The organism is Leptospira chreensis, from assembly GCF_016919165.1.
Classification (GTDB): domain Bacteria; phylum Spirochaetota; class Leptospiria; order Leptospirales; family Leptospiraceae; genus Leptospira_A; species Leptospira_A chreensis.
Window position 1 is genome coordinate 1 of record NZ_JAFFPS010000065.1, and the last position, 49,438, is coordinate 49,438.

General features: G+C 40.0%; 43 protein-coding genes and 1 rRNA gene. 26 read left to right on the plus strand and 18 right to left on the minus strand.

The features are described 5' to 3' along the window. Positions 1-11: 11 nt before the first annotated feature. Entirely contained in the window at positions 12-1,865 is a 1,854-nt protein-coding gene (locus JWG41_RS17655; RefSeq protein WP_205271173.1) for an ABC transporter ATP-binding protein, read from the plus strand. A gap of 14 nt (positions 1,866-1,879) precedes the next feature. Here the strand turns inward: JWG41_RS17655 and JWG41_RS17660 are convergent, their stop codons facing one another. Continuing rightward, complete coding sequence (locus tag JWG41_RS17660; protein WP_205271134.1) at positions 1,880-2,299, minus strand: zinc ribbon domain-containing protein; 420 nt, start codon at positions 2,297-2,299, stop codon at positions 1,880-1,882. 71 nt (positions 2,300-2,370) lie between these two features. Here JWG41_RS17660 and JWG41_RS17665 point away from each other — a divergent pair, with 71 nt between their 5' ends. Then, a complete protein-coding gene (locus JWG41_RS17665; RefSeq protein ID WP_205271135.1) occupies positions 2,371-3,873 on the plus strand; it encodes a succinate CoA transferase in 1,503 nt (500 codons plus the stop codon). Further along, positions 3,870-5,123: an NAD(P)-binding protein gene (locus JWG41_RS17670; protein ID WP_205271174.1), complete on the plus strand. Its 1,254-nt coding sequence runs from the start codon at positions 3,870-3,872 to the stop codon at positions 5,121-5,123. Before JWG41_RS17665 ends, JWG41_RS17670 begins: the two co-directional genes overlap by 4 nt. A 10-nt stretch (positions 5,124-5,133) precedes the next feature. Here the strand turns inward: JWG41_RS17670 and JWG41_RS17675 are convergent, their stop codons facing one another. After that, complete coding sequence (locus JWG41_RS17675) at positions 5,134-5,889, minus strand: class I SAM-dependent methyltransferase (protein WP_205271136.1); 756 nt, start codon at positions 5,887-5,889, stop codon at positions 5,134-5,136. Between the two features lie 41 nt (positions 5,890-5,930). Here JWG41_RS17675 and JWG41_RS17680 point away from each other — a divergent pair, with 41 nt between their 5' ends. The 4 genes from JWG41_RS17680 to JWG41_RS17695 all read left to right on the plus strand — a co-directional run bounded on the left by JWG41_RS17680 (position 5,931) and on the right by JWG41_RS17695 (position 11,097). Beyond that, complete coding sequence (locus tag JWG41_RS17680; RefSeq protein WP_205271137.1) at positions 5,931-6,197, plus strand: metal-sensitive transcriptional regulator; 267 nt, start codon at positions 5,931-5,933, stop codon at positions 6,195-6,197. Positions 6,198-6,298: 101 nt separating this feature from the next. Beyond that, positions 6,299-6,523 carry a YgaP-like transmembrane domain gene (locus tag JWG41_RS17685; RefSeq protein ID WP_205271138.1) on the plus strand — a complete coding sequence of 75 codons (225 nt, stop codon included), beginning with the start codon at positions 6,299-6,301 and terminating at the stop codon, positions 6,521-6,523. Between the two features lie 4 nt (positions 6,524-6,527). Continuing rightward, positions 6,528-7,940: a TolC family protein gene (locus JWG41_RS17690; RefSeq protein WP_205271139.1), complete on the plus strand. Its 1,413-nt coding sequence runs from the start codon at positions 6,528-6,530 to the stop codon at positions 7,938-7,940. Continuing rightward, positions 7,918-11,097: an efflux RND transporter permease subunit gene (locus tag JWG41_RS17695; RefSeq protein WP_205271140.1), complete on the plus strand. Its 3,180-nt coding sequence runs from the start codon at positions 7,918-7,920 to the stop codon at positions 11,095-11,097. Before JWG41_RS17690 ends, JWG41_RS17695 begins: the two co-directional genes overlap by 23 nt. A 129-nt stretch (positions 11,098-11,226) precedes the next feature. Here JWG41_RS17695 and JWG41_RS17700 read toward each other — a convergent pair whose 3' ends face one another. The 4 genes from JWG41_RS17700 to JWG41_RS17715 form a co-directional block, all read right to left on the minus strand. After that, a complete protein-coding gene (locus JWG41_RS17700; RefSeq protein ID WP_205271141.1) occupies positions 11,227-12,009 on the minus strand; it encodes a hypothetical protein in 783 nt (260 codons plus the stop codon). Positions 12,010-12,166: 157 nt separating this feature from the next. Then, positions 12,167-12,973: a hypothetical protein gene (locus JWG41_RS17705; protein ID WP_205271142.1), complete on the minus strand. Its 807-nt coding sequence runs from the start codon at positions 12,971-12,973 to the stop codon at positions 12,167-12,169. Positions 12,974-13,015: 42 nt separating this feature from the next. After that, on the minus strand, positions 13,016-13,822 hold the full coding sequence (locus tag JWG41_RS17710; protein WP_205271143.1) for a hypothetical protein: 807 nt from the start codon (positions 13,820-13,822) through the stop codon (positions 13,016-13,018). A gap of 143 nt (positions 13,823-13,965) precedes the next feature. Further along, entirely contained in the window at positions 13,966-16,347 is a 2,382-nt protein-coding gene (locus JWG41_RS17715; RefSeq protein WP_205271144.1) for a HAMP domain-containing sensor histidine kinase, read from the minus strand. 163 nt (positions 16,348-16,510) lie between these two features. On the opposite strand from JWG41_RS17715, the gene JWG41_RS17720 reads away from it, so the two are divergent. From JWG41_RS17720 to JWG41_RS17735, 4 genes are all read left to right on the plus strand, one after another. Next, positions 16,511-17,167 (plus strand): lytic transglycosylase domain-containing protein, encoded by a 657-nt coding sequence (locus JWG41_RS17720; protein WP_205271175.1) that lies wholly within the window; start codon positions 16,511-16,513, stop codon positions 17,165-17,167. A gap of 70 nt (positions 17,168-17,237) precedes the next feature. After that, positions 17,238-18,440 (plus strand): hypothetical protein, encoded by a 1,203-nt coding sequence (locus JWG41_RS17725; protein WP_205271145.1) that lies wholly within the window; start codon positions 17,238-17,240, stop codon positions 18,438-18,440. A 3-nt stretch (positions 18,441-18,443) separates the two neighbouring features. After that, positions 18,444-20,969, plus strand: coding sequence for a penicillin acylase family protein (locus JWG41_RS17730; protein ID WP_205271146.1), 2,526 nt, complete (start codon positions 18,444-18,446; stop codon positions 20,967-20,969). A gap of 84 nt (positions 20,970-21,053) precedes the next feature. Beyond that, positions 21,054-22,217 (plus strand): tetratricopeptide repeat protein, encoded by a 1,164-nt coding sequence (locus JWG41_RS17735; RefSeq protein WP_205271147.1) that lies wholly within the window; start codon positions 21,054-21,056, stop codon positions 22,215-22,217. Here the strand turns inward: JWG41_RS17735 and JWG41_RS17740 are convergent. Further along, a complete protein-coding gene (locus JWG41_RS17740) occupies positions 22,209-23,498 on the minus strand; it encodes a PilZ domain-containing protein (RefSeq protein ID WP_205271148.1) in 1,290 nt (429 codons plus the stop codon). The two genes, JWG41_RS17735 and JWG41_RS17740, sit on opposite strands and share 9 nt — an antisense overlap. Before the next feature lie 92 nt (positions 23,499-23,590). On the opposite strand from JWG41_RS17740, the gene JWG41_RS17745 reads away from it, so the two are divergent. The 9 genes from JWG41_RS17745 to JWG41_RS17785 all read left to right on the plus strand — a co-directional run bounded on the left by JWG41_RS17745 (position 23,591) and on the right by JWG41_RS17785 (position 30,781). Further along, positions 23,591-24,118, plus strand: coding sequence for a hypothetical protein (locus JWG41_RS17745; RefSeq protein ID WP_205271149.1), 528 nt, complete (start codon positions 23,591-23,593; stop codon positions 24,116-24,118). Then, positions 24,102-24,920, plus strand: coding sequence for an enoyl-CoA hydratase/isomerase family protein (locus tag JWG41_RS17750; RefSeq protein WP_205271150.1), 819 nt, complete (start codon positions 24,102-24,104; stop codon positions 24,918-24,920). Before JWG41_RS17745 ends, JWG41_RS17750 begins: the two co-directional genes overlap by 17 nt. A gap of 67 nt (positions 24,921-24,987) precedes the next feature. Then, on the plus strand, positions 24,988-25,686 hold the full coding sequence (locus tag JWG41_RS17755) for a Crp/Fnr family transcriptional regulator (RefSeq protein WP_205271151.1): 699 nt from the start codon (positions 24,988-24,990) through the stop codon (positions 25,684-25,686). 181 nt (positions 25,687-25,867) lie between these two features. Beyond that, positions 25,868-26,815 carry a rhomboid family intramembrane serine protease gene (locus tag JWG41_RS17760; RefSeq protein ID WP_205271152.1) on the plus strand — a complete coding sequence of 316 codons (948 nt, stop codon included), beginning with the start codon at positions 25,868-25,870 and terminating at the stop codon, positions 26,813-26,815. Positions 26,816-26,864: 49 nt separating this feature from the next. Next, positions 26,865-27,332: an LIC11177 family protein gene (locus JWG41_RS17765; RefSeq protein ID WP_205271153.1), complete on the plus strand. Its 468-nt coding sequence runs from the start codon at positions 26,865-26,867 to the stop codon at positions 27,330-27,332. 264 nt (positions 27,333-27,596) lie between these two features. After that, the gene (hisB, locus tag JWG41_RS17770; RefSeq protein WP_205271154.1) at positions 27,597-28,178 is read left to right on the plus strand and encodes an imidazoleglycerol-phosphate dehydratase HisB; all 582 of its coding nucleotides are present in this window, start codon (positions 27,597-27,599) and stop codon (positions 28,176-28,178) included. Further along, positions 28,175-28,801 (plus strand): imidazole glycerol phosphate synthase subunit HisH, encoded by a 627-nt coding sequence (gene hisH / locus JWG41_RS17775; protein ID WP_205271155.1) that lies wholly within the window; start codon positions 28,175-28,177, stop codon positions 28,799-28,801. Before hisB ends, hisH begins: the two co-directional genes overlap by 4 nt. Before the next feature lies 1 nt (position 28,802). Continuing rightward, entirely contained in the window at positions 28,803-29,549 is a 747-nt protein-coding gene (gene hisA, locus JWG41_RS17780; RefSeq protein WP_205271156.1) for a 1-(5-phosphoribosyl)-5-[(5-phosphoribosylamino)methylideneamino]imidazole-4-carboxamide isomerase, read from the plus strand. Further along, positions 29,549-30,781 (plus strand): vitamin K epoxide reductase/DsbA family protein, encoded by a 1,233-nt coding sequence (locus JWG41_RS17785; protein ID WP_205271157.1) that lies wholly within the window; start codon positions 29,549-29,551, stop codon positions 30,779-30,781. The genes hisA and JWG41_RS17785 overlap by 1 nt, the downstream gene beginning before the upstream one ends. A 15-nt stretch (positions 30,782-30,796) precedes the next feature. On the opposite strand, the gene JWG41_RS17790 is transcribed toward JWG41_RS17785, so the two are convergent. From JWG41_RS17790 to JWG41_RS17805, 4 genes are read right to left on the minus strand one after another with little or no spacing between them, the layout of a single operon-like run. After that, positions 30,797-31,789, minus strand: coding sequence for an N-acetylneuraminate synthase family protein (locus tag JWG41_RS17790; RefSeq protein WP_205271158.1), 993 nt, complete (start codon positions 31,787-31,789; stop codon positions 30,797-30,799). A 30-nt stretch (positions 31,790-31,819) separates the two neighbouring features. Then, the gene (gene feoB / locus JWG41_RS17795) at positions 31,820-33,889 is read right to left on the minus strand and encodes a ferrous iron transport protein B (RefSeq protein WP_205271159.1); all 2,070 of its coding nucleotides are present in this window, start codon (positions 33,887-33,889) and stop codon (positions 31,820-31,822) included. Further along, positions 33,886-34,125, minus strand: coding sequence for a FeoA family protein (locus tag JWG41_RS17800; protein WP_205271160.1), 240 nt, complete (start codon positions 34,123-34,125; stop codon positions 33,886-33,888). Before JWG41_RS17800 ends, feoB begins: the two co-directional genes overlap by 4 nt. 9 nt (positions 34,126-34,134) lie before the next feature. Next, positions 34,135-35,433 (minus strand): ABC1 kinase family protein, encoded by a 1,299-nt coding sequence (locus JWG41_RS17805; RefSeq protein ID WP_205271161.1) that lies wholly within the window; start codon positions 35,431-35,433, stop codon positions 34,135-34,137. A 115-nt stretch (positions 35,434-35,548) separates the two neighbouring features. Here JWG41_RS17805 and JWG41_RS17810 point away from each other — a divergent pair, with 115 nt between their 5' ends. After that, the gene (locus JWG41_RS17810; protein WP_205271162.1) at positions 35,549-37,549 is read left to right on the plus strand and encodes a helicase; all 2,001 of its coding nucleotides are present in this window, start codon (positions 35,549-35,551) and stop codon (positions 37,547-37,549) included. A gap of 81 nt (positions 37,550-37,630) precedes the next feature. Here the strand turns inward: JWG41_RS17810 and JWG41_RS17815 are convergent, their stop codons facing one another. From JWG41_RS17815 to JWG41_RS17830, 4 genes are all read right to left on the minus strand, one after another. Next, positions 37,631-37,927 carry a hypothetical protein gene (locus JWG41_RS17815; RefSeq protein ID WP_002975054.1) on the minus strand — a complete coding sequence of 99 codons (297 nt, stop codon included), beginning with the start codon at positions 37,925-37,927 and terminating at the stop codon, positions 37,631-37,633. A gap of 45 nt (positions 37,928-37,972) precedes the next feature. Further along, a complete protein-coding gene (gene lnt / locus JWG41_RS17820; RefSeq protein WP_205271163.1) occupies positions 37,973-39,574 on the minus strand; it encodes an apolipoprotein N-acyltransferase in 1,602 nt (533 codons plus the stop codon). After that, positions 39,543-40,592 carry a lipase chaperone family protein gene (locus JWG41_RS17825; RefSeq protein WP_205271164.1) on the minus strand — a complete coding sequence of 350 codons (1,050 nt, stop codon included), beginning with the start codon at positions 40,590-40,592 and terminating at the stop codon, positions 39,543-39,545. The genes lnt and JWG41_RS17825 overlap by 32 nt, the downstream gene beginning before the upstream one ends. A 95-nt stretch (positions 40,593-40,687) precedes the next feature. After that, the gene (locus tag JWG41_RS17830; protein ID WP_456298545.1) at positions 40,688-41,614 is read right to left on the minus strand and encodes an esterase/lipase family protein; all 927 of its coding nucleotides are present in this window, start codon (positions 41,612-41,614) and stop codon (positions 40,688-40,690) included. Positions 41,615-41,790: 176 nt separating this feature from the next. Between JWG41_RS17830 and JWG41_RS17835 the strand changes: the two genes are divergently transcribed. Both JWG41_RS17835 and JWG41_RS17840 read left to right on the plus strand, forming a co-directional pair. After that, on the plus strand, positions 41,791-42,504 hold the full coding sequence (locus JWG41_RS17835; protein ID WP_205271166.1) for a TetR/AcrR family transcriptional regulator: 714 nt from the start codon (positions 41,791-41,793) through the stop codon (positions 42,502-42,504). Between the two features lie 50 nt (positions 42,505-42,554). Beyond that, positions 42,555-44,192 (plus strand): TPM domain-containing protein, encoded by a 1,638-nt coding sequence (locus JWG41_RS17840; RefSeq protein WP_232374090.1) that lies wholly within the window; start codon positions 42,555-42,557, stop codon positions 44,190-44,192. Positions 44,193-44,278: 86 nt separating this feature from the next. On the opposite strand, the gene JWG41_RS17845 is transcribed toward JWG41_RS17840, so the two are convergent. Both JWG41_RS17845 and JWG41_RS17850 read right to left on the minus strand, forming a co-directional pair. After that, on the minus strand, positions 44,279-44,746 hold the full coding sequence (locus tag JWG41_RS17845; protein ID WP_205271168.1) for a GNAT family N-acetyltransferase: 468 nt from the start codon (positions 44,744-44,746) through the stop codon (positions 44,279-44,281). Next, positions 44,747-46,147 (minus strand): glycine--tRNA ligase, encoded by a 1,401-nt coding sequence (locus tag JWG41_RS17850; protein WP_205271169.1) that lies wholly within the window; start codon positions 46,145-46,147, stop codon positions 44,747-44,749. Positions 46,148-46,210: 63 nt separating this feature from the next. Here JWG41_RS17850 and JWG41_RS17855 point away from each other — a divergent pair, with 63 nt between their 5' ends. Next, positions 46,211-48,019: an energy transducer TonB gene (locus tag JWG41_RS17855; protein WP_205271170.1), complete on the plus strand. Its 1,809-nt coding sequence runs from the start codon at positions 46,211-46,213 to the stop codon at positions 48,017-48,019. Beyond that, positions 48,016-48,786 (plus strand): PrsW family glutamic-type intramembrane protease, encoded by a 771-nt coding sequence (locus tag JWG41_RS17860; protein ID WP_205271171.1) that lies wholly within the window; start codon positions 48,016-48,018, stop codon positions 48,784-48,786. Before JWG41_RS17855 ends, JWG41_RS17860 begins: the two co-directional genes overlap by 4 nt. Before the next feature lie 30 nt (positions 48,787-48,816). On the opposite strand, the gene JWG41_RS17865 is transcribed toward JWG41_RS17860, so the two are convergent. After that, positions 48,817-49,281 (minus strand): GyrI-like domain-containing protein, encoded by a 465-nt coding sequence (locus JWG41_RS17865; RefSeq protein WP_205271172.1) that lies wholly within the window; start codon positions 49,279-49,281, stop codon positions 48,817-48,819. Between the two features lie 91 nt (positions 49,282-49,372). On the opposite strand from JWG41_RS17865, the gene rrf reads away from it, so the two are divergent. Then, positions 49,373-49,438: ribosomal RNA gene (gene rrf, locus JWG41_RS17870) — 5S ribosomal RNA — on the plus strand; the annotation flags it as partial.

Consider the following 49,438-nt stretch of genomic DNA (forward strand, 5'->3'; position numbering starts at 1 on the left):
TCTGGCCATACTTGGCAAAATACAAATACAGACTTAGCTTCGGTGTTTTCTTGTCCATATTTGTTTCCATTTTTAATGGAGCTTCCCTCACGTCCCTCATTCCTATTTTTGATTCTCTTGGAACCGGCGAAAATTACAAGTTCCAAATTGCTCTGACAAAAAAAGACCAGGCTTTACTTTCCGATTATAAAAAACCCGACCAACTCGAAGGACTGAAATACTGGGAATGGCAATTCGCAAGTCTCAAACAAAATACAAACGAAGAGCTGGCGGATAAAAAACCCGACGACTTAGTATATTTATTTTGCCTCATCATCCTTCCCATCTATTTTTTAAAACTCATTTGTCTTGCAGGCACTGTCTACTTTGTCAACTCAGCCGGCCTTCTTGCAGTCAGTGATCTCAGGCAGGCACTCTATAAAAAACTCCAGGTGTTACCGTTAAACGAGTTCTACCGCGAAAAGACTGGGGTTCTAATGAGCCGTGTGATTAACGATGTCGACATTGTGGGGAAAGTTGTTTCTAACGATTTAAAAGATGCCATTAACGATTTTTTTTATATCGTAACTCATTTAATCATCTTACTTGTATTAAGTTGGAAATTGTTTTTTCTATTATTCATTGTCATTCCCTTAATTGTGGGACCGGTGAGCACATTTGCCGATAGAATTCGGCGGACCACGAAAAACCAACAAGAACAATTGTCAGAATTGAATGGGGATCTCCAAGAAGTCATTTCTGGGATTCGTGTCATCCGAGCATTTTCCATGGAAGACAAAGAAGCCGATCGATTTTTCAAAGTAAACCAAAACCTTTCTGATAAAACCTTTAAAACACATTTTTACCATCAAATTGGTCCCGCCTTAACAGAGTTATCTGGTTCTGTTGTCACCATGGTCTTTTTGGGAATTGGCGCTTACTTATTAGAAGACGCTAGTTTTTCTAAAGGGATGTTCATTGCTTTCTTTTTAACTTTGATTTTTCTAATGCGTCCCTTAAAACAAATGAGTATCCTTGTGAATTTGATCCAAGCATCTGTGATTGCGAGTGATCGAGTCTTTGAAATTTTAGGCAGAGATGTGGACATCAAAGAACCAAAATCTCCAAACCCACTCGGCCAACTTTCAAAGGCCATTGAATACAAAAATGTATCTTACTTATACCCTAATACAGATTTATATGCACTTAAAAATATCAATCTAACATTACCCCTTGGCGGTACCATTGCGATCGTTGGATCTTCTGGTGCCGGTAAATCTACTTTAGTGGATCTATTACCAAGACTCATTGATCCCAGTGAAGGTGGTATTTTTTGGGACGATGTGAACGCTAAAGATTTGAGTTTGGATAATTTACGAAAACGAATCGGAGTAGTTTCTCAAAATATATTTCTCTTTAATGGTTCGGTTCGAGAAAACATCGCTTTTGGTAAACCCGATGCCTCCGAAGAAGAAATCCGTCGTGCCGCCGAAGATGCATTTGCATCCGAATTCATTGAAGCCTTTGAAGAAGGTTATGATACGATTGTGGGCGAACGCGGTGTCATGTTGTCTGGTGGGCAAAGACAAAGAATTTCCATTGCACGGACACTGCTAGCAAATCCAGAAGTATTGATTTTAGATGAAGCTACATCTGCTTTGGATACAGAATCGGAACGTCTCATCCAACAAGCGTTTGTTCGGTTGTATGAAAATAAAACTGTCATCATCATCGCTCACCGATTATCTACGGTAAAAATTGCCGATACAATTTATTATTTAGAAAATGGTGAGATTGTGGAAAGCGGAAGCCATACGGATCTACTCAAAAACCAAAACTCCAAATACAAACGACTGTATGATATGCAGTTTTCTAGTTCTACTTAATCAAAGATAAAAACTTAAGCGAGTCGACCGGTTCCGCAGTTAGGGCAAAATTTTGCATTGGGAACGGCAACAAACGAACCACAGTTAGCACAGGTCCAATTTTCATTGATTTTTGGGGATTGTAAAATCGTAGCGTTGGCAACACTTGCCTTCTTATCTTTTAATTCAATTTCAACAGAGTCCAAAGCTTCAATATAAGGAAGGGATTGGGTTTGGAATTCTTCTTCTGTTAGTTTCCCTGAATCAAAATCAGACCGAATGTCTTTTAATGAATCGAGTAGATTTCTTTTTTTCTCAGTAATGGGTTTGAGATGGGCATCCTCTTCCTTACCAAAAGGTGATTCATCCAGGCGGAACTTGTAATGAAACAACACAAAAGGTGCGATGAGAATGATTCCAAAAACCAGACAATACAGATATAAGAGAAAATCCATACGTTCAGAATTTGGACTTTTTATTTTTACGCAATCTCTTTATCTTTGGTCAAAGAAGAGAATTTGCATTTATGGCCGTGACTAACTCATTAATTGAACAAAAAATAAAAACAGCAGAAGAAGTGGCGGCACTATTGCCTAGGAATGTAACTCTCGGATGTTCCGGATTTACGCCTGCTGGATACCCAAAACTCATTCCTGTAGCCTTTGCCAAACGAATCGAAGAAGAAAAAAAGTTAGGAGAAGAATTTTCTATCAATCTATACGCGGGTGCATCGACAGGCGATGAGTTGGATGGAGTTCTTGCAAAAACAGGAGCTTTAAAATTAAGAATTCCTTACCAATCCAATTCTCACCTTCGTAATCTCATCAACCAAGGAGAAACGGATTTCATCGATATGCATTTATCTCATGTAGTCAAATACATTGAACATGGGATATTACCGAAAATTGACGCCGCTATCGTGGAAGCAATTGATGTTACCACCGATGGGAAAATTTATCTCTCTACTTCTTCTGGTATGAGTGCCACTTACATTCGTAATGCAGAATCCATCTTTATCGAGTTAACGGATACCCATCCTTTAGAGTTAAAAGGATACCATGATATTTATCTTCCCAACCATCATGAAAAAGGTCTTCCTATTAATATCATCACACCTAGTGATAGAATAGGCCTTCCATACATCCAAGTTTCTCCTGACAAAATCAAAGGCATTGTTCGTTCTAGCACCCCAGATGCAGCTACTGTTTTCAAAACTCCCGATGAAGATTGCCAAAACATTGCAGCTCATGTTTTATCTTTTATCCAACATGAAATTAAATTGGGGAGGATTCCCAAAGAATACCTTCCGTTTCAAAATGGAGTTGGTAATATTGCCAATGCTGTGCTTGCGAGTATGGCAAAAGATCCGAATTTCCATTCCATCCAAATGTATACAGAAGTGGTGCAGGATTCTGTATTCGATTTGATTGATGCCGGAAAACTAGAAATTGCTTCTACATCGGCTTTGACATTTTCGGAAAAAGGACTGAAACGATTCCATGAGAATATTGCTGAATGGAAATCTAAGTTTGTCATTCGACCACAAGAAATTTCAAACCATCCTGAAGTGATTCGTCGTATGGGACTCATTGCTATGAATACAGCCATTGAAGTTGATATTTATGGGAATGTAAATTCCACTCATGTGATGGGAACCTCCATGATGAATGGAATTGGTGGTTCTGGGGATTTTACAAGAAACTCACATCTTTCTATTTTTATGACTCCTTCTCTTGCGAAAGAGGGGAATATTTCTGCTGTGGTTCCCATGGTTTCTCATACAGATCACAATGAACATTCTACTATGATTTTTGTTACCGAACAAGGGTTAGCTGATCTTAGGGGATGTCCTCCCAAAAAAAGAGCAGAACTCATCATCAACAATTGCGCCCATCCTATTTACCGAGATAAACTTCGAGAGTATTATGAAAATGCTCTACGTGTTTCAAAAGGCAAACACACCCCGCATGATTTGGAAAAAGCACTATCATGGCATATCCAATTTTTGAAAACAGGAAGTATGAAGTGATTGCCATTATCGGATCTGGAATTACGGGACTAACTGCTGCCTGGTTGATTCGGAAATTTAAAGAGGTAACTCTTTTTGAAAAACATCCTGAAATTGGAATGGCTGCCTTTGGCGCCAAACAAATGATTGATGGAGTGGAAGTGGAATTTGATATTCCTTTTCGAACCATCAAAAGAGATTATTATCCCACACTTTTTCAAGTATATGATAAAGCGGGAATCCAAACCAGGGCTGTTGATTATTCTTTTCGCGTGGAATCCAAAGAAGAGGCGATTTTTGGATTTCGGTCTCATCAATTTCTTGGAATTCCGTTTGGTGTTCCCACAATGGATTCCTTTGGATCCTTAAAAGGGATCCAAATTTTTTCTGACCTATTGAAGTTTTATGCGAATGCAAAAGAGGATTGGAAAAAAGAAGATCCAACCATTTCAATTTTAGATTTCCTAATCAAATACAAATATTCCAAAGAGTTTATTTATGAGTTTTTACTCCCCACCTTTGCTTTGGTAAACACTTGTAAGACGGAAACAGTAGGTGCTTATCCTGCGGAAACCATTATTGGTTATCATTCCAGAGGATATTCTTATACTCCACAAGAAACGGCAAAATTTGGTACAAGAGACGTTGTCAATCGTCTCACTGCTGATTTACAAAACCTTACCTTAAATGCGGGCATCCAAAAGATTTATAAAAAATCAGGAAAAACCATCATCCAATTTGTAAATGAAGAAAGAGAATTTGAACATGTCATTCTTTCCACACAAGCAAACCAGGCGAGGGATCTCCTTGGCGATGGATTTGAATTGGAAAAAGAAATTTTAAACGAGTTTCGTTATGAATCGAGCGATGTTGTTTTGCATACAGACGATTCTTATTTTTCCAATGCTTCTTTATCTTTAGTTTTTAAAATTAGAGATGGATATGACAAACCTGAAGTAACTTTGGATTTAGGAAGGATCATTCCGGAACTGAAAGGAAAAAAAATCTTTCAAACATGGAACCCTCACAAACTCCCTAAAGAAACAGATACCTTAAAGGTAGCAAAATTTGAAAGGCCGGTGATGGATGAAAAAACAGCTAAGGCCATCCAAAGAATTGTTACCCTTCATAACAAACCCAATTGTAATCTTTGGTTGTGTGGGTCTTATTCTTTGTATGGGATTCCTCTTTTGGAAGCCGGCGCTAAATCTGCCTTACTCGTGGCCTCTAGACTACTGGGACGAAGTATGGATGATTTGATTCAAAGTTAAATACCCGTTTTTATTTTTCAAAAACATAATAATGATAAGTCAAACCCAGATGTTTGACAAACCAATCTAAAATTTTTCCAAAAGTTTTTAATGAGGTCGGTAGATTTTTCGAATAGTTGATAAACCCAACAAGGACAAAACTTGTCCAATCTATCTGTTTGATTTGTTTGAACCCAATGGATTCTAATTCGGAGATCGTTTCTTCAACGAGTTTTAGATTTCCTTTGGGTATGAGAAACGGAAGATACATCCACCAAAAATTTTTCCATTTTGAATCTGTAATTTGAAAATGAGTGAATACTAGTCTACCTCCTGTGTTTAACACTCGGTAACTTTCTTTGTAAAATGCAAAGAGGTTTTGGAAATGGTAAGAGGCATCTAAAGAAAATACATAGTCAAAGCTTGAGTCGGGTAAGGATTCCATCACTTCCCAACTTCCTTTGAGAAAAGGATCAATTGTTGTATGAGTAGATACAAACAATTGTTCTGCAAAATCTGATTGTTCTCCAGGAAGGTTGATGGCAGAAAGAAGAGTTGGATGGTAGTTTTCTTTCCAATACAATAAACTACCACCAAGGCCGGAACCTACTTCGAGAATCTTGGATTTTTGCCTTAATTGGCAACTCTTGGCAAATTCCGATACAAATCGGATCCCCGCTGTATCATAAGAACTCTCTCTATCCCAGTATCCAAAATTGGAAACATAGTAGGGTGGTGTTTGCGGGAGAAGGAAGGCGGGAGATTGGGAAAAGGGAAAAGGAGTCATTTTTTACTTGATGGATTCTTATACCCTGCCGGGTATGTAGTATGAGTCTTTCGGAAAACCAAACCAAACTGATCCACCGTATCAATCGAATCCAGGGACAGCTGGAAGCAATCAAGAATACGATTACAAAAGAAGAAAAAGACTGCGAGAAGGCAATTCTTCTCTTAAAAGCAGCTCACCAAGCCATGAAAAAATTTGGCGAAGCCTACATTCATGAGTATATGGACAATTGTTTTAAAGAAAAGAAATCTACCCAAAACATCGAAGCCGATGTAAAAAAAGCCATTACCGCTGCATTCTCTCTCTAAACTTACAAATCCCCTTTTTTAAAAAGCCATAAAATGATTGCCACATATACCCCCACAGGTATATGTGGTTTTGTAGTCTATATACTATAGGGGGTATGGTAATGTTTCTGGCTTCAACAAAAACCTGGTATTTGGAACGAGTGGTTTATTTCGTAGCTGGCCTATTTAGTTTAGTCGGAGTTTCACTTGGGACCTTTGTTTCACCTTGGTGGTATCTTTTGAACTTACTTGTGGGTGTGAACTTGGTTGTTTTTGCAACCATAGGTTTTTGTCCTATGGCAATTCTTTTGAATAAATTTGGTTTTGAACCCAAGGTTAAGGATTAAGAATATGAAACGACTCATTAGCATTCTGCTTTTGGTCGGTCCGATGGTCCTCTTTGCAGAGGCCGTCGGATTTGATAACTTATGGAAACAAATCGAAGAAAATTCATCCGCTAGAAAATCCAAATATTTAGAATGGAAAGCAGGCGAAATTGCAAAAGATCGTTCCAACAAACATTGGTTACCTAGAGTTTACACAGACTTAAGAACTTTTCAAACGAATGATCCCACTCTTAATTTTATGGGTAAACTAAGCCAAAGAAGTGCCACTGATTCTGATTTTTCTACCGCATCCACAAGATACCGGCCTGGAAACTTTTTAGATTCGAATAACCAACCTTACTCCACGTTGAACTCGGACACAATGAATCTATTTGCAAAAGATACACTCAACAATCCTGGAAGTCATACCTATTCTCGTGGAACTCTTGGTATGGATTTACCACTTTTTGAAGGTGGTTCAGGAAAGGCACTTGCGGCAATGAGTGAAAAAAGATCCGTGGGTTTGAAGTTTGAATGGCTTGCTGTTCGTGATAGAGAATTTGCACAATCAGGATTTTATTATAGAGCCATCCAAACATTGAACGAATACAAACGTAGGTTGGAACAAATTAGAAAAATTGAATCTAAATTTCAATCCAACTACTTGTTAAGAAACAAAGGAAATCCAGTAGGTTATGCTGGTTATTTGGCATTAAAATCCATTAAAAATCAAATCGCAGTCCTAGAAAATCAATCGGATTTGCAAGTCAGTGATTACAAAGAAACTTTATATGTTCTATCAGACATCCCTCCTTCTGATTTAGAAGTGATCGAATCCGATTTGAATCTCTTTTTAGATACTCATTTCAAACGGCCTACGGTTTATGAAAGATCGAATCAAATGAATGCCCAAATCAAATATGCCGAAGGGGAAAAACTCAAAACAGATTTGGAAATGGCTAAGTTTTTACCAAAGGTAGGAGCATATTCCGAAGCTTACGGGTATCAGGGGAGCCGCAACACAGCGAATGCCTACCAAGCGGGTGTGTATTTACAAATGAATCTTTATAATCCTAGAGACATGGGAGTTGTGGAAGAATCCAAACTCAATGCCGAAGCTGCATTAAAAAAAATACAAGAGAAAACAAAAGAAGAAGAAGCACATGTTAAATCTCTTTTTCAAAAAGAAATTTCTCTTACGGAAAGTTTGGAGTTAGTAAAAGAAACTGTAAAATACCAAGACGAACAAATTTTAAATATGCAAAGGCTTTTCCAAGGTGGTGCGATCAACGCCATCCAATTTGCAGAAACGCTCAATCGATCTATAGAACTCTCTCGTGTGTTGATGGAAACAGAAATTGCTCTTTTACAAGTCAGAACAGAAACATCGTTATTTTCAAATAAGGAAGAATCAAATGAATCCATTGGAAGAAATTAGAAAAGGGTTTGCTGGAAGGCTTGCGGAGACTTTTCTGCATTCACGTCTCACTCCCGTCATTGCCGTGGCAAGTTTGGTTCTTGGTTTGTTTGCGGTCTACCTAACACCGAAAGAAGAAGAACCACAAATTTCAGTTCCTATGATTGATATCCAAATTCCGGCACCTGGATTTTCTCCAGAAGAAACGGAACGCAAAGTCACAGAGTTTGTAGAACGTGCGGTTTGGGGATTGGAAGGAGTCGAATATGTTTATTCCACAAGTAAGTGGCATGGAAGTTATATCACGGTTCGATTCAAAGTGGGAGAACCAATAGAGCCTTCACTCGTAAAGATCCACCATAAATTGATGGAAGTTAAAAATTCACTGCCACAGACCTCACTAAGTCCTATCGTTAAGTCTTATTCCATTGATGACGTTCCGTTCTTAGCTTTGAGTTTCAGCGCAGAAACAATGAATGATTATGAATTGCGCCAACTCGTTGCACCTTTGGCTCGAGAACTATCCTCGACTCCTGATTTAGCCAGCGTGCAAATATTAGGTGGATTAAAAAAAGTCGTACGCGTAAAAGTGGATCCCAGTCTTCTGAATCGCTACGGAGTTACCACCATAGAGGTAGCGATGAGTTTAAAACAAAACGATGCCCTCATCCCTGCTGGAAAAAATTGGTCCAGTGACTCTATGATGGATATCGAAGTAGGCGGTGTACTGAAAAAAACATCGGATGTCAAAAGACTTCCTGTCGCACAAAGGGGCGGACGCGTGGTTCGGATCCAAGACCTTGCCATTGTGGAAGAGGGGCCAGAAGAAAGGACACGCTCATCTGCACTGTTTGATAAATCGTTGGGAGATACAAAACGAAATGCTGTTTCCATCGTATTTGCAAAACGTAAAGGGACAAACGTTGTGAATTTATCTAAGGATCTTTTGGAAAAAGCCCATCTTTTCCAAAAAGATTTACCAAATGAAATTCGTCTCAGTGTGATCCGTGATTATGGAAGCACTGCAGAAGACAAATCCCATGAATTAATCGAACACCTTCTCATTGCGACCATTTCGGTAACCGTTCTGATAGCATTATGGATGGGTTGGCGTTCCGCCCTCGTTGTTGCCATTGCCATTCCTGTCACCCTGGCACTTACCTTAGCCATCTACTATTTTCTAGGTTATACACTGAACCGTGTGACATTGTTTGCTTTGATTTTTTCCATTGGGATCTTAGTGGATGATGCGATTGTGGTTGTAGAAAATATAGAAAGGCATTTGGAAGAGAATCCAAAACTAGGAATCATTCGTGCCACTCTTGTTGCTGTATCCGAAGTGGGAAATCCCACCATCCTTGCTACCTTTACTGTCATTGCTGCGATTCTGCCAATGGCTTTTGTACGAGGTCTGATGGGCCCGTATATGAAACCAATACCAGTGGGGGCAAGTCTTGCCATGATTCTTTCACTCATCGTTGCTTTTGTCATCACTCCTTGGGCTTCGATTCGACTTTTGAAAGAAAATCTTACTCAATCGGAGAAGGGAACCAGTGAACTTAAATTTTCCAAACTAGACCAGATTTATATTCAGTTTATGAATTGGTTACTTGGATTCAAAAAGAATGCGATCATTTTTGGTGCGGTTACCCTTGGCCTACTTGTAATTTCGATGGCCTTTGTTGGTTTTAAGTGGGTGAAAGTAAAGATGTTACCTTTTGATAACAAAGAAGAGTTTCAGGTTCTCCTTGATTACGAACCCAAAACGACCCTCGCACAAAGTATGGTTCGTTCCGAAGAATTAACAAAGGTCCTTCTAAAAAACCCGAATGTGGAGAAAATCCAAATTTTTGCTGGGGAGGCCGCTCCTTTTTCTTTCTCCGGAATGGTGAAACATTCCTTTCTTCGAAATTTAGATTCTATGAATGATTTACAAGTCATACTAAAGAATAAAAACAATCGTAAAGAATCTAGTCATGAGATTATAGAATCACTTAGATCCGATATACGAAAGTTTGGTGATCGATATGGAGTCGTTACTAAAGTTTTAGAAATTCCTCCTGGCCCACCGGTGATGGCAACCATGGTGGCGGAAGTATATGGTCCTTCCGCTTCGGTGCGAAAACAAGTGACTGAGGAAATATTCAGTGTATTTAAGGAAGAGCCAAGTGTTGTGGATTTGGATACCTCGCTTCGGAATGGTCGTCCTAAGATGGTGTATCCGATCGATTTTGAAAAATCGGGACTTTTTGGAATCAAAACTTCTGCTTTAGCTTCGACAGGTTTCATTCTTTTCTCGGAGTCTCCACTGGTTAGTTTAGCCACGGCAGAAGAACCAGAAGAAGTATCCGTGAATCTTTCTATGATCCAAAGTGCTCGCGGTTCGAAAAATCCTTTTCAAAACCAAAATATAATGTCCATTGAGTCCGGAGTCGTTTCCTCAGAAAGAGTATTAGCAAAACCTTATCTCGAAGAAGATAGGGCACTGTATCGAAAAAATTTAAAACCGGTCAACTATGTGATGAGCGAACTTTCTGGTGCCGAGGAAGCTCCTGTTTATGGAATGTTGAAAATAGCACCAAAAATCAAATACCAAACACAAACCGCAGATGTTCCTTGGAACACCAGAGAACCAGTCATCAAGTGGGATGGGGAATGGTTTATCACCTATGAAGTGTTCCGCGATCTTGGGGGAGCCTTTGCAGTTGTGATTTTACTGATTTATGTTTTGGTATTGGGTTGGTTTAAAAGTTACACCGTTCCACTTGTCATCATGGCACCCATTCCTATATCCCTAATTGGAATTTTGCCAGGCCACTTTGTGATGGGTGCGTATTTTACTGCCACTTCTATGATTGGGTTTATCGCTGGGGCTGGGATCATTGTGCGAAACTCGATCATTCTTGTCGATTTTATCGAAGAAGAAATCAGGAAAGGAGTTCCTCTGAAAGAAGCGGTAGTCCATGCAGGAGTGGTTCGGTTTCGACCTATGTTACTCACTGCTTCTGCTGTAGTAGTAGGATCTTTTGTGATGTTATTTGATCCAATTTTCCAAGGACTTGCCATCTCACTGATGTTTGGTGAAATTGCTGCCACCATTCTTAGCCGGTTTGCCGTTCCCGTTTTGTATTATTGGTTTATCGGGAAATCAAGACAAGGTGCCATCAAACATGGCTAAAAAAATTTGGTTTTGCAATTGAATGTAAAATTGAAGCTCAAAATAAAAAAGGCTGAAATTACTTTCAGCCTTTAAGTCAAATACCCTTTGGTAAAGAACCAAGGATATTATATCAGACAAAAAATCGAATTAACGAGTTCCCTCGTTTTTGATTTCACTATGGTTCTTATACAATCCAGTTGCTGTTAAAGAAGGTGCTCTAACATGACCTGTGTATTGTGTATAAGTAGTGCTACCACTCACAATAGAAGATTGGCATTTGTCGAGTCCACCAGCACGGTTGTATCCGCATGATGAATGGTAGGCAACTGCATAGTCATCTTCTCCTGGAAGGATCACAGACGGTCCAAATGCACCTTTATAACCAGGTACATGGTTGATCTGAACTCCACCAGTATTGTTGTGATTGAATGCCCCACGCGCTGTAGATACGATGAGAGATTTGTCCATCGCATTTCCGGCAAATCCAAACGTTGCGCCGTTCAGTGCAGAAGCAAGTTCCGATCCACCAGAAGCCGCAGCAAGAGCTGTTACTTTAGTTAGATTGAATCCTTTTGCTGATGCGGTAGAACCAAGGTTAGACAACCAAAATTCAATCGCATAACATCCTGCTGAGTGACAAACGATTTTGCAAGAGTTAGACCCTTTGCAATAGTTCGTAAGTCCAGTCGCAATATTTGTTTGTGCACGAGCTGATCCGAAAGTTCTAGGATCTGAAGTTCCATCGTATCCGATGAAAATTTTTGATCCAGAAACAGAACTAGTGGAAGATCCCCAATACGAGTTTACGTCTGTCGTTCCCACTCCGTTGTGGTTTTTGTCTGATTTTCCGTGAATGAACACGGTGTATGTTTGTGCACTGAGCGACCCCGCAAAAAGCATCGCAAGCACAGTGATTATGGTTCTTCGCATTTTTTTTCCCTTTCCTGGTTTTCTATAATACGACACAAATTACATAAATAAGTCAAATATGTCAAATTTTATATGATTGGGGCAAAAAAAAGACCAACCTTTTTTGGTTGGCCTTTTCCTTTCTCTTTTTTAAGAGAAAGAGGGAGGGGTCGGCGACTTACCGATATCCTTCCGTTTTGAGTTGGCTGTGGTCTAGGTAAAGTCCAGTCGCTGTTACAGAAGGAGCACGGTAGTGTCCGCTGTATTGTGTGTAAGTAACATTGGAATTGAAAGGCCAGATTCCTTCACTTTGAGTGAGAGAAGATTGGCATTTATTCAAACCACCTGCTTTGTTGTATCCGCAAGAAGAGTGGTATGCCACAGCATAGTCATCTTCTCCAGGAAGAATTGCAGATGCACCAAACATTCCTTTGTATCCAGGAACATGGTTAACAGCAACTCCCGCAGTATTGTTGTGATTGAAAGCCCCACGAGCAGTTCCTACGATCAGAGCTTTGTCCATTGCGTTTCCAGCAAATCCGAAAGTGATTCCATTCAGTGCAGAAGCAAGTTCCGATCCACCAGAAGCTGCAGCAAGAGCTGTTACTTTAGTTAGATTGAATCCTTTTGCTGATGCGGTAGAACCGAGGTTAGACAACCAATACTCGATTGCGTAACATCCTGCTGAGTGGCAAACCACTTTGCAAGTGTTCGCACCTTTGCAATAGTTTGTAAGGCCAGTGGCAATGTTTGTTTGTGCACGGGATGATCCGTAAGTTCTTGGGTCAGAAGTTCCATCGTATCCGATGAAAATTTTTGATCCAGAAACAGAACTAGTGGAAGATCCCCAGTATCCGTTTACATCTGTTGTTCCCACACCGTTGTGGTTTTTATCTGACTTACCGTGAATGAACACAGTGTAAGTTTGTGCACTGAGCGATCCTGCAAACAGCATCGCGAGTATTGTTGTGATTGAGCTACGCATCTCTTTTTTCCTTTTCCTTTCTTTAAATGATACCGTTTAAACCTATCTCCAACCTTCGGTTTTGATTTGACCGTGGTCTAGATAGAGTCCTGTAGAAGATACAGATGGTGCGCGGTAGTGACCACTGTATTGGTTGTATGTTTTGTTCGATCCAAAAGGCCAGAGACCTTCATACTGAGTGAGAGATGCTTGGCATTTATTCAAACCACCAGCACGGTTGTATCCGCAAGAAGAGTGGTAAGCGACTGCATAATCGTCTTCACCCGGAAGGATTACGGAAGCACCAAACATTCCTTTGTATCCAGGAACATGGTTAACAGCAACTCCTGCAGTGTTGTTGTGATTGAAGGCACCGCGAGCAGTAGTTACGATGAGTGACTTGTCCATCGCGTTTCCACCGAAACCAAATGTGATTCCGTTCAGAGCGTTCGCAAGCTCCGATCCACCGGAAGCCGCAGCAAGAGCTGTTACTTTAGTTAGATTAAAACCTTTTGCAGAAGCAGTGGAACCAAGGTTTGACAACCAATACTCGATGGCATAACATCCAGCCGAGTGGCAGACGATTTTGCAAGAGTTGGATCCTTTGCAGTAGTTTGTGAGTCCCGTGGAGATATTGGTTTGGGCACGAGAAGATCCGTAATTTCTAGGATCAGAAGTTCCATCGTAACCAATGAAAATTCGAGTTCCACCGACGGAGTTTACCGAAGATCCCCAGTAGCTGTTTACGTCAGTAGTTCCGACTCCGTTATGATTTTTGTCTGATTTTCCATGAATGAAGACCGTGTAAGTTTGGGCACTTAGGGATCCCGCTAAAAAAACGGCTGTTAGTGTGGCTAATATCTTTCGCATTTGGTTATCCTGTTGAAAGGTGTGTTACCTTTGTTTTATAAGTTTGGCAAAAGATTGACAAGAAATTTTTTTCCAAATTTAGACAAAATTTTAACATAATTTTGCCATTGTCAGAGATTCTCTGACAATTTCTGGTCTGAATCCTAGGATTTTGCTAGGGGGATGCGGATGGAAAAGAGGGTTTTCCCTGGTTGGCTTTCGACTTGGATGCTGCCGTTGTGGTTTTGGATGATTTTTTGGACGATGGAAAGGCCGAGTCCTGTTCCCATTCCAAGCTCCTTGGTGGTGAAAAAGGGCTCAAAAATGCGAGGGAGGATGTCTTCCGAGATTCCCTTGCCGTTGTCTTCGATGGTAATTCGGGCTTCATTCACTTCTTCCTGCAAAAAGATTCGAATTTTTCCCCCTTCCTTCGGGCAGGCTTGGATGGAATTATAGATGAGGTTTGTCCAAACTTGTACGAGTTCGTCGGCATGGCCGAGAATCACAGGATCTCCGCTCACTTTCCAATCGATTTCAATGTTTTGTTTCCAACTGGTAGAATACATAGAGAGGACGGAATCGATCCCTTCTTTGAGAGAGAGGAGTTTTTGAGATTCTTTGGGTCCAGAGTAGGAATGGTGTTTGAGGGCAAAAACAATTTTGGAAGCCCGTTCTACTGCCGTTTCGATAATCCCCAAATGGAACCCAATGACAAAGTCGTTGAGTTGGGATTGGAATACATTCCTTCCTTCTTCGGTATCAAATAGGATTTGGTATTTTTCTGGCACGGCTTCAATATTAAAGTCAAAACAAGTATCTGCTAATGAGATGGGATCGGGAATCGATGTTGATTTGAAGAAGGCGATGAGTTCTTTTTTTCTTTTGAATCGAGAGGTGACTTCGGAACGTTTTTGATTTTTAAATTCTGCGATAAATTTTTCAGCTAAAAAATCATGTTCGGATTTTTTAGGGCTCATGACATTACTTTGTCCATCTTTGATGAACTGAATGCTTCCTTTAATCGCTGCTAGCGGGTTGTTGATTTCGTGGGCAACACTCGCTGCAATTTTTCCAAGTGTTGACATCCTTTCTGCTTGTAAGAGTTGTTCTTGAGTTTCTTTTAGTTCTAAGATGGTTTGATTTAAGGATTCGGTTCGTTCTTCAATTTTTTGTTCCAATTGAAGTCTTGCATCACGAACAATGGATATCATTTCGTTAAAACTATTCGATAACTCACCAATTTCATCTCGACTGGATACCTTTACAGTAACAAACAAATCCCCGGAATGCATCCTTCGGATTCCCGCAAGTAATCGGGTTAAAGGATAAACGATACTTGTTTTATGTAAAACCGGATACAACATGAAGATGGTAAATAAGGAAAATAGAAGGGTGACAATTAACCAAACTACAGTTTGGTGTACTGTGTTTCTGTATTCGATATAAGGGATTGCAACTACGAAGTGGTGGTTCTTCGCAAAAAAATCAGAGGTCCAATAAATTCCATTGGGATCAGTTGAGAAAGACTCTAGTTTGAAAGTTTCAAAGGTAGGGGGTCTTTTTTGAATTTGTTTAATCCCTTCTTCCGTAAAATTGATTTTGTTGATTCGGAAACTTTGGTTATGAATATCAAAAACTAGGTCAGAAAGATAAACAAAAGGATAATGAGAGCCTAATTCTAGTTGAGTTTTGATGCTATGTTTTTCCCGACTCATTTCATTTTGAAAGTCGATTCGAAATCGATTAAAAAGAAAATTGGCAACAATAGAAAGTATCAAATACAAAACAGTTAAATTGAATGTCATGATTTTGAATCCAACTGTGGAAGGGATGGTTTCTTGATTGAGTGAAACTAACACAAGAATCGTCATGATGATGATTGTTAGGTTGGTGAGTAAAAATAAGAAGGTTGGTTTACTGAAGTAGTTTAGGTCCACTAAGATATCAGCAAAAGCCATTGAAAGGATTCCGAGGATCGCGAGAAGAAAACCACCTGTATTCCTTTTTTGCGCTCCCGTAAAATGAACAAATTTTGCTGCCAGAACGAGAATGGTATTTCCCAAAACCAAACACAAAACTCCGGCAACGGAAAGGATGGAAAGTTGGATGATGAGGTCAGGGGAATTTTGTTCGGGAACATAGAATTCCATTTTGGGGTCAAAACGGATCTCTCGGAAAAAAAATCCTGTCCCATTGGCAAGAATCGCAAGGGCTGCGAGGAGAATGTGGATACGAAAACTCCAATCCTTCCAACGCGGAAAACTATTTTCCTGGAAACCGAAAGCCAAGTGGGAAGCGGAAACTCCCAAAATCAAAATGACTGGGTTTTTCAAAAAAACAAAAACATAGGCGGTCCAGGGGGCAACGAACGAATTACAGATCGACCAAGCCACAGACCAGAAAAATAAACAGAACAAAGGGATGAGGAGGCCACGAAAGGTAGGAGTCAGATCGTCCTTTCGGGACATAAAATAGACAAAGGCTATCCCGCTCACCAAACAGAGCCCAAAATAGAAAAAACTATAAAGATTCAGTAAGGGAGCCAAGCAATCCAGATATCCCTGAGGTTTGACTTTAGGCAAGCATTTCGTTTTTCTCACGGATTTCTTTGGTGCGATGCACAAAATTAGGCTTGCTCGCTCAGGGGTTAGGGAAATCATGGACTTATTGTGCGATGCACAAATGAAAGCCTTTAGAAAAGAGGACCTGATGCGAAAAAGTAACCCACTCACCCAAATCCTAGGAACGAGTTTCCTCATCCTAATCTTCCTTTTGGAATCTTACGGAAAGATCAGTTCGGCCGGCCTTAGTGTTCGGAATGAATCCTCCAAAAAGAAATTGGAAGTATACATTGCAAAACACCGCCCCGGGCTTTCTTCTCGGGAACGAATGGAGCTGGTTTCTGTAATGGAAAGAGCCTCTTTGAACCTCCGGTTGCCGATCGGAAACAAAAGAGAACGTTATGATAAACTGGGATTTTTGGTAGGTCTCATCCAAACAGAATCCCAATTTCACAAACGAGCCAAGTCCCATAAGGGAGCTCTTGGCCTGATGCAAGTGATGCCAGCGACAGCCAAGTGGTTGGCTGCAAAAGAAGGAATTCCCTTTTCTTCTGAAAAAGACCTATATGATCCAGAAATCAATCTACAGATTGGTGTGTCGTATTTGAATTATTTGATAGAAAGAACGGACTCTTTGGATGCTGCTTTATTATCTTATAATGCAGGACTTGGTGGTTATAAACGATTTGGAGGCATTCCAGAGTATTCGCGATCTGTTTACAGATACTACGAAGATTGGAAATCAATGCCCGTTCCCACACAAAGTATGATTTCTGAATCGGTTGCCAGTCTTCTTTCTATTTAAATTTTACTTTACATAGTTCCAAAACCGACAAGGCTCTTATCCGTTTTATAAAACAAAAGGATGGGAGCGTATGGATTTAATTCGTAGATACGGTGTGTATCTAGCAGCTGTTATATTGGTCATTGTTGGCCTTATCTTCTTTTTAAATAAGGATAATGCGGGTTCTGATCAAGATGCTAGCGAGAAAGCCAGACAAGAAAGAATGGCGAGTAGTTCTGATCCAACGCAAAATGATGAAACGTCTGATAGTGGTTCTGATGCCTCTGGTGGAATTCCTGATGATGGCGCCACTCCTGAATACATTTTAGAAAAATATTTAGAATGGTCGGAATACCCTCCGTTTTCAAGACCTATGTCCATTTTAAATCATGATTTAGCATTCCCCTTTATCATTGAAACCTCTCCCGATTATTCCATTGATCCAAAAACGAACGAACCAACAGGTTACGTATGTTTGTTCCAACCAAAAACTTGGGCTGTCATCGGAAACAAGGACATGATGTATGTGACTTTAGAATGTCGTGATAAAGCAAGAAACCGCGTGAAGGTATCGATTGATTCTCATCAAGTATTTAAAGAATGGGAAGGCCAAAGATTTGGAGTTGTCAGTGCATCCGTGAATGATAATGGAACTGACGGTGACCAAACAAGAGGAGACAACATCTTTACTTTCTCTTGGAAACCACAAAAAGCAGATTGGGGACAGATGTCTCTTGTTGCCGAAATTACTTACGGGGCAGAGAATCTAAAAACCACTTTAACCTCTAGTTTTTTTTCAAGCCCTTCCATCCCTGCAGAGTTTAATGGAGTATTTTCTGATTCCTTACATGATGGATCTCTGATTGTCAGAGCTGTTGTGAATGTTTATAAAAAAGGGAAATACCATTTGGAGGCGAATTTAAAGGACGAAAAGAATGGAGAGTATGTCGCCTATTCCGTGTATGATGGTGATTTAGTTTCTGGTTCGAATGAAGTAGAGTTCACTTTTTATGGTAAAATCCTTCGGGATAAAGATTTAGACGGTCCTTATCTCGCGACATCCTTCCGAGGCCACCGTGTAAATTTACCAATTGATCCCGAATGGTTCAATCAAGGTGCAGAAGGGCTTCGTAAAATCCAAGCTGCCAAAACAACGGAACCCGACCGCGAACTTGTCATTCCTTATAAGGATGAATATAAAACCAAATATTATAAAGTGGAATCCTTCTCGAATGCAGCTTGGGATTCGGCAGACAAACAAAATCGCATTCGTCAAATTAAATCGTTGCAGTAACCTATGTTAGAAAAAGCAAAACACTTCACAAGAAAGAGACCTTTTTTAAGTCTCTTTCTTCTTTTGATTCTCACCCTTCCTGTAGCCTTACATTTTTTGTTTTGGGGACTTGTATCCATAAAAGCTCCCAACTACCAAGGAGAGATTGTTTCTGACAAACTCACATCCAAGGTAACTGTGATCCGAGACGATGCAGGGATTCCACATATTGTAGCCGGTGATGCCAAGTCCGCCTATTTTGCGTTAGGTTATACGATGGCCCAGGATCGGATTTTCCAAATGGAATTACAAAGACGAATCGGGAAAGGAGAACTCACCGAAATTTTTGGTGAAAAACTCATCCCTACCGATCAGTTTTTAAAATCTCTTCTTTTGAAAAAAACAGCAGAGGAGTATGCCAACCAAAAAGATCATATCCATCCGGATGCTTGGAACCAATTGGATTGGTTTTTGGATGGGGTGAATCATTTCCTTTCTGAAGACAATTTACCAATCGAATATACAATTCTTGGAATCAAACCCAAACCGTTTGATCGAGTCGATGCCATTTCCTTCCTATTTTATATGGGTTTTTCCTTTGCGGAAGGAATCAAATCGGACAGTTTGTACAGCATTTTGGAATCGGAACTAAAGGGTCGTTCTGCAAGCGAACTGTTCCCAAGGTATGACTTTGAAAAAAATGCCACCATTTTAGAAGCACAACCGGGTGTTCAAAAGTTAGCAGATGCTAAGGATATTAAAGATTTTAAAAAATTATATCCTGCCCAAAAACAAATTCAAGAACATCGGGCGTATTCAAAAAAACAAAACCTTTCCCATGGATCTGATGTCACCAATTTAAAACAGTTGGTATCCTTTGTGGGAGCACTCCAATTGCCGATTGAACCTTTGGAGGGAAGTAACTCTTGGCTTGTGGCCCCGAGTCGATCCGAAAGTGGCGGAGCCGTTCTTGCCAATGACCCGCACATTGCCCTTTCGAATCCTGGTGCTTGGTATGAAGCTTATATTGAATACCCAGGATATGAAAACTACGGATACTTTTTATCCATCATTCCTTTTCCTCTCATTGCACATAACAGAGATAAGGCATGGGGACTGACCATGTTGGAACAAGACGATGTGAATTTGTATTTGGAAACCATCGATGGCGGGAAATTTCAAAGTGGAAGTGGTTGGAAGGATCTAACATATTACCGGGATGTGATCCGAAAAAAAGATGGAACAGAAATTCCGTTTGAAGTGGGAATCACAAACCATGGTCCACTCATCACAGAACATATCAAAGGATACAAAGGTCGTCCGGTAAGTTTGTATTGGGCTCACCACCATTTACAAAACCCACTTCTGGATGTTCTTTTTCAAATGGGAAAATCCAAATCATTCACAGAACTTGATTCGGCATCTTCTATGATTGGTGCCCCTGGACTTAATTTTAGTTATGCGGACAAAAGTGGGAACATTGCCTACTATGCAGTCGGACGTTTCCCAATTCTAAAATCAGGAAATCCACGTAAAATTTTGGAAGGTTCTACGGGAGCAAACGATGTGATTGGTTATGTTCCGGTAAGGAACAATCCAAAAATCATCAATCCTAAAAATGGAATCATTGTGACTGCCAATAACCAAGTGACAAATAAGGCTTTGCCAGGACTTGGAAAACCGGAAGGGAACTGGCAACCACCGGATCGTTTTCAAAGGTTAGTGGGGATTTTAGAAACCAAAGAAAAGTGGAGTTTGGAAGAACTCGCGGCCATCCAAAACGATACCGTATCTTCTTTTGCCCCAGAGTATTTGGATCTTGTTTTATCCACTGTTAAGGATGCAAAAACACCCAATGGAAAAAAAGTATTGGGGATTTTAAAAACTTGGAACTTTGAACATTTTCCCGAATCACAAGGGGCTGCGGTTTACGACGTTTTCTTTTTTATCACTCTTCGTGAGTTATTGATAGATGAATTAGGTCCCACCAACTTTGAGTTATACGGAGATATGGCTGAATATTGGACAGCATTTCGTCACTTTGTGCGTAATCCTGACTCGAATTTTTGGGATGACCTCCGAACAGAGGGAGTGATCGAAACCAGAGAAGACATATTCAAACGTTCCGTTGAGGAAACAGGAAGGTATTTAGAAAAACATCTATCTGCTTCCCCGAGCCTTTGGACTTGGAAAAATCTGTATAAAATCAAACACCCGCATCCACTCGGCGTATTGCCAGTGATAGGTGGTATTTTTGATATCGGTCCCCTTCCTTCTGCAGGAGGCTCCGAGGTTGTGAACAATTTGAAATACAAACTCATGAAAGAAGATTGGACGGCTTTTGCTGGGCCTTCGAAAAGACGTGTGATTGACTATGGTCGTTTTGAAGAGTCTGTCACTCAACTTCCCATTGGAAATAGTGGAAACCTCGCAAGTCCCTTTTATGGAAACTTGGTAGACGATTATATCAATGGGGTTCATCGAAAGATCCTGTATTCGAAAGAACAAGTGGGCGAGGGTAGGTTCCGATTGGAATTTCGGCCTCGTTAAATTTCTAAATTTTCCCCGCTGCTACGGCGGGGATGTCTTTTTTCTTCTGCCCGGGATTCTATTTTTGGTCGATCCTTAAATCAGATGTTCCGTTCCTTTTTACTCAGCACATTTCTTGTAACGGCAACCTTTGCCCAGTCCTCTTCGGACCGGTTGGCTTTTGCCTTCCGTAGCCAAGCTTCTCTCGATCCATTGCGGATGATCGTTGTGGGCGAGGTAGTAGGAATTGAAAAAGCCAGTTATTATGAAGTGGATACTCTTTCCCAAGAATTAGAAGTAGATACAAGACCGGATACGGTAACGATCAAAGTGGCAGATCCCAAAGGGATTCGAGTGGGACAAACTTTGTATCTTTTGGAAAAGAACCAAGACCACAAAACATTCCGTGATGGAAACATCGTAGGGATGATTACAGTAAAGTCCGTATACCAAACTACTTTTTTTGGATGGCAGGTGCGTGGAGAAGGATACCTTCGTTTGATTGAAGATCGCCCTGTAACGGCCGCAAGACTACTCGATACCACGAAATATGATGAAGCCTTTATGGCAAAAAAACAAGGGGATCATTATTTTGCCAAAGGGCAAATGGATGAAGCCCTTCGAATGTATAAACATTCGGTTTCTCTGGACCAAGGGTCACCTGATTCTCATTATGCGCTTGGAAAAGCCCATTGGAAAGATGGAGAAGGTTATGTATCCACTGCTTTCGAATATTCTATGGCTTGGAAAAATAGGGAACGATTTTCTAATGCCCAGGAACGGTTATTATTCCTCGTCGATTATTTACGATTTTTGACTTTCTATTTTAAAGTAGAAGGGAAAGAAAATAAAAAACAATTGGATCTCATGCCACAAGTGGCTAAAGAAGCCCGTAACTTATATCCCAAAAACTATGAAGTTTGGTTGTATAGTTTTGAAACCTCTTACTTAAATCTACTCCATGCGAACATGGCGGAAACTGGTGTGGATGGTCGTAAAAAACGAGAAGAGTGGGCAGAACGTTCGGAAGAATATTTAAAGAAAGCATATTCTTTAAGAAAGTCCGATTATTACCTGCATAAACTTGCTTGTGAGTTTTATCATTTAAAATGGAAAGAAACTCGCGGTTCTACCAAAGAAGCAGAATACAGAGACAAACTTGTGGAACATGGAAAGTTGTTACGCCTCTACTACACAGGGGAAACTACTTTGTCGGAAGATCTTTTGAATGCAATTCGTTTGGCAGAAAAACAATCCGGATCATTCTGAAAGGATTTTCATACTCTTTTCGAATAGATAAGATTCTAAATACAACATATCATCTGGGGCTGAACTGAAATAGTTTACCCCTAGGTGGTAATGATCTCCCCGATCCAAAAATCGAATAATTTCTCCACGAATGATCATGGTCCGATCCTTACTCAATGGAATAAACATTTTGATGATATTGTGTCGTTTTAAATATTGAAACAGGCGTTTGTCGTAAATCTCAAACAAAAGTCCATCGAGTGATATATCCACAACCTTGGTTGTGGATTGCATGGTTTCGTAACTTCCATGTTGGATGGCAATTTTTGTGAATACATAACTAATGATCTCAGCTAACTCAAAAATATAAACCGCTTGGTTTTGGGATATGGTGAATCTCTCCATAGCCGTTGAATATACTTTGATGTATCCCACTACATCTTCATACAAACGAATCGGTGTAATGATATACGATACGTAAAAATCGCGGGATTCGTGTTTACGCATCGATTCAAAAAATTCTAATGCAAACTCTTCTCCAAATTCTTTGGACATCTCTTTGTATTCGTTATGATAATTAAAAAGAACCTCGTCACCGGGATCATTGATATAGGAAGTAATTCGGTTACAATCAGGAATATAAATGGATTTGGCAGTTCTAAGAACTGTTTTTTTGACAAAGTCATCATATTCACTTAGTTTTTCGTCAGTTTGGAAAAACCGAATTTCATAATCTTTCGAAATCCGTTCGATGGCTTCGGTTAACATTACATTGATGAGTTTACTATCCGGCCGATCCTTTCGTACTTCTTTCATTAGGTGAGGGAATCGACTTTCCGCATAAAGGTTTTTCCCTACCTCTCGAGATCCACCGGTCAAACTTCGGAATAGAATGATAAAGTTCATGAACAAATCGTCCACCGGAATCCGTTTGTTTGTACGTAATTGGTAGGACTGTAACTCGGTGGGAGTTTTGATGACCGTTCGTTCTTTTTGGATGTCGAGGATCACTACCTCAAATTGGTAGTTGATGTTCATGACTTCAAAACGAACCCGGGCACGCCTCGATCCTTCTTCTACCAAATCCGGTATCATTAAAGTCACTGTATGAGATTCAATTTCTTCGACAGCGGCAACTAGAGTATGTTCTTCATAGATAAATTCAAATTCTCTGTTATCTGCCTTGAGGTAGTAAAAGAGGTGTTTTACAATATTTACGTCAGAGCCTATGATGGTTTCCTCAAATAACGATTCTAAGATCGTTATGAGTTCCTGCATCGAATCTGTTCTGCCGATTGCCATACTAAAATTATCGATTTCTTAGGGGTGAAAATCGATTTTCCGAGAAGGAAAATGTGCAAGGAAACGACAGAATTCGCCGAAATGGGAAGTATATGGAACTAACTCTCCCAAAACATGTAAATCCTGAACTTATGCCGATGATCCGCCAAGGACTTCTCAGTCCGGAGAAATTAGCCGTCCTGACTGAATTGCATAGCATTGTGGAACGGTTTGCTGGTTCCTTATATACCGATGAAGAGGCCCAAAAGAAAATTTTGGAAAGAACCGGTTCTATCCCAGACCTCATCACTTGGGGTGACTACTTCCAAACAGAAGTCGCATCACGTTATTTTTTAGAGTCCGAAGATTCACTGAAGAGAATTGTGGATACCATTCGTTTTGATTTGATCTCTGCTCATTTGATTTTTAGTGGAAAGCCGGATCATTACAAAGATAAAATCAGAGCCGAGGTTCTTGTGAGTAAGGGGATCGATGCATCCCTTCCCAATCAAAATTTAGAAACCCAACACCTAGAGATTTTACTCAACTACTTTGAAAATATGGAGATCGGGAACAAACCTTTATCTTTACAAGATAAAGCCTGGTACGAATCCTTTCAGATAGATGAAATCGCGATTTGAATCCAAAGAGTATGAATTCCTAGAAATTGAATCCCGTGAAACCGAAGATGGAAAAATTGTTTCCATCTTCTTAAACAATCCCACCTCCCGCAATTCCATGACTTGGAAAATGGGGGAAGAGTTCGCTGACCTCATTCAATCCATTAAAAAAGAAAAAGTCCTACCTCGGGCAATCATTGTCTCCGGAAGAAACGATGTGTTTTGTGCCGGTGGTGATTTGAATTTGTTAAGATCCTTTTCTGAAAAATCATTCTCGCAAAACAGACGTGATATGAGAAAATTTTATGGATTCTTTTTATCCGTTCGTAAACTTCCCGTTCCCGTCATTGCAGCCGTGAATGGCCATGCGATTGGAGCAGGGCTTTCATTAACATTCGGTTGTGATTTAAGAATTTTCGCAGAAGAGGGAAAGTATTCTTTTAATTTCGTAAGACTAGGAATTCACCCTGGTATGGGTTCTAGTTTTCTTTCTCCAGAACTACTCGGAAAGAGTTTGGGTGGAAGACTTTTACTTACTGGTGAAACCTTTGATGGTAAGTTTGCAAAAACCTGTGGACTCGCTCTTGACAGTGTTCCCAAAACAGAAGTGTATGCACGCGCTATGGATCTTGCTTTATCTTTATCAAAAGCAGCACCGCTCGCCTTACAAGAATTAAAGAAGAATTTATATTCCTGGAAACAGCTAGATAGCGCTCTAAAAAAAGAAGCAGAATCTCAAGCGCGGAACTTTATTTCGGACGACTTTAAGGAGACGATAAAAAGTATCTTAGAAAAGCGGGAACCGAAGTTTACCGGCAAATAAAAAATTTAGAAGGTTTCTAAATTTATGACTCGACAAGGATTTTTTAAGGGGTTACACCAAAGCTAAAATGGCGGATCTTCCACTCAATCCTGATTGTTTTGCTTGTGATTATAAAAATCACAATGTGCTACACTGTGCCGCTCATGAAACCATTGAGAGAATCAATGCGGGTAAAGACTTCACTGCGTTCCCTAGAGGAAAACATCTAGTCACTGCTGGCGTCAAAGCCGATGGTTTTTTCTTCATCAAAACCGGCCTCGTTCGAAGTTATGTCCAGTTGGCAAGTGGTAAGGAACAAACCTTACGTCTGAGCGGGCCTGGGGATTGGGTTGGCTTTCGGGATTGTATTTCTGATTCGATCTCCCACCACAATGTCGTTGCCGTAGAAGACACCCACGCTTGTTACATCACAGGAATTCTCATTGAAGCTCTTGTGAAGGATGATATCAACTTCCAGAAGGAAGTCTTTCGTCAAATGGCCAAAGAATGGCAAGAGATGGAAGAACATGTGGTTTCTCTCGGAACCAAACAGGTTCATGAAAAATTAGCAGAAATTCTCATCGTTTTAGACAATGCCCAAGGTCGCAAAAACCAAGTGGAACTGAAAGTGACACGGGATGTACTCGCCACTTTTATCGGAACCAAAACAGAAACTCTGGTTCGTGCCCTTTCTGACCTCAAAGCTCGGGAATTCATTTCGGTGGACAAAAACCGCATTGATATTCTGAACAGAGAAGCGTTATTTTCTCTCTCAAAAATCGCCTAAATTTTTCCCCAAACTATTAAGCCCCTGCTTCGGAATTCCGATGGTAGAAATGATTGATAATCAAGGTAGGGTCTGTTGCCTGATTTTACCTTAAGTCACTCCCGGGGGGGCATTCCGAAAGGATTCCCCCTTTTTTTATTTCCCTTGTTTCTTTCTAAGCCATCTAAATTCTGGAGGTTACATGAGTAGAAATCGAGGCCAGAGTCCTAGTTTATTTGGGAATCCCATCCTTCATCCTTTGAATGTCATTCTCATCATCAATTGTCTTGTTTTTTTTCTCCAATACTTTGCTAACCAACAATTGATCTATCGATTCGGTTTAACACCTGATTTTGTGTTAGGTGGTGCCATTTGGCAAGTATTCACTTATGGTTTTTTACATGCGGTAGAACTCATTCCATTTCACTTACTTGTGAATATGTATGGTATGTATATGTTAGGAACTAATATCATTCCTATCATTGGGAAAACCAAATTTACCATTTTATATTTTTTATCTCAAATCGGTGCTGGAATTTTTGTTGTTCTGTCTGCCTATTTGAATTATGCGTTAGGTGGAAATATTCCGTTTTTGGAATCTATGACTACGCAGACCATCGGTGCTTCGGGCGCTCTTTTTGGTCTTCTCGCTCTCTTTGGTATTTTTTATCCGAATGCAGAACTCCTTTTGTTTATTTTTCCAGTAAAAGCGAAAAATGCAGTTTGGGTTTCTCTTGTGATCGGGTATTTGATTTCGCAAATTGGGAATGGAGCCATCTCCAACACCTGCCATTTGGGTGGGGCACTCACAGCCTTACTTCTTTATAAACTATTTCAAAAACAAATCAAACCAGAGAACCTACCTTACATTCCTGGATTGGAATGGGAAGCACCTCGCGAATCAAAAACCCAATCCAAAACCAAACCGGTTGCGGTGGAGGATCTTTTTCTCGACCAAAAAAAATACAATGAAAACGTACTCGGTCAGATTCATTCTAAAAAAGACAAGGCTTCAGTAATAAATTATTTACAAGGTTTGCAAGTGGCAAATGCCAATATTTGCCCACCTCCTACGTATAACACCGAGGATCCGATTTGTTTGCGTTGTGAATGGTTGGCAAATTGCGCCCTACGTAAGGCAAAAGAATAATTTTTCGTCTAATTTCTTGACAGTCTCTTTAGATGGGGATAATGAAACCATGCCTGTAGAAAAGAAATCCTCGGTAGATGAGGTTTTAAAACGCGAAAAATTATCAAAAGAATTCGAAAAAGAAAAGCGTACTTCGGAACAAAAAGCAATCGAACAAGCAGCTGCTAAATTGTCTGCACAGAGTCCTGAAACCACAGATACTGCTAAAACATCAAAATTCATAACCAATATCGATATTGCCTTTTCTCAGGCAAAAACGGATTTACGTTTTTATTTTTTGAATGATGGCACCTATGCAGATGACTTCAAAAAGATGTTCCAAGAAAACGAACCTCTATTCAAACGTTATGGAATCACAATCCAAAAGTATTTGGAATACATTCGTGAGTCTTTTGATCGTTATAAAAAAATCCACGACATGATGCCTCTCGATCCGATGAAACCCAAACATTTCCAATACGTAGAAGACTCCATTTTGGAGCTTGTGCGGATGTTCAACCAACGATTTGGGAAGTAAAACCCGCTCGCGGGGACCTGGTAAAAAACCATAGGATATCCCTAAAAAACTGAGAAGAATCCGCCTGCCAGTTGTTGGTTCCTATAGAGGGATTTCATTGAAGGAACATTGGAAACGCATTCTTATTTTTTCAGTCATTGCTATGGTTTATTTTTTCTGGGTATTCATTGGGTATGATTTGGCAGGGGTCTTAAGCCTCGCATCTTAAAACCTCCCCCACATTCTCTCTTGACACCTGGGTTTTCTACCAAACATGCTAGGAATATGGTGGAATCAAGAAAGACATCCGAAACAGACATCCGGCTCGACCTAAACGTCCGAGGAACCGGGGTCTACCAGTTTGATACAGAAATCCCGTTTTTTGAGCACATGCTCTCCCATATCTCCAAACACGGTCTCATCGATATGGACCTCAAACTCCGAGGAGACATTGGGATCGATTGCCACCACTCGGTGGAAGATACTGCCATCCTTATGGGACAAATGATCCACACCCAACTCGGTGACAAAAAAGGAATCTTTCGCTATGGCAATTTTACTTTGCCTATGGATGAAGTTCTGACTACGGTCGCTGTGGATTTGGGCGGAAGGTTTTATTTCAAATACACTGGTCCTCCGATTGATGGGAAATTTGGAATTTATGATGCTGAACTCACACTCGAGTTCCTTCAAAAATTTGCTCTCAATGCCAAAATGAACTTACACGTAGTGGTGCACTACGGTGAAAACCGCCACCATATCCATGAATCTATTTTTAAGGGACTGGGTAAGGCTCTAAGGCAAGCCATTGCGATTGACTCCCTGGCAAAAGACCAAATTCCTTCTACCAAAGGAATGCTCGAGTGATTGCAGTTTTAGATTTTGGAATGGGAAATATCCATTCCTTACTCAAAGCAGTTTCTTTATACACAAGCGACTTCCAATTCACAAGTGATATCGAAACTGTCAAAAAAGCAGACAAAATTATTTTGCCTGGAGACGGACATTTTGATAAAGCCATGCAGAACTTAAACGAAGCAGGATTCTCTTCCGTTTTGAAAGAACATGTAGCGGCTAAAAAATCCTTACTCGGAATTTGTATCGGCTATCAAGTGTTATTTGAAGATTCAGATGAAACTTCGAAAACGGGAACTACCATTCCAGGCCTTGGTCTGATCCGGGGAAAAATCAGAAAGTTTGAAGGAAAACAAAACCTCAAAGTTCCCCATATGGGTTGGAACAAACTATTTGATATCAAAGCCAAAAATACAAAATTACTCAAAGGCATTCCGAATGAATCCTTTATGTATTTCATTCACTCATACAGACCCGTCGGTGTGGACCGATTGGATATCACAGCAAACTGTCATTACTATGGAGAATCTTTTCCTGCGGTTGTAGAAAAAGATACTGTATTTGGAACTCAGTTCCATCCGGAAAAATCAGATACCACGGGACTTGGAATCCTTAAAAATTTTATAGAACTTTAATATGTTAGTTTTACCTGCCATTGATCTTTTAGACAACGAAGCTGTACGTTTACTCCAAGGGGACTACTCCAAAAAAACTGTCTATTCTTCCGAACCGGAAAAGATGATCCAAGTCTTCGAAGAACAAGGTGCCACTCTCATTCACATTGTGGATTTAAATGCGGCCAAAACCGGTAAATCAGAAAACGAGAAAGCCATCCGCAAAATCAAAGACAAATGTTCTGTTGAACTCGAGTTAGGTGGCGGAATTCGTTCTTTGGAAAATATGAAATTTTATGATGGGCTCGGAGTATCTCGGTTTATTTTAGGAACTGTTGCTGTCGAAAACCCATCGGTTGTGGAAGAGGGGCTTAAAAGTTACGGCCCAGATCGGATTGTGATTGGTGTGGATGCCAAAGACGGATATGTGCGCACCAAAGGTTGGGAAACCAATTCCGGAATCAAATACACGGATTTTCTAAAATCAATGTATGATATGGGAATTCGCCATGTGATCTTTACAGATATATCGAAAGATGGAATGATGGCAGGACCTAACACGGCTGTGTATTTGGAATTGTTATCCCTTTTCCCGGATTTGCAACTTGTGGCTTCGGGCGGGGTTTCTTCCACGCAGGACTTAGTGGATTTGTATGAGGCCTCCAAGGGAAAACTTTTCGGAGCGATTACTGGAAAAGCCATTTATGAAGGAAAATTAGACCTAAAAGAAAGTATCAGGATTCTAAGTAAGAAGAGGAATGAAAATTGATGAATCGTAAGAATTTAGCATTAGCAGGAGTGATCGGTGGAGCCATTGGACTCATTGTCTCTTTCCTATTGGCAATTGAATACTTTGGCATAGGATCAGAAAATATCGCCAATTCCGCGTGTTCCGCATTAGGTGGTGGTGACTCTTGTTTAAAAGTAGCAGAGAGTGCTTATTCAGCAATTCCTGGAGTTCCTTTTTTAGGTAATGTTCCTATTGCTTTACTAGGATTTGGTTTTTATGGACTTCTTACCTATTCTTTCTTTTTGATCACAAAAGCCAAATCAAACGAAGAAGTGACAAAGACCATTTCTCTCCTCTTTCCTGTTTTGGTTTTGGGTCTTGTTTTAGATTTAGTACTCTTTGGGATCTCTGTAGGGATCATTGGAACCATCTGCCAACTTTGTTTTGTTACCTACATTGTTACCATAGCACTCCTTGGAATTTTATTCCTACTTTGGAAAACCGAAGGAAAACCAAAACTGGATATCCCTTCGGCCGCCAAAGAAGGAATCACCACTTTGGGACTCGTTTATTTTTTCAGTTTTTCTTTGGGTTACGCTACATGCAAAATGTGGGTGAATCAGTCGAATTCCAATACGATTGCCACTTCTAATGGGATGGACTCAAAAGATGTCCAATCCAAAATTGCGACTTATTTTCAAGAACCTGTTCTTGGCATCCAAGTGGCCGGTTCTCCTTATATTGGTAAAAAAGATGCTCCTATAACCATTGTTAAATACGCAGACTATAACTGTGGGCATTGTTTGCATACAAGCCATATCTTACATACCGTTCTTTCTGAATACGATGGAATGGTTCGAGTGGTTTATAAAAACTTTCCACTCGATGGAACTTGTAATCGTCTTATGCAACAACCAAGACCTGGTGCTACTTCTTGTGTGGCTGCCATTGCGGCGATTTGTGCGGACAAACAGGGAAAGTTTGAACCAATGTATCGTGGACTTTATGATAACTTAGAAAAGGGTGTGGCACACTCCGGGTCTAGTGTTGTGAATTTGGCGAATGCCATTGGACTCAATGTCAATTCTTTGAAGGCTTGTATGGCTTCGAAGGAAGCACAAAACCAACTCAATGCAGAAATTGATGAAGCAGAAAAGTTGAATATCCAATCCACTCCTTCTCTTTATATCAATGATCGAAAGATAGAAAGTGGAACACCAAATCCAATTTTTTTGAAAACACTTTTGGAACAAATCATCCAAAAGATGTAAAAGAAATTTTGGCGCTTAATTTAACTTAGGTGCCAAACGAATCGGTCCTTCTTGTAAAAGGGAAGGATCTCCTACTCTTTCTATTTCCCAAGAATCCAAAACATTTTTATCTTTTGTATGTAATGCTGGTCTTAGACTAAGAACGGAATTTCCTTTTTTGTATAAAGACCTTCTTCCGTAAAACCAACCACCTGTTTCTTCGGGATGAGTGTTTTTCCCATACTTGCCAGTCATTTCAAAACTTTGTTTTAAGTCTTCTGCCAATTTAGCAAACATTGTTGGATCCATGGAGATTCCATGGTCTGGGCCTTCTAAGTTACGATCTAGAGTGAAGTGTTTTTCGAATACCACAGCACCTAGTCCCACCGCAACGGATGATGCTAAGGTTCCATCAGAATGATCACTAAATCCCACCACATAGTCTGTTGTATCCAAATAGAAAGGGATGGACTGGAGATTTACTTTGTTTAGGGGAGTGGGATACATAGAAACACAATGGAGTAAACATACTTCTGTTTGGTGGTTTTGGAAAAGAGAAAGAGCTCTTATAACTTCTTCTGGTAAAGCCGCTCCCGTGGATACAATGAGAGGTTTTCCCGATTGGATGGATTTTTTCAGTAAGGGGAGATTGACAATATCACCAGAGGCAATTTTTAAAACAGGAACATTCAAGCCACATAACAAATCTACGGCGGATTCGCAGAGTGGCGTGGAAAAAAAATCAAGTCCTAGGTCTAAGGCTGTTTTTTGAAATTCTCTATGTTTGGTTTCGTTTAATTCGTAAGTTTTAAATATATCAAAAAGGAATTTTACATCGGGATTGGAACTATCGATAAACTCTTCTGTTCGATAGGTTTGGAATTTGACCGCATGGGCACCTGACTCTTTGGCTTTGGCGATGGTGCGTTTTCCAATCTCTAAATCGGCATTGTGGTTGAGTCCAATTTCTGCCACCAAATACGGTTCCGATTTTCTAGTAAGAGTTTTTGTTCCAATTTTAAAATCCAAATTGCCCTCGTTACCATCATTGTCGGCAAATTAAGAAAATCCTAAAATTTTTCCCAATTGGAAAATGAGAAAGGAGGAGGTAATCGCAAGGATTGTCATATATAAAAACTGAACCACGGGCCAAAGGAGAGTCCCTGTTTCTTTTTTGGTGACAGCAAGGGTTGACATACATTGGCTTGCGAAGGCAAAAAATACAAGGAGTGATACCCCGGAAAGTGGTGTCCAAACAAGGCTTCCATCGGCTCTTTTTTCTGAGCGGAGTGTGGATCGTAAAGATTCTCCCTCCTCGTTTTCTTCCGAGCCGTATAATACAGCTAAGGTGGAAACCATCACTTCACGGGCAGCAAAAGAAGTGAGGATAGAAATACCAATCTTCCAATCAAAACCCAGTGGTGCAATTACCGGTTCTATCCCTTTTCCGATGGTTCCAATATAAGAACTTTCAATGGGACTTGTTTTCCATTCGTTGTTTTTGTATTCGGCAGGAAAATGACTGAGAAACCAAAGGAGGACAGAGATATACAAAATGATCTGGCCTGCGGTGGATAAAAACGATTTCACTTTCCCGTAGACTGTATGAAATAAACTTCTTATTGAAGGGACATTGTATCTAGGAAGTTCCATCACAAAATAGGACGCGTCTTCTTTAAACACTGTTTTGCGAAAGAGCAAAGCAAACCCAAAACTAACAATCATCCCGAGAAAAAACATCGAAAACAAAACAAAACCTTGGACATTAAAAATTCCAAAGATGGGTGGAAAACTAAAAACGGTTCCAACGATGAGAATGTACACAGGATACCTTGCTGAACACATCACAAGAGGGGATACCATAATCGTTGTAAAACGATCCGATTTGTTTTCAATGGTTCTTGTACCAAGGATGGCAGGAACGGCGCAAGCAGCAGAGGAAAGTAGGGGGATAAAGGATTTTCCAGAGAGTCCAAATTTTCCCATAATCCGATCCATTAAAAAACTAGCGCGTGCTAAATATCCTGATTCTTCCAAAATTCCAATGAATAAAAACAGAAGGGCGATTTGTGGAATGAACACAATCACACTTCCCACGCCCCCAATGATTCCTTCTGTCACGAGCGATCGGAAAAGGCCCACACCGAGATAAGGTTCCACAAATGATTGTAAGTTTGTTATCCCTGATTCAATTAAGTCCATAGGAAGTTCGGCAAAACTAAATAAACTTTGAAAAAGAAATCCCATCAAAAGAAAAAAACAAACAAACCCAAGAACGGGATGTAACAATACCCGATCCAATTGTTCTTCCCAACTACCGGGAATGGATTTAGGATAAGTGATCGTCTCTGTTAAAATCTTTTTAATTAAAAAAGATCGGTAGATCATTTCTTCTTGGTAATAAAAATGATATCCCTTGCCTTCTACCTCGGCACGTAACCAGTTTTTTGTTTCTTCTGGGAATTTCGTAAAGTAACGCTCTTCACTCAAATGTGGATCTTTGTTTAAATATTTGAGTGATTGTGATAAAAAGAATTCGGCTTCGTTTGTACTGATCCCGAGTTTTCGTTTTGCAGATGTTAGAAAGGATTCTTCTTTGGTTCCCCATGACCATAACCGGGGACGTTTTTGAAACGCATTGGGGACTTTTAACACTTCTTTTAAGGTGTCGATTCCTTCACCTGATTTTGCATTGAGTAAAATGAACTGAAGTCCTATGGATTTTTTTAGTTTTTCTAAATCGAGTTGGATTCTTTTTTTCTCGAGTACATCTTTCATGGTAAGGACCACAAGTGTAGGAACTCCCATATCAATGATTTGGAGTAAAAACTGAAGACCCCGTTCCAAGTTCAATGCATCTAAAACATAAATGACTTGTTCTTCTGGTTTTCTGGAAAGTAATACTTCATAGGCAATTTTTTTGTCTTCCGCAATTCCACCAAGACCGTATGTTCCTGGTAAGTCGGTAATGACCCAATCGGTGTCATTTAAAGTGAAGGTTCCTTCTCTTTTTTCTACGGTGACTCCGCTAAAGTTTCCTGTTTTTTGTTTGAGGCCGGTGAGTTGGTTGAAGAGAGTTGATTTTCCACAATTGGGATTCCCCACTAAATAAATTCGTTTGTCTTTCATGTTTGTTTTAATTTAATTTCTATGGCATTCCCATCATGGATTCGTAAAGCAATTGTGGTTCCACTCAAACTACAGATCATCTTTCCAAGCAGTAATGATTTTTCTTTTAAGGTAATTTCGGCTCCTGGAAAAAAGCCAAGTTCTAATAACTCAGTTATCATGGGCCTTGGAAGCTTTTGGGAATTTAAGGAAATGATTTCTGCAATTTCGCCAATTTTTAAATCTAGTATTGTCATGCGTTTGGTTTAGGAAATTACAAATTTCTGTGAGTCGCGAAACAAATTGATTTCTGGAGCCATTGATTTTACATAACGATCAAAGTATAACATTTGTTTCATGAGTAGTGCAAACTCTCTTGGGATTTTGAGCCCATTCTTTTCTGCAATTTCCTTCATGTCGAACATGATTCGGTTCACCCTAGATTCGTCAAACATCTCATTGTCGGTCAAATGAACGTATACAGATTCTAATTCATTAAAAACTGAATCGAGTTCTTTTGCAAGAACAGTGGGATTTACGCCACTATCTGTGGAATCCATCTCTACCAAACCTTGGGCTACGAGAGTCGGTTCCCCAATCCCAATGCCTTGGGTAAATAACATAAGTCCTTTCCAAATTTTAGGAGAGATCCTTCCTACAATTCCAAAATCAATAAATCCAATCGATCCATCTTTTAGAATCATTAAATTTCCTGCATGGACATCGGCGTGGAAAAAACCTTGGTTGGATAAAGAAGAAAACCAAATCTCTAAGGCATCACTTAGAACCTTTCTAGGATTGTTTGTGAATTTACGAAGTCCCGCTTCATCGGTGATGGGAACTCCATAGAATCTTTCCATGGTCAAAACTTTTTTGGAGGAGAGTGTATGATACACTCTCGGAACTCTGGCTCTTTCTTCTTTCACACGTAAAAGATATTCTTCAAACTCTTCAATATTTTTGGCCTCTTGGATGAAGTCGATTTCTTGTAAAATAGAGATTTGGAATTCTTCAAACATGGCAGTGAGTCCTGATTTTTTAAATTCAGGAGCAATGAGTGCTAAAATTTTAGTTAGGACTCCTAGTATCTGCATGTCGGTTTTTAAGGTTAGGTGGACATCTGGCCTTTGGACTTTGACAACCACATCCAATCCTTCTTTGGTAACCGCCGCATGGACTTGGGCAATGGAAGCAGAGGCAAGAGGGGTTTCTTCAAAGCTATGGAATAAAGATTCTAATTTCCCACCCAATTCCCGTTCTACGGAGGAACGAATGTCTCGGAAAGCTACGGGACGGACGGAGTCCAAACAGGCCTGCATTTCTTCTACATACTCCTTGGGAAAGAGAGATGGGGCGCTCGCAATGAACTGGCCGAGTTTGATATAGGTGGCACCGAGGTTGGAAAAGGCTTCCCTTAGGGTGATGGCGACCTCTCTGTGGTTGGGTTCTCCCTTGGCCAGTTGGGTGAGGATTCCAAATGCTTTGGAGGTGAAGACAAAACTGGAATGGGCGACTCGAAGGCTGGATTGCCAACCGAAAGAAACTAGTTCAGAAAGGGATTCCATACGCCCTAGTTTGAGACCTAAATGGGGATTGGAAACGAGAAAATCCCCTTCGCTTCTGCAATTGAAATAGAGTTGCAGGATTAGGTCTCAAACAAAAACTTATCAAATCGCACCCATGAGCCAAGAAACCGTCCTGTACCAAGAGTTAGAGAAACTCGATCTCAACGAGATCAAAAAAATCGCAAGCCTTTGGAACATCCAAAAGATCCCGGGAAAGGACAAAAAATCGACAATTTTGGGCCTCATCGAGACTTTCCAGAACGAGTTTTACCTAAAAGGGGTTCTGGAAAAGTTCACACCTCTACAAGTCAATATTCTGACATCCATACTTAAAAATAAAGGAGTGATGACACTCGGAGAAATTTCGAGAAAGGTCAACATTCCACCAATCAACGTGGAGATGGAACTCAACGTTCTCAGAAAGTACTATCTTCTTTACCAAAGAAAGAACCGCGAACGCCTAACAAACAATTTAGACAAATACCATACTTATGATGAATACTTAAGACTCATCAAAGTAGAGACAAATCCAAAAGGTGAGAAGTTTAAATTCTCTATTGAGAAGGCTTTACACAAAGCAACTCTTGCAGAACTTCCCGATGAATGGAAAGAAGTTGTTGGTGCAAAAAAAAGCGAACCAATCGAAACATTCTTAAAGAATGCCTTAGCTCCAGAGTTCCTTCAAAAGTTAATTGAAGAACTTTCTGATTTTGACAAAGATATCCTTCACCAAATTTACATTCATGGTGGTGTGATTGAAGCGGATACGATCCGTAACTATATCACTGTGAACCGAGGTAGGTTTGAACAAACCATCCCTCATTTAACATCGCTATATCTTGTTCGTGATTTATATTATGTAGAAGATAAATTCATTCGGGTCATTGTGATTCCGAAAGAGATTTTAGATCACTTACAATTTTCTCCTATTCTACCTCCGGTAAAAAAAGGAACACGTGTTCGTCAGGAAAAAATTTCGGCCAATGGTCTTGATTTTTTCTTAAACGTAAAGAAACTCATTTCTTATATTTCACGGAAAGGTTTGAATCTTGCAAAATCAGGAAAAATCAAACAGGCAGATCACAAAAGAACGGAAACAGAACTTTTATCTCCTGATATAGAAATTTTCCCTGAAAAAAGCCAAGTTTATCAAATTGAACTCATTCTCCCTATCTTAAAACTTTTGGGTTATGTAGATATCAAAGGTGAGAATGTAATTCTTGTTCAAGAAACAGATGAATTTCTAAAGAAAGACATTTTTGAAATCATGAAACTTGTCATTCATGAAGTCAATGAAGCAAGAACTCGACGTCTCAATCCTGCGGAAGTATTTACAGCAACAGAAGTTCCTTTTTATGAAAAAGGAATTTTGGATAAAACTGTAAAACTCATTATGGCACACGGAAAGATCAACACATCCGTTATCTTTTCTCATATCATTCGTGACCATTTGGTTTTTTCAGCTACCTTCCAAATCAAAACTTATGAAGAAGATTTGGCAGACTTACGAAAAGAAATCATCTCTGCTATTTTCTATTTACAGCTGTTTGGTCTCATCGAAGTGGAATACCCGCAACGAAACTTGAGCCTTTCGGAACTTGGTGCTCATTACTTCAATCATGAAGCGCTGGTGACAGTTACAGAAAAAGGTGGAATCACCATCAACCCTGACTTCTCGATCATTGCGTTCCCAGATCGAGTGTCTTTGAATGGAATCCACTTATTAAAAGCCTTCTGTGAATTGAAAGATTACGACAGAGTTTATACTTTTTTGCTTACTAAAGATAGTTTCCAATTGGGAATTTTACTTGGTTACGACAAAGAAACGTTCATTCAGTTTTTAAGAGAATCGTCAAAAGCGGATCTTGCGCAAAACTTACTCTTCTTACTGGATGATTGGGGTAACAACTTACCAATCGTAACCATTACAGAAGATTCCGTTCTTCTTAGGACTAAAGACTCACAAGTGATGGAACTCCTCCTTGGTCAAATTAAAGGTAAGAAGTTTGTATTGGAAGAAGTAAGTCCTACGGGAATCATCATTGAGAAATCAAAGGTGATGGAAGTGATTGCGATTTCAGAAAAATTAAATATGATCATCCGATTGAATCGGTAGTTAAAAACTAAATCATATAAAAAAAGACCAACAAAGGTTGGCCTTTTTGACAGGAATAAGCCTCATCCGAAACGATGGGGCTTATTTTTTTTCGCCGACAGTGAGTTCCGGATCTGTGACTTTGATTTTGTTTTTAAAATCCCATTTGCGAAAGGGAGAGACTGCATCCAAACGTTCTTGGGTTACAAAGAACAATCTTTCTCCGTATTTAACAAGCCCACCCTTATAATAAGCATACTTCGTTTTGTGGTCTACCATTCCCACTTCCACGACCTTATTCCAATCTTCGCAGGTTTTTAAAGAAGGTACCTTTCGGAGATACAATTCCTTAATTGAGTTTTCTTTCACCGCATCGCGAAGTATTTTTTCCCATTCCATATTCGAATAGCCTTTCTTTCCTTACCTAAATTTCAATTTCATTTTTCATTTTATGGTGAGTATCGGACGAGGACTACGGAAAAAAACCAAAAATAGAAGAAAAACGGCCATGAATCGCCAAGGACTTGGCCCGAATTGGATATAGGGAGTTGTTCTTTCTTTCTCCACTGTCGGTAGATCCAAATATCCAACGGCTTTTTGGAATGTTTGTAATTCTCCCATCATCTCTCGGCCCCATGGATCATAGGCCGTTGTGAGGCCAGTGACTGCTACGCGGACAACGGGTCTACCTGATTCAATCGAACGAAGCCTTCCTGCCCCTGCATGTTGTTTGGTTTCAGTTTGGCTTTCAAACCAAGAATCATTGGTGAGATTGAGAATGAATTCCGAAGGACTTTGTTTCATGGTTTGACGAAGCAAATCAGGGTATAAAATTTCATAACAGATGAGCGGACTAAATGTAACCGTTTCTCCTGTTTTTGTTTGAAATCTTAAAGCATCTGTTAGTTTTCCTGGAACGTGCCTGCTTGTTTCAGGAAAGAGGGAACGTAACCAAGGAAGTTCTTTTTCTACCGGTAAATATTCCCCAAAGGGAAGTAGGATTTGTTTATACCTTCGCTCCGCCACCATAGAGAGGGGATGGAGTAGGGTGAGGGAGTTTCTCGACCCCTCGTCCGAAACTAATTCATTAAAAACAAGAGGGGTATTGCCAATACGAACTAAACTTTCGGTAACATCCGCAAAACTTTTGCTATATGTGGAATGGGAATCTTTGGAATCCAATGTTCCTAGGAAAGGGATTGCCGATTCGGGCAAAATCAGTAAATCAATGGGTTTTGGAGTATTGCGAATGGCTTCCAGGCCAATATCATATACCGATTGGATGGTTTTTGTCATCCAAACTTGATTTTCTTGGATTTCTCTTTTCGCATACTTTGTGTTTGGTTGCAGTAAAACTAGGTGGATGGTGGGTCCTTGGGGGATGGTTTCTGCAAGAAAGTATAAGTTGATACAGAAAAAACAAAATATCGGGAAAAGATACTTTGTATATCCCCGAAATCCTTTTTCCGATTTTAGAAGCATCAGATATAACAATGAAACAGAGAGGACGGATACAAAACCGAGTACTTCCACTCCGAACCTTGCCATCTGACGCCAAAGGATATTGTTTCGAAACAAATCTCCCCAATATACGGGAAAAACCATGGGAGAAACCCAATCAGAGATTAAGAATAAGGAAGGGATCACCAGTAAAAAGAAATAAGAGTCTTTGATGGTTTTATATCTCGTGAGAAAAACAGATCCAAAAAAAACAATTCCTATCTTATAAAAAGAAACAAAAGCATAAACTAAAAAGAGGAGGGAAGATACTACTATCCCTTGTCCAGAAATATTACGAATGGCATTCCAAATCCAATGGAAACTAGTGAGGGTCACAAGACTAGAAAACAGGACAGTCGCAACTAACGTGTATTTGATGTTATTCTGTTTTGTGAGTTGTTTGATGAAATATAAGAGAAGGAAGAGACAAAGAAACCCCGCGGAAGTGAATCCGAAGGGTTCGAGGGCCAGTGCAAATAAACAAGCAACTGGAAAGAGTAATAGAAGTGGGTGTTTAATTTGTGGAATTTTTGAGTGTTTTCTCATATTCCAATCTTCTTGAATATTCCTCTGCCAATTCCTTACTACCTAAGGTTTGGACTCGCAGTTCCATCAATTTTTTTTCGCGTTCGGAGTTTGAAAGGTTCGGATTGTCTTTGAGTAAGTTTTTTTCTTCCACTTCGAGTTTGGAGATTTTTTCCTCTTCTTCTTTCATCTCTCGTAAAACTTTTTCCATTCGGTCGTTTCCATCTTTTCCGAAGTAACGAATCCGAACTTCTTTTTCTTTGGTTTCACGTTCTGTACCAGATAACTTAGAAAGTTCGTTTTGTCTCAGATCCATTTCTGTTTCAAACTTATCAAACTTGGGTTCTCTTGCGGCCACTGCATCATAAAAAGAACCAAAGGATTTTTTACGATAGTCTTCATACAAACGAATCCTTTCTTCTGCTTTTATATTTTTGGTTTCATCTAAGAAGTTCTTTCGATTGAAACTAAAATCTGCAGTTGCTTCTTCTAATCCAAAGATCAGTTCTGCATCTTCTTTATCAAAATACTTGCGACGAAGTTGTTTGATTTGTTCATACCTTTCTTGGTTGGTATAGGATTTGCTCGACGGATCCAAATTCACCATCGCTTCTTCATACTTTAAGTAATTGGAAAGCATGGATACGAGTCGTTTTGCCTCTTCTCCACCATACTCATTTTGAATGAAGGCTTTGATATATTCATGGCATTGTTCTCTAGTGCTTCCTTCCGGACATTGCCGACGTAAACTCCAGAGTTCGGAGATTAAATTTAATTCTCCCGATTTGGCGCGGGATAGGATTTCATCGAAACGCAAAAACTGTCCATCGGCGGAGAAGATGGTCTTTGCTGATTCTAAATAAAAGGGATCGACGGAGAATCCGTCACTTTGTGTGCGAAAGTAAGATTCTGCTTTGTCATTTGGATTTTCGTCGTTAGCTGTTTCCATTTGGTTGGGGCTTATGATGCGAAAGGCAATGTAGACAAGGAGTAAGGCTCCAATGCCGTAACTGAGGTAACGTAAATTTTTAACATTCATGGGAGATGGTATCGTAGTAAAGGATGGGTTTGCACTTCTGGAAACAAAAAAACCCAAGCAAATGCTTGGGTCTCCTTAAAAAACTTCAGGAATATTTACTGATTTGCCTTCATGTTGGAAGCCATGTTCAAGTAGAAACCTTCCACATCATACCAAAGACTTCCAGAACGGAGAGTGTTGGATACTTGTAAGTGGTCGATCCCTGTAGTGAAGATTCCATAAGAAGGTCCACCTTTCCAAGTTCCCCATTTTTGTGATGAAAGTGGAACGAGTCCATCGTTAGTAAATCCTTGTCCTTGGAAAAGTCCACCAGCCCCACAAGCAGGGTGAAGGATTCCCATAAGAGGGTGTTGGATGAGGTCAGGGATAGTGATAGAAGATCCGTAAGAGAAATACTTCACACCTGATTTGTTCGGAGTGTATCCGTTAAAAGCTACGAGTCCTTCTTTGGATAAGGAAGAAAGAGCTGCAAGAGCATTTTGTTGGTTGGTTCCACCGTAAACGATTTTAACAAGAGTTTCTACAACACTGGCAACGAACGGTTGGATCCAACCTGGAAGAACTGTTTTTACGATGTCTGCGATGGGTGATCCGTAGTGTGGAGTGTTAAGAGTCGTGAGAGTTGCTGTGCGACCAGAAAGTCCTAGGTTGGAAACCATATAACGGCTATCGAGTCCCCCTTGGGAGTGGCCGAGAATGTGGAATTTTCCAGTGTAGTTAGTAGCCGCAGAATAAGTAAGAATGGCTGCTTTTAATTCTTGTGCACGCACTTCGTTGGAGTTGGCTGCAGTTTTTCCGGGAGCAAATACGGTAGCTCCTTGGCTTCTGAGGTAATCGTCGGTTCCACCCCAGTAGTTTACGATGCTGATGATTCCGCCGGAGTTTTCGCCCCAACCAAAAAGGCCATGAGAAAGGATGATAGGATAAGTGCCTGAGAGCGGCTTGGAAGAAGAACCGGAACTAGCGAGAACGGGTGTTGCTAAAGCAACTGTGATAAAAATGGCTAAAAGACCTTTTCGGATCATAAATATTTCACCTCTGAATTTTCTAAGATAAAACTGTGTCAATTTGACTTATTTGAGGCAAGGATATTTTTCCTGGCATTTAGAAAAAAAGTCGAAGTTTTGTAATAATTGAACGCGTTCAAAAATTGATTGTCTTGGTTGGGATCGCAGGTTCTTTTAGATTCTAGAAATTTATGCCTCATTCCGTTCCTAAAAAAATCTCTCACCAAACATCAATAAAACGAGAAATCACGAAAGAGAGGATTTATAATGCTGCGATCAGTTTATTTCAAAAAGAGGGGTACGAACTTGCGACGATGCGCCGGATTGCTAAAGAGGCTCGAGTTTCCTTAGGACTTACCTATTATCATTTCAAAACAAAAGAAGAGATTGTTTTACATTTCTATAGAGAATCACAAATTGAAGTCAAACAACTCGCCACCCAGTTTTTTAAAACCACAAGGGATTTTAAAACAAGACTCAAATACATCATCCTAACTCAGTTGGAAATTTTTTCTGAGTCTAAAATGTTTTTACAAGTATTGGCAAGACATGCGGGAGATCCAAGCCATTCCCTATCTCCCTTCAGTCCAGAGACAACTCTCATCAGGGAAGAAGCAGTGGGGATCATTCGTGATGCTCTGGAGACATCGAATTTAAAAATAAGAGAGGACCTCGCCAATGTTTTACCCGAGTTACTTTGGATGGAACAAATGGGACTTATCTATTTTTGGCTCTCTGATTCTTCCAAGTCGTATATCAATACAAAACTTCTAATGAATGATTCCTTAGAATTGACATTCAAACTGATCAAACTTTCTAATTTTCCTTTGTTTAAAAATGTGATGGGTCCTATCTTTCGGATGTTTCGATTGGTCAAAGGAAATCCCATTACCAAAAACCGTTAAAACTATTCTTGCCAAAAAGAAAATGTTTCGGTAAGATCTGTCGCATGAAAATGACCCGAAAGAATTGGATCCACTTTGGTTTATTCCTTATCTTTTTCCTTCCGATTGGGGCATTCCCCCTTATGGCAAGAGATGTGCGCATCCTCACAAATCCCCTCACAGATGAAGCTGGAATTTTGTCTTTGGAGAAACAAAGCCAGATGATAAACATCCTCTCAGCCATTGAAACTAAAACTTCGGCTCAGGTGTATGTTTACATCATTCCTAGTTTGGAAGGTGAAAATTTAGAATCCTATTCACTCGCAGTGGCGGAACAATCTAAGTTGGGACAAAAGGGTAAGGACAATGGGGTTCTCGTTCTATTAGCAACAGGGGATCGTAAAGTTCGGATTGAAGTGGGGTATGGGTTAGAAGAAACATTAACGGATGTTCTATGTAATCGAATCATCCGTAATATCATGATTCCTGAATTTAAAAATGGGGATTTGGCTTTGGGGTTATTGAGTGGAGTTCTCGCTATAGAATCCATTCTTTATGGAGAAAAAGATTCAAATCCAGCACTCAGTACAAACTATCCGGATGGGATCGGTATGGCCTTAACTTCCAATTCCACTGGCAACCACATTGGGTTTACGTTGGGGATACTGATCTTTGCTTGGGTAATCAATTTAGTCCTAAAAGATATTAAATTTTACAAAGATAAGAAGTGGTTGGATGTTTTATATGGACTTGTTGTTTTTGTTGGGATTTTGTATTTTTTCCCGGATGCCGTTTTCTATTTGTTTTGTATTGGTTTGATTGGGGCTAATTTATATTTACTATATGGGCTTTGGTCACCTCTCTCCTATTTTTATTCATTGTTGTCCCTAGCATTTTGGATTCCATTTTTACATTTTACATTTAAAATCGGCTTCCCAGCTTTGTTTTGGATCATCGGGATCATTAGTTTCATTTTATTTGCGATTAAAATTGCTTTGGATGAAGTAATTACAAACAAATTTGATCAGATTGCCAAACATTGGGGAATGAGTTCAAAAGAATTACTTTTGCATCTCATTTCCTTTTTCACTTTAGGGTTTTCTATTTTTTCTTTTGGGAATGGGGAAGGGTTGGTTTATATATTCTTTTACCAAGGCCTCATTTTATTTACCATTTATGGATGGGGATTCCAATCATTTCGATTCAAAACCTTTCACTTTTTTATAGCTTTGATTCTTTGGTTGGCTCTTGTCTCAGGACTTGTCTTTTGTTTTCCATCTCCACAAGATAATTCAGAATCATACAATCCGGAAACCATGCTTATCTGGTTCCAATGTTTTAATTGTTTTGTGATTGGTTATATCTTAGCTAAATCTATCGAAGTGGATTCTTGGAAATATAGATTTCTGAAATATGGCTGTATTGCCGCTGTATGGACTTTGGGTTTTTCTCTCCATTACCTCTTTGGATTTTCTAACCATTGGTCCCCCATGACCTTTGTTTTTTCCTATGTTTCGCTTCTTGTTTTGCATTTTCTCTATGTGATTGCGAATGAGTCGGGGAGTGGGTCTTATTCTTCCTATTCTTCAAGTAGTAGTAGTTCTTCCTCATCTTATTCTTCTTCTAGTTACAGTAGTTCATCTAGCTCTAGTTCGTCGGGAGGAGGCGGGGGAAGTTTTGGAGGAGGCGGAAGTTCGGGAAGTTGGTAATTTAAAAACAAAATAAATCAGAAATACCCTTCTTCGGTTTTTGAACCGATGGGTTTGAATCCAAAAACAAAAGATCTATTTTTTGTTTATAAAACTCGTTTGCGGTAACGAATATAAAACCGTTCAAAGGAAGACTTGTCCCAGAATTTCACGGCTTCTTCATTTTGTAAGATGGCTCGGAGTTCAATGGCGGGAATGGATTTTTCTTTGCACCAAAGGTCTACATCTTCTAGAAGAGAAGACATATATCCTTTTTTCTTTTTACCAAGTTTGGTGACGGCAAGATCGATAAATAGGCTTCTTTCTTCTTCTAAATGGGGTTTTTCTTCCACCCGACCAATGAGTAAAGATACAAGTTCTGCGTCTTCGAAGAACCCACGCATATAAACTTTGCCAGTTCCTATCAGTTTGAAATAGATATCCGTGAATTTGGTTGCGGCGCGGGGGCGGATGCGGAAAAGACCATCTAACTCGAGTTCGTTTATCTTGCGATAAAACTGATTTACGAGTTCGATGGTCTGGTTTCTATCAGATTCGTTTAGGTCTCTAATCACCTAAACCATTCGATTGATGAGATAACTTTTGAGTTCGGCAATTGGGATTCGTTCTTGTTTCATCGAATCTCTTTCCCGAATGGTGACGGTTCCATCACTCATTGTGTCGTAATCCACAGTGATACAAAACGGAGTTCCGATTTCGTCATGGCGGCGGTATCTTTTTCCAATGGCTCCACTATCATCATAATCTACATACCAGTGGTTACGGAGGTCAGTATAGATTTCTTTGGCTTTGGCATCGAGTCCGTCTTTTTTCATCAATGGAAAGATGGCTACTTTCATCGGGCTCACGCGTTTTCCAAAACGAAGGACAGTGCGAACTTCATCCTTTTCTAACTTTTCTTCTTCGTACGCATCACAAAGCACAGCAAGGAAAAGTCGATTGAGACCAAGAGCTGGTTCTACAACATAAGGAAGGTATTTTTTCTTAGCATCCAGGTCATGATACTTCAAATCTTCCGATGAAAATTTTTCATGTTGGGTGAGGTCATAATCGGTCCTTGAGGCAACACCCCAAAGTTCTCCCCAACCGAAGGGATATTTGTATTCGATATCACTTGTGGAATCACTATAAAAAGAAAGTTCTTCCTTTTCATGTTCGCGGACACGAAGGTTTTCTTTCCTTAGTCCCACTACATTCACAAGCCAGTCCATGCAGTAGTCTACCCAATACTTAAACCATTCTTTTTGCGTTCCTGGTTCGCAGAAAAATTCCATCTCCATTTGTTCGAATTCGCGTGTGCGAAAGATAAATTGACGAGCCATGATTTCGTTTCGAAACGACTTACCGATTTGGGCAATTCCAAAAGGAACTTTCTTGCGAGCAATTTGGGTTACGTTTTTAAAATTAATAAAAATCCCTTGGGCCGTTTCTGGGCGAAGGTAAATGTCTGTGGCACCTTCTTCGGAAGCACCATGGGATGTTTTGAACATCAAATTGAATTGGCGGGCATCCGTAAAACTTCCCACAGTCCCACAAGTAGGGCAGGCGTAAGCTTTGTCTCTGATGGTATTTGTGAGTTCTTCTAAACTTTTTCCAGTAGCAGCACCTTCCCCTTCTTTATCTTCCAAAAACTTATCCACGCGGATTCGTGTTTTGCATTTTTTACAGTCCATAAGGGGATCGTTAAAGTTGGAAATATGGCCAGATGCTTCCCAAACGCGTGGATGGAGGAGGATGGAGGAATCAAGTCCCAAAACATCGTCCCGTCTGTGAACAAAGTATTCCCACCAAAGTCGTTTTAGGTTGTTTAATACTTCAATTCCGTTCGGGCCATAGTCAAATGTATTGGAGAGGCCTCCGTAAATTTCGGATCCTGGGAAAACAAAGCCCCTTCTTTTGGAGACTGCAACTATGGGTTTGAGCGACTGCTCTTCTTTCTCTTTCGGCTGTGCCATATCCGCCAAATTTTTTGTTTTCCATGAAAATTCAAAGTATTTTCCTTGAGATAAGACTAAAGAATGGATTCGGCAAACTCTAACCAACTCTCTCCCTGGGCTAAAAAGTCCTTAACTTTCTTCCTTTGGATGTCCCCCTTATTTTCTCTCGGACCGTTTTTGGCCTTTGGTGTCCTTTTTGCCTTCCCTGGCGAATTCCGACTCAGGCTAAGGGCCTTGGCTGTCATTGCAGTTTATGTTCTCTCTTGGGTTGTATTTTATCCCATCGAACTCCTCCACAGATCGGGAATGGAGTGGGAAAGAATCATCAATGAATTTCTAGCTAAAGATTCAGCAAGCCTCCAATTGAAGTTTGGATTTGTGGTCGTTTGTTTTTTACTGCTCGTAGCCAACTACATCCATAGCCGAAGCCGTAACCAAAAAAGGGAATCCATCCGTAGTAAAAAGCTCCAATCACAAAATCCTCTTTCAAACCTTCGAACCGAGATGCGGATTCGTGATGCTAAGTTTGATACACTACTACTTGTGATTTTCCTTGCTCTTTTACTTAATTTTGGATTTCAATATATCTCTGAAAAACTTCATCCCAACAAATCCCTGTCTCCACTCGCACCACTTGTGGACGTTTACCAATTTGTTTTTAATTATTCTATTTCTCTTTGTATTTTGCTTTTTAGTTTCAATAGAAACAAAATCCCATCTCTTATCGCAAAACCATACCTTCGTTATATGGAAGGGATTCGGATACGAGAGAGATGGAAGGCCGCCGTAGTTTCCCAATCACACTTTCCATTTCGTTTGGAATTGGTTGTAAAACAAAAAGCAGAATTTAGAGATCGGATCCTGCCAGGATTTGGCCATATTTATGTATATGAATACTGGCGCGGATTTCCCATTTTATTTTTAACTCTACTTTTGTTTTTGTTTTCGGCGGTTTGGGTTTTTTCTTACCTCAGTCCCATTTTTGGAATTCAATTTTTAGCTGGATTTGGTTTAAAACCAGGAGTTCCTGATAAAGATTTTTTTATTTCGGCACAAAACATTGCTTATGCGGCTTTTTCCGTTTTGGCCCTTGTCGGAGTTTACATTTATTCCTCTTACTTACTGGAAAAATCCTTTAGTTTAGAAAACTTAGGGGTGAAAGAAGACAAGGTGGGTGAATCGGAACCTTTTTTCAAACCGGGTTTGCGCAAAGGATTTCGAAATGTTTTACCACTTTCCTTACTCTTTCATTTGATTTTGATTTCCCTTGTGTTTCTCATTCCCATCACACTCCAACGTGGAAAAAAGAAAGATCAATCTGCACAAAAAAATGACCATTTCCGTCCACATAAGATGGAATTCTATTTTATTGATCCCAATGTGCCGGACGACACAAAGGATCTGAATGGAGGGGTTGTTACTGGGAACGAAACAGAAAACAAAGAAAAAGGAGAAAAAATCTCCAACGAAAAAGTAGCGGATAACGGTCCTGTCAAAGGGTACATTAAAAAAATTCGCGGGAAAAAAGTTCCCCCCACTTATTCTAATTACATTTCTGCAAAGATGCGGATTCCCGAAAGTTATATGGACTACTGGGCTAAAGCTCCACATCCTTATTCTTCCGTGGTTGCTTATACCATTACCCAAGATGGGGATGTGATCGATGTGGAACTTGTGGAAGCCTCCGACTACCCAGACCAAGACTTACGAACTCTGCAACTGGTAGAGAGTTTGGGGCCGCTGATGGCACCGCCGGGAACCAAAAACGACATCCGTGTTACGGAACTTTTTTGGAATGGACCGATCGATCCAGAGTTTGTTCCCACTCCCCTCCAGAAAGAAATGATCAATCTATTTGACGGCCGTTATATGGAAGAGTTACCAGAATGAAAGAAGTCGGTTATTTTGATTATTTGATTGGGTCACTCACAGTAATCCCTTGGGCGATTGTGATTTGGAAAGCCTATAAACCTAAAAAAGGTTGGCAGGAAGTCATAGGAATCCTTTTAGCTTTGTTTTTTGGTTGGTTGTCCACAGATCTTATCCTAAGACTCCATCCCCTCCTTTGGCCAGAGGCCGATTTCACTCCCAAGAAAAAAGTAAGTATGTTAACCCAAACAGCCCACTTAGCTTTTATCCAAGCAGGAATCACCGAAGAGGCATTTAAAATATTCTTTATTCTGATTTTATCTTTTGTATTGGGGTATGACAAAAAAACAAAAACCTTCTCTCCTCGAGTGGTATTGTTTGGCTCCTTTGTAGCGATGGGATTTTCGTTTGTGGAAAATACACATTACATAGCCAGAGAACCGGATGAAAAAAAATTAGATCTCTTCTTTGCTCGGACCATTCATTCCTCTAACATACATTTGCTGATCAATCTTTGTTTTTCTTTGTTTCTATTGAAGAGTAATGCCAAAATAGAATCTGCAAATAAAAGAACCTATATTGCTTTTGGATTTGTGTTGGCAGTTTTGCAACATGGGGTAGTTGATTTTCTTTTGATCCCTGGAGCTACCATTGGTCTTTGGGTTGCGACTTCTCTTTTTGTTGGAATTTGGGTTTGGGTTGTGAATGATTGGCGAGAATTGGTTCGGGAAAAAAATGAAAACAGTAAAGAAGAAACAAACGATTTAGCCGTAGCGAACACCGACTAGCTGGACTTTGTGTTCAGTAACTCTATCGATTTACTTTGTAGATAAAAAAACGCGAATTCCCGCTTCCGAATATTCTTCCCAATCCATCTGGTAGGTTCTGATTTTTGGAATTTCTGGATGGTTCCAAATTTCGGCCCAAAACTTGGGAACCACTTCTTCGGGAGCTCCTGGTTCTATATGAAAGTAACGGCCGTTTTGTGGGGATACCTGAACTAGTTCCATTCCCGGAAGTAATTTTCTTTTTGGATCCACTGCATAACCTAACAGAAAGTCATAAGCTCCGTTTTCGTCAGATGCGTAATTGAAATAAACAGCAAAGAGTGGATCAAACTTTCGTAAGGTTTCCATTTGTTTGGGAATGTCTTCTTTGTAAAACCGAGAATATATCGCCGGAATCTGAATATCGGCATCACCCGGTGCGTTGGAAGTTCGAATCCGCAGCCCCATCACCGAGAAATTTTCTGTTTTGACCAATGGTTCTGTCACTTCAGACATATAGAAAAAATTTCAGTTTATGAAAAAAACGCAACCTTTTCTTAAAGAAGAGTTTGACTAACCGCACCTCCCTGTACATTTGGTAATTACTCCTGGTGATTATGGAGAGAAGGCCATACCCGTTCCCATTCCGAACACGGAAGTCAAGCTTCTCATC

Bases quoted from the DNA above. Each gene is read 5' to 3' on its own strand.
- JWG41_RS17740 (WP_205271148.1), bottom strand. From the start codon at position 23,498: ATGGCAATCGGCAGAACAGATTCGATGCAGGAACTCATAACGATCTTA.
- JWG41_RS17745 (WP_205271149.1), top strand. From the start codon at position 23,591: ATGGAACTAACTCTCCCAAAACATGTAAATCCTGAACTTATGCCGATG.
- JWG41_RS17735 (WP_205271147.1), top strand. From the start codon at position 21,054: ATGTTCCGTTCCTTTTTACTCAGCACATTTCTTGTAACGGCAACCTTT.
- hisB (WP_205271154.1), top strand. From the start codon at position 27,597: ATGGTGGAATCAAGAAAGACATCCGAAACAGACATCCGGCTCGACCTA.
- JWG41_RS17850 (WP_205271169.1), bottom strand. From the start codon at position 46,147: ATGGCACAGCCGAAAGAGAAAGAAGAGCAGTCGCTCAAACCCATAGTT.
- lnt (WP_205271163.1), bottom strand. From the start codon at position 39,574: ATGAGAAAACACTCAAAAATTCCACAAATTAAACACCCACTTCTATTA.
- JWG41_RS17720 (WP_205271175.1), top strand. From the start codon at position 16,511: ATGCGAAAAAGTAACCCACTCACCCAAATCCTAGGAACGAGTTTCCTC.
- JWG41_RS17815 (WP_002975054.1), bottom strand. From the start codon at position 37,927: ATGGAATGGGAAAAAATACTTCGCGATGCGGTGAAAGAAAACTCAATT.
- JWG41_RS17855 (WP_205271170.1), top strand. From the start codon at position 46,211: ATGGATTCGGCAAACTCTAACCAACTCTCTCCCTGGGCTAAAAAGTCC.
- JWG41_RS17690 (WP_205271139.1), top strand. From the start codon at position 6,528: ATGAAACGACTCATTAGCATTCTGCTTTTGGTCGGTCCGATGGTCCTC.
- JWG41_RS17705 (WP_205271142.1), bottom strand. From the start codon at position 12,973: ATGCGTAGCTCAATCACAACAATACTCGCGATGCTGTTTGCAGGATCG.
- JWG41_RS17825 (WP_205271164.1), bottom strand. From the start codon at position 40,592: ATGAATGTTAAAAATTTACGTTACCTCAGTTACGGCATTGGAGCCTTA.
- JWG41_RS17685 (WP_205271138.1), top strand. From the start codon at position 6,299: ATGTTTCTGGCTTCAACAAAAACCTGGTATTTGGAACGAGTGGTTTAT.
- JWG41_RS17865 (WP_205271172.1), bottom strand. From the start codon at position 49,281: ATGTCTGAAGTGACAGAACCATTGGTCAAAACAGAAAATTTCTCGGTG.
- JWG41_RS17810 (WP_205271162.1), top strand. From the start codon at position 35,549: ATGAGCCAAGAAACCGTCCTGTACCAAGAGTTAGAGAAACTCGATCTC.
- JWG41_RS17835 (WP_205271166.1), top strand. From the start codon at position 41,791: ATGCCTCATTCCGTTCCTAAAAAAATCTCTCACCAAACATCAATAAAA.
- JWG41_RS17665 (WP_205271135.1), top strand. From the start codon at position 2,371: ATGGCCGTGACTAACTCATTAATTGAACAAAAAATAAAAACAGCAGAA.
- JWG41_RS17840 (WP_232374090.1), top strand. From the start codon at position 42,555: ATGACCCGAAAGAATTGGATCCACTTTGGTTTATTCCTTATCTTTTTC.
- JWG41_RS17700 (WP_205271141.1), bottom strand. From the start codon at position 12,009: ATGCGAAGAACCATAATCACTGTGCTTGCGATGCTTTTTGCGGGGTCG.
- JWG41_RS17680 (WP_205271137.1), top strand. From the start codon at position 5,931: ATGAGTCTTTCGGAAAACCAAACCAAACTGATCCACCGTATCAATCGA.
- JWG41_RS17765 (WP_205271153.1), top strand. From the start codon at position 26,865: ATGCCTGTAGAAAAGAAATCCTCGGTAGATGAGGTTTTAAAACGCGAA.
- JWG41_RS17860 (WP_205271171.1), top strand. From the start codon at position 48,016: ATGAAAGAAGTCGGTTATTTTGATTATTTGATTGGGTCACTCACAGTA.
- JWG41_RS17730 (WP_205271146.1), top strand. From the start codon at position 18,444: ATGTTAGAAAAAGCAAAACACTTCACAAGAAAGAGACCTTTTTTAAGT.
- JWG41_RS17785 (WP_205271157.1), top strand. From the start codon at position 29,549: ATGAATCGTAAGAATTTAGCATTAGCAGGAGTGATCGGTGGAGCCATT.
- JWG41_RS17800 (WP_205271160.1), bottom strand. From the start codon at position 34,125: ATGACAATACTAGATTTAAAAATTGGCGAAATTGCAGAAATCATTTCC.
- JWG41_RS17725 (WP_205271145.1), top strand. From the start codon at position 17,238: ATGGATTTAATTCGTAGATACGGTGTGTATCTAGCAGCTGTTATATTG.
- JWG41_RS17675 (WP_205271136.1), bottom strand. From the start codon at position 5,889: ATGACTCCTTTTCCCTTTTCCCAATCTCCCGCCTTCCTTCTCCCGCAA.
- JWG41_RS17755 (WP_205271151.1), top strand. From the start codon at position 24,988: ATGGCGGATCTTCCACTCAATCCTGATTGTTTTGCTTGTGATTATAAA.
- JWG41_RS17760 (WP_205271152.1), top strand. From the start codon at position 25,868: ATGAGTAGAAATCGAGGCCAGAGTCCTAGTTTATTTGGGAATCCCATC.
- feoB (WP_205271159.1), bottom strand. From the start codon at position 33,889: ATGAAAGACAAACGAATTTATTTAGTGGGGAATCCCAATTGTGGAAAA.
- JWG41_RS17750 (WP_205271150.1), top strand. From the start codon at position 24,102: ATGAAATCGCGATTTGAATCCAAAGAGTATGAATTCCTAGAAATTGAA.
- JWG41_RS17710 (WP_205271143.1), bottom strand. From the start codon at position 13,822: ATGCGAAAGATATTAGCCACACTAACAGCCGTTTTTTTAGCGGGATCC.
- JWG41_RS17695 (WP_205271140.1), top strand. From the start codon at position 7,918: ATGAATCCATTGGAAGAAATTAGAAAAGGGTTTGCTGGAAGGCTTGCG.
- JWG41_RS17805 (WP_205271161.1), bottom strand. From the start codon at position 35,433: ATGGAATCCCTTTCTGAACTAGTTTCTTTCGGTTGGCAATCCAGCCTT.
- hisA (WP_205271156.1), top strand. From the start codon at position 28,803: ATGTTAGTTTTACCTGCCATTGATCTTTTAGACAACGAAGCTGTACGT.
- JWG41_RS17660 (WP_205271134.1), bottom strand. From the start codon at position 2,299: ATGGATTTTCTCTTATATCTGTATTGTCTGGTTTTTGGAATCATTCTC.